Source organism: Streptomyces sp. (assembly GCF_019510245.1).
In the GTDB taxonomy this organism is placed as follows: domain Bacteria; phylum Actinomycetota; class Actinomycetes; order Streptomycetales; family Streptomycetaceae; genus Streptomyces.
Window position 1 is genome coordinate 1 of the sequence record NZ_JAEKKT010000124.1, and the last position, 56,419, is coordinate 56,419.

General features: G+C 72.9%; 50 protein-coding genes and 1 pseudogene (1 of these 51 cut by a window edge). 24 read left to right on the forward strand and 27 right to left on the reverse strand.

Annotated elements, in window-relative coordinates:
* Nucleotides 1-285: 285 nt before the first annotated feature.
* Both JF597_RS12985 and JF597_RS12990 read right to left on the reverse strand, forming a co-directional pair.
* Nucleotides 286-594, reverse strand: coding sequence for a hypothetical protein (locus JF597_RS12985; protein ID WP_293993368.1), 309 nt, complete (start codon nt 592-594; stop codon nt 286-288).
* A gap of 343 nt (nt 595-937) precedes the next feature.
* Nucleotides 938-1,294 (reverse strand): annotated as a pseudogene (locus tag JF597_RS12990) (4-hydroxy-2-oxovalerate aldolase); the annotation flags it as partial.
* Nucleotides 1,295-1,305: 11 nt separating this feature from the next.
* Between JF597_RS12990 and JF597_RS12995 the strand changes: the two are divergent.
* Both JF597_RS12995 and JF597_RS13000 read left to right on the forward strand, forming a co-directional pair.
* Entirely contained in the window at nt 1,306-2,457 is a 1,152-nt protein-coding gene (locus tag JF597_RS12995) for a histidine kinase (RefSeq protein WP_293993369.1), read from the forward strand.
* On the forward strand, nt 2,445-3,098 hold the full coding sequence (locus tag JF597_RS13000) for a response regulator transcription factor (protein WP_293993370.1): 654 nt from the start codon (nt 2,445-2,447) through the stop codon (nt 3,096-3,098). The genes JF597_RS12995 and JF597_RS13000 overlap by 13 nt, the downstream gene beginning before the upstream one ends.
* Before the next feature lie 384 nt (nt 3,099-3,482).
* On the opposite strand, the gene JF597_RS13005 is transcribed toward JF597_RS13000, so the two are convergent.
* The 10 genes from JF597_RS13005 to JF597_RS13050 all read right to left on the reverse strand — a co-directional run bounded on the left by JF597_RS13005 (nt 3,483) and on the right by JF597_RS13050 (nt 16,932).
* Complete coding sequence (locus JF597_RS13005) at nt 3,483-5,609, reverse strand: exo-alpha-sialidase (protein WP_293993372.1); 2,127 nt, start codon at nt 5,607-5,609, stop codon at nt 3,483-3,485.
* 66 nt (nt 5,610-5,675) lie between these two features.
* Nucleotides 5,676-6,611, reverse strand: coding sequence for a dihydrodipicolinate synthase family protein (locus tag JF597_RS13010; protein ID WP_293993373.1), 936 nt, complete (start codon nt 6,609-6,611; stop codon nt 5,676-5,678).
* Nucleotides 6,612-6,736: 125 nt separating this feature from the next.
* Entirely contained in the window at nt 6,737-8,350 is a 1,614-nt protein-coding gene (locus JF597_RS13015) for an FAD-dependent oxidoreductase (protein WP_293993374.1), read from the reverse strand.
* Nucleotides 8,347-10,524, reverse strand: coding sequence for a trehalase family glycosidase (locus JF597_RS13020; protein WP_293993375.1), 2,178 nt, complete (start codon nt 10,522-10,524; stop codon nt 8,347-8,349). Before JF597_RS13020 ends, JF597_RS13015 begins: the two co-directional genes overlap by 4 nt.
* Nucleotides 10,521-11,345, reverse strand: a complete 825-nt coding sequence (locus JF597_RS13025) for a dipeptide/oligopeptide/nickel ABC transporter ATP-binding protein (protein ID WP_293993376.1) — start codon at nt 11,343-11,345, stop codon at nt 10,521-10,523. Before JF597_RS13025 ends, JF597_RS13020 begins: the two co-directional genes overlap by 4 nt.
* Nucleotides 11,342-12,373 carry an ABC transporter ATP-binding protein gene (locus JF597_RS13030; RefSeq protein ID WP_293993377.1) on the reverse strand — a complete coding sequence of 344 codons (1,032 nt, stop codon included), beginning with the start codon at nt 12,371-12,373 and terminating at the stop codon, nt 11,342-11,344. Before JF597_RS13030 ends, JF597_RS13025 begins: the two co-directional genes overlap by 4 nt.
* Nucleotides 12,370-13,911, reverse strand: a complete 1,542-nt coding sequence (locus JF597_RS13035; protein ID WP_293993379.1) for an ABC transporter substrate-binding protein — start codon at nt 13,909-13,911, stop codon at nt 12,370-12,372. Before JF597_RS13035 ends, JF597_RS13030 begins: the two co-directional genes overlap by 4 nt.
* A gap of 110 nt (nt 13,912-14,021) precedes the next feature.
* Nucleotides 14,022-14,900: an ABC transporter permease gene (locus JF597_RS13040; protein WP_293993381.1), complete on the reverse strand. Its 879-nt coding sequence runs from the start codon at nt 14,898-14,900 to the stop codon at nt 14,022-14,024.
* Nucleotides 14,900-15,826, reverse strand: a complete 927-nt coding sequence (locus JF597_RS13045) for an ABC transporter permease (protein WP_293993382.1) — start codon at nt 15,824-15,826, stop codon at nt 14,900-14,902. The genes JF597_RS13040 and JF597_RS13045 overlap by 1 nt, the downstream gene beginning before the upstream one ends.
* Nucleotides 15,823-16,932: a LacI family DNA-binding transcriptional regulator gene (locus JF597_RS13050; RefSeq protein WP_293993384.1), complete on the reverse strand. Its 1,110-nt coding sequence runs from the start codon at nt 16,930-16,932 to the stop codon at nt 15,823-15,825. The genes JF597_RS13045 and JF597_RS13050 overlap by 4 nt, the downstream gene beginning before the upstream one ends.
* A gap of 197 nt (nt 16,933-17,129) precedes the next feature.
* On the opposite strand from JF597_RS13050, the gene JF597_RS13055 reads away from it, so the two are divergent.
* Complete coding sequence (locus JF597_RS13055) at nt 17,130-17,993, forward strand: phytanoyl-CoA dioxygenase family protein (protein WP_293993386.1); 864 nt, start codon at nt 17,130-17,132, stop codon at nt 17,991-17,993.
* A 4-nt stretch (nt 17,994-17,997) separates the two neighbouring features.
* On the forward strand, nt 17,998-18,906 hold the full coding sequence (locus JF597_RS13060) for an AraC family transcriptional regulator (protein ID WP_293993388.1): 909 nt from the start codon (nt 17,998-18,000) through the stop codon (nt 18,904-18,906).
* 337 nt (nt 18,907-19,243) lie between these two features.
* On the opposite strand, the gene JF597_RS13065 is transcribed toward JF597_RS13060, so the two are convergent.
* The gene (locus tag JF597_RS13065; protein ID WP_293993390.1) at nt 19,244-20,185 is read right to left on the reverse strand and encodes a hypothetical protein; all 942 of its coding nucleotides are present in this window, start codon (nt 20,183-20,185) and stop codon (nt 19,244-19,246) included.
* Between the two features lie 382 nt (nt 20,186-20,567).
* On the opposite strand from JF597_RS13065, the gene JF597_RS13070 reads away from it, so the two are divergent.
* From JF597_RS13070 to JF597_RS13080, 3 genes are all read left to right on the forward strand, one after another.
* On the forward strand, nt 20,568-21,389 hold the full coding sequence (locus tag JF597_RS13070) for an ATP-binding protein (RefSeq protein WP_293993392.1): 822 nt from the start codon (nt 20,568-20,570) through the stop codon (nt 21,387-21,389).
* Nucleotides 21,390-22,635: 1,246 nt separating this feature from the next.
* A complete protein-coding gene (locus JF597_RS13075) occupies nt 22,636-22,782 on the forward strand; it encodes a LuxR C-terminal-related transcriptional regulator (RefSeq protein WP_293993394.1) in 147 nt (48 codons plus the stop codon).
* Nucleotides 22,783-22,991: 209 nt separating this feature from the next.
* Nucleotides 22,992-23,201 carry a hypothetical protein gene (locus JF597_RS13080; RefSeq protein WP_293993395.1) on the forward strand — a complete coding sequence of 70 codons (210 nt, stop codon included), beginning with the start codon at nt 22,992-22,994 and terminating at the stop codon, nt 23,199-23,201.
* A gap of 416 nt (nt 23,202-23,617) precedes the next feature.
* Here the strand turns inward: JF597_RS13080 and JF597_RS13085 are convergent, their stop codons facing one another.
* Nucleotides 23,618-24,340, reverse strand: coding sequence for a hypothetical protein (locus JF597_RS13085; RefSeq protein WP_293993397.1), 723 nt, complete (start codon nt 24,338-24,340; stop codon nt 23,618-23,620).
* A 483-nt stretch (nt 24,341-24,823) separates the two neighbouring features.
* On the opposite strand from JF597_RS13085, the gene dhaK reads away from it, so the two are divergent.
* The 4 genes from dhaK (at nt 24,824) to JF597_RS13105 (ending at nt 31,750) form a co-directional block, all read left to right on the forward strand.
* On the forward strand, nt 24,824-25,816 hold the full coding sequence (dhaK, locus tag JF597_RS13090; protein WP_293993399.1) for a dihydroxyacetone kinase subunit DhaK: 993 nt from the start codon (nt 24,824-24,826) through the stop codon (nt 25,814-25,816).
* Nucleotides 25,817-25,876: 60 nt separating this feature from the next.
* Nucleotides 25,877-26,476, forward strand: a complete 600-nt coding sequence (gene dhaL / locus JF597_RS13095) for a dihydroxyacetone kinase subunit DhaL (RefSeq protein ID WP_293993401.1) — start codon at nt 25,877-25,879, stop codon at nt 26,474-26,476.
* Complete coding sequence (locus JF597_RS13100) at nt 26,469-26,879, forward strand: PTS fructose transporter subunit IIA (protein WP_293993402.1); 411 nt, start codon at nt 26,469-26,471, stop codon at nt 26,877-26,879. Before dhaL ends, JF597_RS13100 begins: the two co-directional genes overlap by 8 nt.
* 800 nt (nt 26,880-27,679) lie before the next feature.
* Nucleotides 27,680-31,750 (forward strand): discoidin domain-containing protein, encoded by a 4,071-nt coding sequence (locus JF597_RS13105; RefSeq protein ID WP_293993404.1) that lies wholly within the window; start codon nt 27,680-27,682, stop codon nt 31,748-31,750.
* On the opposite strand, the gene JF597_RS13110 is transcribed toward JF597_RS13105, so the two are convergent.
* On the reverse strand, nt 31,747-32,382 hold the full coding sequence (locus JF597_RS13110; protein WP_293993406.1) for a TetR/AcrR family transcriptional regulator: 636 nt from the start codon (nt 32,380-32,382) through the stop codon (nt 31,747-31,749). The genes JF597_RS13105 and JF597_RS13110 overlap by 4 nt on opposite strands.
* A 162-nt stretch (nt 32,383-32,544) precedes the next feature.
* On the opposite strand from JF597_RS13110, the gene JF597_RS13115 reads away from it, so the two are divergent.
* Nucleotides 32,545-33,306, forward strand: coding sequence for a glucose 1-dehydrogenase (locus JF597_RS13115; protein WP_293993408.1), 762 nt, complete (start codon nt 32,545-32,547; stop codon nt 33,304-33,306).
* Between the two features lie 31 nt (nt 33,307-33,337).
* Here the strand turns inward: JF597_RS13115 and JF597_RS13120 are convergent, their stop codons facing one another.
* Nucleotides 33,338-34,024: a glycoside hydrolase family 75 protein gene (locus JF597_RS13120; protein ID WP_293993410.1), complete on the reverse strand. Its 687-nt coding sequence runs from the start codon at nt 34,022-34,024 to the stop codon at nt 33,338-33,340.
* Between the two features lie 385 nt (nt 34,025-34,409).
* On the opposite strand from JF597_RS13120, the gene JF597_RS13125 reads away from it, so the two are divergent.
* Together JF597_RS13125 and JF597_RS13130 are read left to right on the forward strand one after the other, a co-directional pair.
* Nucleotides 34,410-35,372 (forward strand): fibronectin type III domain-containing protein, encoded by a 963-nt coding sequence (locus JF597_RS13125; RefSeq protein ID WP_293993412.1) that lies wholly within the window; start codon nt 34,410-34,412, stop codon nt 35,370-35,372.
* Nucleotides 35,373-35,551: 179 nt separating this feature from the next.
* Nucleotides 35,552-36,106 (forward strand): hypothetical protein, encoded by a 555-nt coding sequence (locus tag JF597_RS13130; protein ID WP_293993414.1) that lies wholly within the window; start codon nt 35,552-35,554, stop codon nt 36,104-36,106.
* Here the strand turns inward: JF597_RS13130 and JF597_RS13135 are convergent.
* The 4 genes from JF597_RS13135 to JF597_RS13150 form a co-directional block, all read right to left on the reverse strand.
* Nucleotides 36,103-36,648, reverse strand: coding sequence for a PadR family transcriptional regulator (locus JF597_RS13135; protein ID WP_293993415.1), 546 nt, complete (start codon nt 36,646-36,648; stop codon nt 36,103-36,105). The two genes, JF597_RS13130 and JF597_RS13135, sit on opposite strands and share 4 nt — an antisense overlap.
* Before the next feature lie 22 nt (nt 36,649-36,670).
* On the reverse strand, nt 36,671-38,686 hold the full coding sequence (locus JF597_RS13140) for an NADPH-dependent 2,4-dienoyl-CoA reductase (RefSeq protein WP_293993417.1): 2,016 nt from the start codon (nt 38,684-38,686) through the stop codon (nt 36,671-36,673).
* Nucleotides 38,687-38,808: 122 nt separating this feature from the next.
* Nucleotides 38,809-39,183 (reverse strand): hypothetical protein, encoded by a 375-nt coding sequence (locus tag JF597_RS13145; RefSeq protein ID WP_293993419.1) that lies wholly within the window; start codon nt 39,181-39,183, stop codon nt 38,809-38,811.
* A 123-nt stretch (nt 39,184-39,306) separates the two neighbouring features.
* The gene (locus JF597_RS13150) at nt 39,307-40,179 is read right to left on the reverse strand and encodes a hypothetical protein (protein WP_293993420.1); all 873 of its coding nucleotides are present in this window, start codon (nt 40,177-40,179) and stop codon (nt 39,307-39,309) included.
* A gap of 275 nt (nt 40,180-40,454) precedes the next feature.
* On the opposite strand from JF597_RS13150, the gene JF597_RS13155 reads away from it, so the two are divergent.
* Together JF597_RS13155 and JF597_RS13160 are read left to right on the forward strand one after the other, a co-directional pair.
* Nucleotides 40,455-42,533, forward strand: a complete 2,079-nt coding sequence (locus JF597_RS13155) for a SpoIIE family protein phosphatase (RefSeq protein WP_293993421.1) — start codon at nt 40,455-40,457, stop codon at nt 42,531-42,533.
* A 151-nt stretch (nt 42,534-42,684) separates the two neighbouring features.
* Nucleotides 42,685-43,437, forward strand: coding sequence for a hypothetical protein (locus JF597_RS13160; RefSeq protein WP_293993423.1), 753 nt, complete (start codon nt 42,685-42,687; stop codon nt 43,435-43,437).
* Nucleotides 43,438-43,472: 35 nt separating this feature from the next.
* Here the strand turns inward: JF597_RS13160 and JF597_RS13165 are convergent, their stop codons facing one another.
* The 3 genes from JF597_RS13165 to JF597_RS13175 all read right to left on the reverse strand — a co-directional run bounded on the left by JF597_RS13165 (nt 43,473) and on the right by JF597_RS13175 (nt 46,340).
* Entirely contained in the window at nt 43,473-44,348 is an 876-nt protein-coding gene (locus JF597_RS13165) for an acyl-CoA thioester hydrolase/BAAT C-terminal domain-containing protein (RefSeq protein ID WP_293993425.1), read from the reverse strand.
* Between the two features lie 37 nt (nt 44,349-44,385).
* On the reverse strand, nt 44,386-45,183 hold the full coding sequence (locus JF597_RS13170; protein ID WP_293993426.1) for a putative protein N(5)-glutamine methyltransferase: 798 nt from the start codon (nt 45,181-45,183) through the stop codon (nt 44,386-44,388).
* Nucleotides 45,184-45,275: 92 nt separating this feature from the next.
* Nucleotides 45,276-46,340, reverse strand: coding sequence for a hypothetical protein (locus JF597_RS13175; RefSeq protein ID WP_293993428.1), 1,065 nt, complete (start codon nt 46,338-46,340; stop codon nt 45,276-45,278).
* A gap of 184 nt (nt 46,341-46,524) precedes the next feature.
* On the opposite strand from JF597_RS13175, the gene JF597_RS13180 reads away from it, so the two are divergent.
* Nucleotides 46,525-46,926, forward strand: coding sequence for a MarR family winged helix-turn-helix transcriptional regulator (locus JF597_RS13180; RefSeq protein WP_293993537.1), 402 nt, complete (start codon nt 46,525-46,527; stop codon nt 46,924-46,926).
* Here JF597_RS13180 and JF597_RS13185 read toward each other — a convergent pair.
* A complete protein-coding gene (locus tag JF597_RS13185) occupies nt 46,887-47,636 on the reverse strand; it encodes a GNAT family N-acetyltransferase (RefSeq protein ID WP_293993430.1) in 750 nt (249 codons plus the stop codon). The genes JF597_RS13180 and JF597_RS13185 overlap by 40 nt on opposite strands.
* The gene (locus JF597_RS13190; RefSeq protein WP_293993431.1) at nt 47,633-48,556 is read right to left on the reverse strand and encodes an NADP-dependent oxidoreductase; all 924 of its coding nucleotides are present in this window, start codon (nt 48,554-48,556) and stop codon (nt 47,633-47,635) included. The genes JF597_RS13185 and JF597_RS13190 overlap by 4 nt, the downstream gene beginning before the upstream one ends.
* Before the next feature lie 168 nt (nt 48,557-48,724).
* Between JF597_RS13190 and JF597_RS13195 the strand changes: the two genes are divergently transcribed.
* The 7 genes from JF597_RS13195 to JF597_RS13225 all read left to right on the forward strand — a co-directional run bounded on the left by JF597_RS13195 (nt 48,725) and on the right by JF597_RS13225 (nt 54,992).
* Nucleotides 48,725-49,330 (forward strand): sulfite oxidase-like oxidoreductase, encoded by a 606-nt coding sequence (locus JF597_RS13195; RefSeq protein WP_293993433.1) that lies wholly within the window; start codon nt 48,725-48,727, stop codon nt 49,328-49,330.
* Nucleotides 49,323-50,096 (forward strand): ferredoxin reductase, encoded by a 774-nt coding sequence (locus JF597_RS13200; RefSeq protein ID WP_293993435.1) that lies wholly within the window; start codon nt 49,323-49,325, stop codon nt 50,094-50,096. The genes JF597_RS13195 and JF597_RS13200 overlap by 8 nt, the downstream gene beginning before the upstream one ends.
* Nucleotides 50,097-50,427: 331 nt before the next feature.
* Nucleotides 50,428-51,015, forward strand: a complete 588-nt coding sequence (locus JF597_RS13205; protein ID WP_293993437.1) for a hypothetical protein — start codon at nt 50,428-50,430, stop codon at nt 51,013-51,015.
* 452 nt (nt 51,016-51,467) lie between these two features.
* Nucleotides 51,468-52,436, forward strand: a complete 969-nt coding sequence (locus JF597_RS13210) for an acetylxylan esterase (protein WP_293993438.1) — start codon at nt 51,468-51,470, stop codon at nt 52,434-52,436.
* Between the two features lie 13 nt (nt 52,437-52,449).
* Nucleotides 52,450-52,854 carry a nuclear transport factor 2 family protein gene (locus JF597_RS13215; RefSeq protein ID WP_293993439.1) on the forward strand — a complete coding sequence of 135 codons (405 nt, stop codon included), beginning with the start codon at nt 52,450-52,452 and terminating at the stop codon, nt 52,852-52,854.
* Nucleotides 52,855-52,943: 89 nt separating this feature from the next.
* The gene (locus tag JF597_RS13220) at nt 52,944-54,128 is read left to right on the forward strand and encodes a serine hydrolase domain-containing protein (RefSeq protein ID WP_293993441.1); all 1,185 of its coding nucleotides are present in this window, start codon (nt 52,944-52,946) and stop codon (nt 54,126-54,128) included.
* Between the two features lie 120 nt (nt 54,129-54,248).
* A complete protein-coding gene (locus tag JF597_RS13225; RefSeq protein WP_293993443.1) occupies nt 54,249-54,992 on the forward strand; it encodes a GntR family transcriptional regulator in 744 nt (247 codons plus the stop codon).
* Here the strand turns inward: JF597_RS13225 and JF597_RS13230 are convergent.
* Complete coding sequence (locus JF597_RS13230) at nt 54,962-55,711, reverse strand: class I SAM-dependent methyltransferase (RefSeq protein WP_293993444.1); 750 nt, start codon at nt 55,709-55,711, stop codon at nt 54,962-54,964. The genes JF597_RS13225 and JF597_RS13230 overlap by 31 nt on opposite strands.
* Nucleotides 55,712-55,780: 69 nt before the next feature.
* Nucleotides 55,781-56,419: the 3' end of a hypothetical protein gene (locus JF597_RS13235; protein WP_293993446.1), read on the reverse strand. The gene runs 1,272 nt beyond the window's last position; only the last 639 of its 1,911 coding nucleotides appear in the window; its start codon lies beyond the right edge, outside the window; the stop codon is at nt 55,781-55,783.

Here is a 56,419-nt window from a genome sequence, read left to right on the forward strand (position 1 = left end):
CGGCGTCAGCGGGGCATTACGGTGGGACATGAGGGCCTCCTGCGGTCGGGCGTAGATGTCGCAATCCACACCGAACCCAGAAGGCCCTCACCTGTTCAAGCACCCAGCCCGCGTGTCACCAACGTCCCGGGACAGCACATCTAGCGCGGTGACCGCACAGGCCCGTCGGGTGGGTCCCGGAGCCCACCCGACGGCAGCCCACCCGACAGCCGCCCGTGCGGCGGCCGGACGCGCTGCGAGCACGCATCTGCACCGCTCACAGGGCCCGGCGGCACGCGGCGGCCGTCACCCCTCGGCGGCGGCCCTGCGGATCCGCGGCTCGAACTCCCGCCGCACGTAGACGTCGAACGGCTCGGACAGCGCGCCGTCGATGACGTGCCGTACCCGGTGTTCCGCCGCGAAGTCCTTGATCGCCGCGCGGGATCCGGGTCCCACGCCGCCGCCGATGATCAGTACGCCGAACTCCTCGGTCGCCAGGAGCTTCAGGGCCTCCTCGTCGGTGCTCACCCCCTCCGCGTCGAAGCCGTCCGCGTGCAGCGTGGCGAGTACGGCCGTCACCCTCGCGGGCGTCCTTCCGAGCACCAGTGTCCTCATGGTCGTTTCCTCTCCGGCGGGTCGGTATCGGCACCGCCCACCGTAGAAACTCAACCGGACTTGAGGTCAACCCCGGCGCCCGCCCCGCGCGGGGGTTCGAAGAGTTCCTCGGACACCGCCCGGACCGCGTCCACCACCAGCGGGCCACGAGTTCCAGCGGGGAGCGGCCGTCCCCGACCACCGATGTCGCCCCGACCGGCCCTCGGGCCCGCGCAGCGCGAGACGGACGCACCCGAGGTCAGGGAAGCACTCGCCCCGGTCGATCGCCAGTCCGTTGCGGCGCCTCACCAGGCGGAGTTCGCGGTGCAGCTGGTCGAGGCGGCCGATGCTGTGCGGCGTACCCCACCGCCACCACGGAGTGGGCGACCGAGAGGGAGAGGTTCTCGTGGGCGTGGATGCCGATCTGGGTCCCCGGGTCGAGCACGTCCCGGTAGGCGCGGATCCGGTCGCGGACGCCGTCCATGGTGAGCCGGCCTCCGGAGTCGGTGACGTAGACGCAGTGCGCGCCGTAGGACTCCATCAGCCTGGCCTGCTCGGCGAGGACGGGCGAGGGCGCCATGTGGGCCATCACCAGGGAGCCCGCGACGTCCATGCCCAACTCCCGTGCGGTGGCGATGTGCTGGGCCGCCACGTCCGCCTCGGTGCAGTGGGTGGCGATGCGCACCGAGCGGACGCCTCGGGCGTAGGCCCGCCCGAGCTCTAGCGTCGTCCATGTGGAAATCGGTGCGGCGCGCCGCGTGGGCCACGGCCCATCTCTTCCTGGCCGCCGCGATGGCCTTCGGTATGTGGATCTTCGTCACCGTCCTGCTGATCACCGCGATCGGCATGCTGGCGGTCGTCGGTGCCTGGCTGCTGCCCGAGACCGTGCTGCTGGTCCGGCGGATCGCGGGGGCCAAGCGGAGCCTGACCGCCACCTGGACCGGGGTGAAGATCCCCGAGGTGTACCAGCCGCTGACCGGGACGATGCGCGAGCGGATCGTCAGGGCCGTGCGGGATCCCGGCACCCGTACCGACGCGCGCTGGATGGCCGCGTACTGGTTCTACGGCGCGCTGCTCGCCCTCGCCGTGCCGCTGTGGCCGCTGGGGCTGGTCGTCGACGGCCTGTGGTGCGGGCTGCTGCGCCGCGAGGCGCTCGTCCTGCCGCTGATCGTGCGGCTCGCGGACCTGGAGGCCGACTGGTCGACCGCGCTGCTCAAGCCGTCCCCGCAGGCGCAGCTGACGGCCCGGGTCGAGGAACTGGCCGCGACCCGCGCCGACGCCATCGCCGCGCACGAGGCGGAGCTGCGCCGCATCGAGCGGGACCTGCACGACGGCACGCAGGCGCAGCTGGTGGCGCTGTCCATGCGCATCGGGCTGGCCCGGCGCGCCTACGGCGGGGACCGCGAGACCGGCCGGCGGCTCCTCGACGAGGCCCAGGAACAGGCCGAGAAGGCGCTGGTGGAACTGCGGCAGGTGGTGCGCGGCATCCATCCGCCGATCCTCAGCGACCGCGGCCTGACCGGCGCCGTGCGGGCGCTGGCGGCGGGCAGCGGCCTCGAGGTGACCTTGGACGACGACGGCCTGGGCCAGGGGGCCCGGGCGCCCGCGGCGGTGGAGGCGGCCGCCTACTTCGCGGTGGCCGAGTCGCTGACCAACGTCGCCAAGTACAGCGGGGTGCCCCGGGCCGAGGTCCGGCTGGTCCGGGTCCGCCGCGGCCTCAGGGTGCTGGTCCGGGACGAGGGGCGCGGCGGCGCGGACGAGGCCGGCGGCTCCGGGCTGCTCGGTATGCGGCGGCGGGTCGCCGCCCTCGACGGAACCCTGGAAGTGTCCAGCCCGGTCGGCGGGCCGACCGTGATCGAAGTGGAGTTGCCGTGCGTGTGGTGATCGCCGAGGACAACGCCCTCCTGCGGGAGGGACTGGTCCTGCTGCTGACCTCGGCCGGGCACGAGGTCGTGGCCGTCGCCGGCAGCGGGCCCGAGATCATGCCCGCGCTCCTGGAGCACCGGCCGGACGTGGCCGTCCTCGACGTGCGGATGCCCCCGGGCTTCCGGGACGAGGGGCTGCGGGCGGCGCTGGCGGCCCGGGAGCGGATACCCGGGCTGCCGGTCCTGGTGCTCTCGCAGTACGTCGAGGAGTCGTACGCGAGTGAGCTGCTGGGCGGCGGGACCAGCGGGACCGGGTATCTGCTCAAGGACCGGGTCGGCCGGGTCGACGAGTTCCTCGACGCGCTGGAGCGGGTGGCCGCCGGGGGAACCGCGCTGGACCCCGAGGTCGTCACCGAGCTCCTCACCCGCCGCAAGGACTCGCCGATCGACTCGCTCACGCCCCGCGAGCGGGAGGTGCTGGGTCTGATGGCCGAGGGCCACGACAACGCGACCATCGCCGCCACGCTCGTGGTCACCGAGCGCGCGGTGCACAAGCACATCGGCAACGTGTTCCTCAAGCTCAACCTGCCGCCGAGCGACAGCGGCCACCGGCGGGTGCTGGCCGTCCTCGCCCACCTGGCCCACACGCCACAGGCCTGATCGGGACGTGGCGAATCCCACGGCGCCCAGGACCGCGGCCCACAGGACGGTGACGAACCATCGCCGGCGGAAGGCCGCACGGCCCGGGTGATGAAGGCAGTTGGCATGGCGGGACAAGCCTCCACATCAGCGCTTCGCAAAGGGCGCGACGACGAGGAGCCGCTCCACGCTCCACGTGGGAGATCCGCCCTGGTCGCGGCCGGTCCGGGGAGGGGTCCGCCGCTGTGCCCCAGCCTTGCGCGGGCCGCCGGCACGCATGAGGGAGCGCCCTCCCGCATCCGGGGTGTAGCGGGCTAGACCGCCTCGGCGACGGCGAGGACCGTCGCACGGGTGGCCGACGGCCGCCTCGCGACCCTCACGGCTTCCCGGGCGTGAGGCCCGAGCTCAGCCCTGGGGACCCAGCAGGCGGATCGCGTCCGCGGCCACCACGCCGTCGGCGTCGTTGGTCAGTTCGACCGACGTGCCGAGACCGGCCTGGAGCCGGAACGCGCCGAGCGAGACCCAGGTACCGCCGCGCGGATCGGTGGTGCCCGCGGCCCGCTGGTCGATGCGTACGGTCGTGGTGGTGCCGTCCGCCTGGACGACGGTGTACGGGGCGTTGCCCGCCCGGTTGGCGGCCGGGGGGTAGGACGCCTGGATCTCGTACCGTCCGTCCTGCGGCACCGCCGGCTGCCAGCGCACCTTCCGCTCGCCCGAACCGGCGGGCGCCGTACGGTAGTTGCCCGACCAGAAGCCGGGGTCCGCCGTCGCGGCCGGCCAGCTCCCGCTGACCACGGTGAAGCCCAGCCGGTCGTTTTCCACGACCACCTCGGCACGTACGTCGGCGGAGCCCGGTGCCTCGATCAGGCTGAGCGAGTCGAGGCCGAGCCGGGTGCCGCCGCCCCGGCCGGGTGCCGTGACCGCGCAGCGCAGGGTGTGCCGTCCGGCGCGCAGCCGGGTGGTGCCGAGGTGGGCCAGGTCGAAGCCGTCGGCCGTCTGGGCCGTGGTGTCGACGGCGTGCGCGGGGAGCCCGGTGCCCTCCACCGTGACGGTGGCCAGGGCGCCGTCCGCCGAGCGGTAGTGGCGCAGGAGCAGCTCGTAGTCGCCGGTGCGCGGCGCCCGGAAGGAGAACTCCACGGCGCCGCCCTCCTGTTCGGGAGTGAGGACCAGCCGCTCGCCACGGCGCGCGAGGGGATCGGCGACGGTCTGCACCAGGCCGCCCGTGACCTCGCGGTCCGCTTCGGCCAACGGGACGACGCACTCCCGGTAGTGGGGGCCGTGGCGCAGGCTGTCGCGGCCCCGGGTCAGCCAGTCGAGCGAGAAGCAGCAGACGTCGACCCGCTGCGGGACACTCGCCATGCCACCGTCGCAGCCGTAGAGCAGCACGATCGTGCCGTCGGACAGCCGGGCGAGATCCGAGTAGAAGGAGCGGTTCTGGTTGACGACCCGCTGGTACCGGTACGAGAAGCCCTCGTCGTAGCTGACGGCCACCGTCATGTTGTACCTGACGGGCGAGTCGGGACGGCTGAACAGGACCCGCCCCGGCTGACGGCTGCCCGGGCCGCCGGTGTAGCGCAGCAGACCTGCGTCCACCGCGTTGAACGAGCCGGTGCTTCCGTCGAGCGCCGGCTGCGACCAGGTCGTGCCGTCGTCCGTGCTGACGGAGACGATGCGCTGGTTCTCACCGCCCGATGCGAAGCGGCCGTTGACGAGCACGGTGCCGTCGGAGCGCTGCACCAGCCGCGCCTCGTTGATGGGGTACGCGACCTGTACGGGCACCTCGCCGGTCGCCTGCCAGGTCGCGCCGTGGTCGTCGCTGTAGATCGGGGCGACGCCGTAGTACCGCTGGGCCACCGTGTTGCCGACGATCACTCTGCGGTGCAGGCAGTTGAGCAGCAGACGGCCCGAGCGCAGCTGGAGTCCGTGGCCCGGGCCGGGGCCGTGCAGCGCCCAGTTGCAGGGGAAGGCGTCGAACAGGCCTGCCAGGCTGCGTGGTTCGCCCCAGGTCCGGCCGCTGTCCCGGCTGGAGATCACACAGAGCTCGCCGGAGTCGCCCGAGCAGGAGGTGTTCTGCGGGAGCCGGAGCGAGAGCATGTAGAAGAGGAAGACCTCCCGGGTCCCACGGTCCACGACCAGCGCCGGGTTGCCCCAGGACTCGCCGTCGACGGAGGCGACCAGGGTGCGGCTCGCCTCCCAGGTCCGGCCGCCGTCGGTGCTGCGGCGCAGCAGCAGGTCACGCGGACCGGCGTCGCACACCTCGTGGCGCCCCTCGGTCACGGCCAGCACCGTGTCGTCGGGCAGCACGGCGAGCGCGTGGACGTGGTAGCTCACCAACGGGCCGGCCACGGAGTCCCAGAGGGTCTGCTCCTCGAAGAAGGCGCCGTGCCGGTCGGGCCGGGACGTGCGGTCGGCGGCCTGTGCCGAGGCTGCGAGGGCCGCGGGCCCCAGTGCGGCGGTGGCCGTGGCGCCGACGACGCCCAGGGCGAAGGATCTGCGGTTCATGGCGGTGCGGTCCGGTCTGTCGTCGGACATGGGGCCACCCCTTTCGGGCGGAACGGAGGGGGTACGACGGGAGAGGGCACCGGTGGGGACACGGGATCAGGCGCGTACGAGGTGCGCGTCGAGGGGGGCGAGCAGGTCGTGCAGCGCCTTCCGCTCCCCCGCGGAGCACGGTGTGAAGGGCGCCGCGGCATACGGCGGGCACAGTCCGCGTGCGGCCAGGACGGCCTTCACCGCCGGCACGCCGGGGCGTACGGTGTGCAACTCCAGTACCGCGTCGAGCAGTTGCTGCGCACGCCGGGCGTCCTCGGCCCTGCCGTCGCGGTGCGCCCGGAAGAGCTCGGCGGTCACCGCGGGCGCCAGGTTGGCCACCCCGAGGACGACTCCGTCGGCCCCGAGCCGCAGCGCGTCGAGTGCCTGCCGCTCCGCGCCCTGGCTGACCCCGAAGTCGTCGCGCCGCCGGGCCGCCGCGAGGGCGTGGCCGAACAGTGCGGGGTCGCCCGAGCTGTCCTTCATGCCCACCAGGTGCGGCAGTCCGGTCAGTTCGTCGAGCAGGGCGGGGGTCAGCGGGTTGCCGTAGCGGGGCGCGTGGTAGGCGACGACGGGAGCACCGAGGCCGGCGAAGGCGGCGTAGTGGGTGACGATCTCGTCGTGCCGGTGGTGGAAGTAGAGCGGCGGGCTGAGCACCAGCGCGTCCGGCGCGGCGGGGCGCACGGCCGCCGCGCGGGCCAGCGCCTCGGCGGTGCCGGCTGCCGTGACGTTCACCAGCACCGGCCCGCCGCCGGTGAGTTCACGCCAGCGCCGGGCCACCCCGACGGCGAACGTGCCGAGTTCCGCCGTGGGCAGCAGCGGACCCTCGCCGTTGCTGCCGAAGAGCATGAGACCGCGGGCGCCGGCTGCCGCGAGTGCACGGAGCAGGGCGTCGGCGGCCGGGGCCGAGGGGTGTCCGGGGCGGTCCATCGGGGTGACCAGCGGCACGATCACACCACTCAGTAGCGCGCGTCCGTCGATCTGCCCCCTCTCTTCGCTGGGCAAGTGCTCGACCGTCGTCTGCCGTTGTTTCGCTGCGGCCGCGTCGTGGTCGGCCGCGCCCCGCGGCGGAGCCGCACATCGATGCAGCCCCGCGCCCCTTCGGGGCGCTTCGTTCGCCTGACCACCCATCAGTACCCCTTGACCTCGGGCCAGGCCAGTTCGACGCCGGCGCGGGTGAGTTCGTCCTGGAAGCGGCGCAACACCTCGCCATCCTCGTACACCTGCTCGACCTCCAGCCGGTTGTCGAGGCAGTACGCGGCCAGCGACCCGGCCGCCTCGCCGATGTTCCACTCGACGGGGTGCAGCCGGTAACAGCCGTTGGTGATGTGGGTGGTGCCGATGTTCTTGCACACCGGCAGCAGGTTCCGCATCCGCACGGGCAGCAGGGCGCCCAGCGGGATCTGGAAGGGGCTGCTGGCCACGTCGATGTAGGTGTCGCCGCCGGTGGAGGGATGCAGGTCGATCCGGTACATCCCGATGCCGACCGAGTCCGGGTAGCGCACCGCGCCGTGCTCGCCGCGCACGGCGAGGGACAGGTCCTGTTCGACGATCCGGCGCCGGGCGACGATCCGGCGTGACTCCCGGATGTACGGCGCCTTGGCCAGCCCGTCGGCCGTGCCCAGCACGTCGCCGCGGAGCCGCAGACCGGGCCAGCCGGTGCCGCCGTCCGGGCGGGGGGCCTCGGTCTGGAGCCAGTGGAGCATGCTCAGGCTCAGCTCGCGGGCTCCGGCCAGGTGCCGATCCCGTTCCTTGTCGTCCACCCCGATCAGCGGACCTGGCAGGTAGTCGATCATGGGCCAGTTGACGATGGTCACGTCGCTCGCGGCGAACCCCGGCCGGTACAGCTTCCGGGAGAACACCCGGCGGAACTCCCACAGTTCCTTGTCGCCCGCATCCTTGCTCTGGTCGGCGACGACCGGCCCCGACTCGGCGTTCGGGGTGAAGGCGCGCGGTACGGTCTCCAGTGTCCGCGGGTCGGGCGCGTTCAGGCTCAGCAGCCGGTTCGGCCACTGCGGGGGGCGGTAGGCGGCCCAGCGGTCGTAGCCGGCCGGCCTGTCGACGGTGTGGTCCTCTCCGGCCACGTGGTCGACGGCGAACACCCATGAGAACGCCTGCATGTTGGCCGGCTGGGCCGCGTCGGGCGCACTCGGCTCGCCGGTGTCCCCCCGCGACTCGAAGCCCGTCACATGCTCGGTGCCGGTCAGCGGCAGCAGGTCGCCCAGTTCCGTGGCGTCCAGGACGTACGGCGCCGACACCTCGACCCGCGTGCCGTCCGGGCCTTCGACGGCCACGGACCGTACCCGGTCACCGTCCACGGAAGCGGCCACCGGCCGGTGCCGGTACAGGATCCGCAGCCGGCCTGCGGCCAGGTAGGGCGCGACCATGGCCGTCAGGACGGCGGCGCCGACCCGCGGTTCGTGGCACAACGGGCTCACCCGGCCCTCGCCCGGGTTGAGATACCGGCGCCGTCTGGCCTCCTCGGTGAGCGGGTACCAGGTCCGGTAGTGCTCGCGGACCGCCTCGCGCAGCGCGCGGTAGGTGCGGGTGGCGCCGAACTGCTCGATCCAGGCGTGCTCGTCGGGCGGTACGCCCTGGCTGGTGAGCTGACCGCCGATCCAGTCGGTCTCCTCGGTGAGCAGCACCGACCGCCCCCGGTCGAGGGCGGCCAGCGCCGCGGCCACCCCGCCGAGTCCCCCGCCCACGACGAGGATGTCCGTGGCCGCCGATGTCGGCGCGCTCATACACCGCTCCCTTCCTGTACGTCACCCGCGCCGTGCGGACCGAAGGCGAAGCTCCGGGGTGCGCCCCCTACGTCCACCGGCACGGGCGGGCCGCCGCCCGGCGGCGTGACGAGCAGGTCGCCGACGCCCTCGGCGGTCCCGGTCACGCACCGAGCGGTCCGCCGGTAGCCCCGTACGACGACGCCGGGCGCCATGTCCAGCAGGACCCGTCCTTCGAGGCGGACGGTGAGCCGGTCGGCCGCCCGGACGTCGAGGCGGCCCTCGCCCAGGGGCAGGTTGCACAGTTCGGCCGGTTCGCCCGGGTGCGCGAACCGCCAGCCGTCCGGGCGTGCGTCGGCCAGTTCGCCGAAGGCGAGGTACGCCAGCAGGCCGCCCCAGGCCATCAACCCGTCCGATCTCTTCCGAAAGCTCGTCAGGTTCTCGCCGTCGACGGCCGGATAGTTCTCCCGGACGTGGCCGTGCTCGTGCCACTCGTGGAGGAACAGCCGCAGCAGGTCCCCCACCACCGGCCGGCACAGCCCGGTCAGCCCGTACCTCCGCAGCCCGCGTACGGCGAGATAGGCCATCGGTGCCCAGATCCGGCCGCGCCAGTACGTCGCGGCGAAACCCGGGTCGTCGCGGGCCACGCTGGGCAAGGGCCGTACGCCGCCCAGCACTTCGGGCCTCAGCAGATCCGCTGCCGTCGTCGCCGCACGGTCTGGGTCCGGCAAGCCGCCCAGCAGCGCGTACAGCATCGTCGGCGAGACGTGCGGATCGTGCGTGCCCGCCGAGGTGAGGTTGCGGTAGCCGCCGCGCTCGTCGTCCCACAGCAGCCGGTCGGCGGCCGCCCCGGCCGCGGCGGCCTCGGCGTGCAGGCGGTCGGCCGTCGTGCGCTCCCCCAGGAGGCCGGCGATGTCCGCCAGCGCCTCGGCGTCGGCGATGTGCAGCGCGTTCAGGCCGACGTCGGCGAGGTCCATGGTGCGGGTCGCCGGGTCGTACCGGGCCTCGTCGTACATGGGCGAATCGTCCAGGCCCGACTCGCGTCTGGCCCGGTCCAGGGTCGCGGACGCGGGGTCGCCCGCGACCGGGTCGGAGCCCCAGGCGAGCAGCCCGTGCGGCCCGCGGCGGGCCCTGGGCCACCAGTCGTGCCAGGCCAGCAGGGCCGGGAAGGTGGTGTCGAGCAGCGCCGTGTCACGGGTCCCGGGCGAGAGACCGCCCGCCAGATACGCCTGATACACCGTCAGCGCCCCCACCGGGGGCTGTGAGCGGTCGCCGGTGCGGCCCCTGTCGTCCGAGACCCGGTTCGGGATCATGCCGGCCTCGTCCGCGTACGGGAGGATCTGCCGGAAGATGCCGCGCGCGTAGTCCCGGTCGACGGCCGAGGCGGTGAGTCCGGTGAAGAACGTGTCCCAGGCGTGCAGCGCCCAGGTGCCGTAGAAGCCCTTGCGTTCGGCGCACACGAAGTCCCGTGAGGTGGGCGTCAGGACGCGGCCGATGTCCGGGGCGTAGACGGTGTTCCAGGTGACGGCCCGGGTCAGGGCGTCGGCGGCGTCGCCCAGCCAGCCACTTGAACGAAGCGAGGTGCGTTCCGCTGCGCGGGCCGCGCGGTGTCGTCTTTCGGCTGCCGCGCCGTTGTGGCTGGCCGCGCCCCGCGGCGGAGCCGCACATCGATGCAGCGCCGCGCCCCTTCGGGGCGCTGATGCGGCCGGCGCGATCCGCAGATCCACGTCGGCTTCGGTGTCGAACGCCAGCACCAGCGCAGTCGCCGGGCCCTCGATCCTGCGGCCCGGTGTCGAAGTGACGACCGTCCAACGGATGCCGCCTGCGCCGACGGTGGCGGCCAGGTCCGTCTGCTGCTCGATGTCGTCCAGGCCCTCCACCGACAGCACGATCGCCCCCGTGCTCTCGGCCAGGGCATCCAGCACGTCCCCGGGACCGCCCGCGAACTCCAGCCGCAACCGGTGGCCGCCCGCCCGTACCGTCACCTCGGCGTAGCTGCCGTCCACGGTGTGCGGGCCGAGCCGCTCGAGTCCGTCGCGCCAGGTGAATCCGTCCAGTACCGGGCCTTCCGGGCCAAGGACGCCGAACCGTACCCGCGGCCCGTGCGGCAGCCTGTTCATGCCGGTGTGCGTTCGGACATCCCAGGTGTTCCAGCCGGTCGGCGCCGGAGTCACGGCGCGCCGCCCCTCGTTCATACGACCGCCTTGCCGTCGGCGGTGCCGTCCCCCGGCACCGAGTCGTCCAGGTCCAGGGCCGCGTCCAGCAGCGCCTGCGTGTACGCGTGGCGCGGTGCGGTCAGCACCTCGCCGGTGCGGCCCTCCTCCACGATCACGCCCCGGCGCATCACCGCCACCCGGTCGGCGATCTGGTGCACCACTCCCAGGTCGTGCGAGATGAACAGCATCGCGAGCCGGTGCCGGCCGCGCAGGTCGGCCAGCAGGCGCAGGATCTGGGCCTGCACCGAGACGTCGAGCGCCGACACCGCCTCGTCGCACACCAGCAGCCGGGGCCGCACCGCCAGCGCCCTGGCGATGCTGACCCGCTGGCACTGGCCGCCCGACAGGTCCCCCGCGCGCCGGGCCGCCACCTCGGGGTCGAGCCCCATGTCGGCGAGGAGCCGGTGCAGTGCCGCGGTGCGGTCGCCCTCGGGTGCGGTGACCGGGTGCGTGCTCCAGACCTCGGCGATGATCGAGGCGACCGTCATGCGCGGGTTGAGCGAGGACCGCGGGTCCTGGATCACCATCTGCACCGCACGCTGCAGTTCGGGCGGCCGGCGCCCCGCGCGGCCGAGCGGCCGTCCCTCGAAGGTGACGGTCCCGGCGCCGGGCCGCAGGAGGCCGGCCACGCACCGGGCGACGGTCGTCTTGCCGGAGCCCGACTCGCCGACCAGCCCGAGCGTCTCCTCGGGTGCCACCGACAGGCTCACCCCGTCCACGGCGACCTGACCACTTCGCCGCCCTCCGTAACGGACGCGCAGGTCACGCACGTCGAGGAGGGCCCGTTCGCCCGTGCTCACGACTGTGGCACCTCCTCCGCGAAGTGGCAGGCGCTCCAGCGGCCCGGCGCCACCTCCCGTACCTCCGGCCGCTCGGCGCGGCAGCGGGCGCGGGCCAGTGGGCAGCGCGGATGGAAGGCGCAGCCGGCCGGCCGGTTCGCGGGGGTCGCCGGGGCCCCGGGCAGCGGGTCGGCCAGTGCGGTGCGGGTCCGGACGGCGGGCACGCTGCGCACCAGGGCGGCGGTGTACGGGTGGCAGGGCCGCCGCAGGACGTCACGGGCGGGCCCGCGTTCGCAGACCCGCCCGGCGTACATCACCACCACCTGTCCGCCGACGTGTGACACGACCCGCAGGTCGTGGCTGACCAGCAGCATCGCCAGGCCGTCCGCCGCCTGGATGCCGGCCAGCAGCCGCAGGATCCGGGACTGCACGGTGACGTCGAGCGCCGTCGTGGGCTCGTCGGCGAGCAGCAGCGCGGGGTTTCCCGCCAGCGCCATCGCGATCACGGCGCGTTGGCGCAATCCTCCGGAGAGTTCGTGCGGGTAGGCGCGCATCCGCCGCTCCGGCTCCGGCACGCCGACCCGGTCGAGGAGTTCGACGACCCGGCGGTTCACCTCGGCACGCGGCAGCCGGTCGCGGCGCGGTATCTCGCCGACCTGACGGCCGATCCGCTGGGTCGGGTTGAGGGCGGCGAGCGGGTCCTGGAAGATCATGGCGATCTCCCGGCCGCGTACCGCGCGGCGCCGTGCCGGGCCGGCGGCGAGCAGGTCCTCGCCGTGCCACAGCAGCCGGCCGGCGAGCGTGGCGCCCTCGGGTGGCAGGCCCAGGACCGCCTGGGCGGTCATGGTCTTCCCGCTGCCGGACTCGCCGATCAGCCCCACGGTGGTGGCCCGCGGCACGTCGAAGGAGACGCCGTCCAGCACGCGGGTCCGGGTGCCGCGCGGGCCGGGAAGTTCCACCACCAGGTCCTCGATCCGCAGGACCGGCCCGTCCGTCGTGGCCGGCGCCTTCCCGGCCCCGTGTTCGCGCGCGGTTCCGGCGGGGCTCACGAGCCGCCGGTCCGTACGCCGGCGAAGTCCGGCAGCCCGCTGGCGTCGGGGACGAAGCCCTTCAGGTCGCTGTTCCAGGCGTAGGCGATGCTCACGGACATCGGGTACATGCCGACCGCGTCCCGCCAGATGATGTCGCCGGCCCGGCCGTAGAGGTCGGTGCGCTTCGCCTTGTCGGCCGTCGCGCCGGCCGACGCCAGGAGACCGTCCAGCTTCTTGTTGCAGTAGCCCATGCGCTTGGCCGCGCAGGTGTAGAGGCGGCCGAGGTTGCTGGCCGCGTCGTAGCTGGGGGTGGCCAGCTGCTGGAAGTTGATGTCCCACCTGAGCGCGAGCAGGTCCTCCGTGAAGACGGCCTGCTCCTTCTCCAGCGGTTCCACCTGCACGCCGACCTTCTGCAGGTCCGAGACGACGGCCTGGATGAAGGGCTTGAACTCGTCGTTGGCGAACTGCAGCCGGAGCTTCTTCGAGAAGTCGAACCCGGCGGCGGTGAGGGCCGCCTTGGCGGCTGCCGGGTCGTAGGCGACGGCGGGCTGCGGCACGTGGCCGAGGACGACGCTCGTGACGGGCGCGTCGGCCGCCTTGCCGGTGTCGGGGTAGAGCTTGCCGATGATGGTGCGGAAGTCGACGGCCTGCCAGATGGCCCGGCGGACCTTCGCGTCCTTGAGGGCGGGGACCGAGGAGTTGAACCACATGGTGAACTCGGCGCTGCTCGGCACGGTCTGCACGGTGAGGCCCTTCTGGCCTTTCAGCGAGGCCAGTTGGTCGTCGGGGATGCCCCAGACGACGTCCACCTCGCCGGTGCGCAGGGCGGTCATGCGGGCCGCGAGTTCGGGGATGTTCCGGATGGTGACCTTGCCGAGCGTGGGCTTCGTGCCCCGGTACTTCTTGTTGGGCACCAGGACCAGCGACCCGCTCGGGGTGAACGCGTCGACGGTGAACGGCCCCGAGCCGACGGGGTGGTTGAAGAAGGCGGTGTCGTCCTTGCCGACGCCCGACGGGAGGACGTAGAAGGTGCCGAGCTTGCCGGGGACGGACGCGTCGGGCGTGGGGCTGTGCAGGACCACCTCGGTGGCGGAGACCTTGGTCATGGTGTCGCCGGGGAAGTTGCCCGCGTTGGGGCCGTTCAGGCTGATCATCCGCTGGAAGGAGGCGACCACGTCGTCGGCGTCGAGGGCGGAGCCGTCGGAGAAGGTGACGCCGGAGCGCAGCGTGAACGTCCAGGCGGTGACGTCCTTGTTGGGCTTCCAGGACGCGGCGAGGTCGCCTTCGAGGGTGCCGTCCGCGTCGGGTTTCACGAGTCTGCCGAAGATCTCCTGGGCGGCCAGCTGGGTGCCCGTGGAGGCGCCCTGGGCTCCGTGCGGGTCCAGGCTCTCAATCGGGTAGGTGCCGGCGACCGTCACGTCTCCCGAGGCGGAACCGCCCCCGTTGCCGTCGCCGCCGGTGGTCGTCGAGCAGGCGGCGAGGAGCGCCGCGCCCGCCGTGGCGGTGGAGGCGAGCCGGATCAGCCGGCTCCGCCCGTGCTCACGCGTCCTGGTCATGATGGTGCTCCTCTCGATCGAGGGTCGGTCGGAGTCAGCCGGTGGGTGAGGCGCTGTGCGTCGCTGTGCCGTCGTACGACGGGCCGGGGGTTCCGGTCGTGGCGTGGGTCCTAGTAGGGGCGGCCGCGCCCGTAGCGGGCGGTGAGCTGGTCGCCGAGGATGCCCACGTTGACGATCAGGAGGGACAGGGCGATGCCCGGCAGGGTGGAGATCCACCATTGCGTTTCCAGGTACTCCTTGCCGTTGGCGATGCTCTGCCCCCACGACACGGCCGACAGGGGCAGCCCGATGCCGAGGAAGCTGAGTCCCGCCTCCGCCAGCACCACCAGTGCGAACTCGAGCGTGGCGAGGGCGACGATCGGTCCGGCCGTGAACGGGAGCACGTGCCGGGCGAGGACGGTCCGGCCGGGCACTCCCAGCACCCGGGCGGCGTCGACCCACGGCCGTTCCCTGAGCGAGAGCGCGATGCCCCGGGTGACACGGGCGAAGCCGATCCAGCCGGTCGCCGAGAGCGCGACGACGACCAGCAGGACACTGCGCTCGAAGGCGCCCGCGATCACGATCGCCAGCAGGATCGCGGGGAAGGCCAGCAGGACGTCGAAGATCCGGGCCAGTACGGCGTCGGCGACACCCCGGAAGTAACCGGCGACGGCACCGAGGAGGACCCCGACCAGACAGGACAGCGCGACCGTGGACACGCCGATGAGTACCGCCGTCCGGGCCCCGTAGACGATCTGGGCGAGCATGTCGCGGCCGAGTCCGTCGGTGCCGAGCCAGGCCGTGCCCCCGGTGGACACCCTGGAACCGGGGGCGAGCAGCCGGTCGTCCAGGGAGGTGTGCACCGGGTCGTAGTGGATCAGCAGGGGCCCTGCGACGGCCACCAGCAGGTAGCAGCCCACCACCACGGCGGGGACACGGGACAGGAGCGGGCGCCGGGTCCGCCGCGGAGCCGTCATCGACTGCTCGACGGCGAAGGTGAGGTCGGCCATCAGACGGCTCCCGTCCGGATCCGCGGATCCAGCTGGGCGATGAGCAGATCGGCCATCAGGTTGAGCACGACCACGATCCCGGCGATGAGCAGGGTCGCGCCCTGGACGACCGTGTAGTCGCGATTGGCGACCGCCTCCACCACCAGCGATCCCAGACCGGGCCACGCGAACACGTTCTCGACGATCACGGCGCCGCCGACCAGCGCCCCGACCTGGACTCCCACCACGGTCACCACCGGGATCAGCGAGTTGCGCAGGGCGTGGCCGAACAGCACCTGACGCTCGGTCAGGCCCTTGGCGCGTGCCGTCCGGATGTAGCTCTCGCCCATCGTCTCCGCGACGCTGGTCCGGGTCAGCCGGGCGATGATCGCGACGAACGGGAACGAGAGGGTGACGGCGGGCAGCACCAGGTGCTGGGGCGTGCCGACCCCGGAACTGGGCAGCAGGCGCAGGGTCAGGGCGAAGACCAGCACCAGCATGATGCCGATCCAGAACGTCGGGAACGACTGGAGGGCGATCGTGCAGGCCGAGACCACCCGGTCCATGAGCCCGCCGGGCCGCGCGCCGGCCAGCATGCCGAGCGTCAGTCCGGCGATCACCGCGATCGCGGTGGCCGTCACGGTGAGGTCGACGGTGGCGGGCAGCCGGTCGAGGACCGCGCCCATCGCCGACCTGCCGAGCCAGTGCGACTGGCCGAAGTCGAGTCGGCAGACGTCGCCGAGGTAGCTGAGGTACTGCGCGCCGAGCGGCCGGTCGAGGCCGAGCGAGGAGCGCAGCTGGTCGATCTGGCTGCGGGTGGCGTCCGGGCCGAGCAGTACCGTCGCGGGGTCGCCCGGCGCGGCCCGGACGATGAGGAAGATGAGCGAGGCGGCGCCCCACATCACGAAGACCCCGACGAGCAGCCGGTGCACGATCATCCGGATCATGTCCTCGGCCCCCTGCCGGCGGTACGACCGGTCGGTACCGGGCCGATCGAGTCGCCCGGTACGAAGGCGCAGGGCACCGTGAGTTGTCGCGGCTCGGGGGTCTCCTGGTCGAGCAGCTCGATCAGCACCCGTACGGCTTCCCCGGCCATCTGGGCGCGGGGCAGCGAGAACCGTGTCCAGTTCCGCGACCGGGGTGTCCAGGACGGCGGATCGCCCAGCAGGGCCAGCGAGCAGTCCTCAGGGAACCGGACCCGTTCCGTGCCGGCCATGGCCGCCAGCGCCTCGGTGAGCCGGTTGTCCTCGGCCGGCTCGACCAGCAGCGCGGTGATCCCGAGTCCGTCGGTCCACGCCGTCAGCCGGTCGACCGTCAGGTCCGCCGGATCGGCCAGGCTCCGGATCAGCGCCTCGTCCACGGCGATACCGGCGTCGGCCAGTCCGCGCCGGTATCCCTCCTCGCGGTCCCTGGTGGGCTCGCTGTCCTCCGGGGCCCGCAGATGCAGGATCCGGCGGTGACCGAGCCGCGCCAGTTCCGCGACGAGTGCCGCGGTCGCCGAGACGTAGTCGGCGGCCACGTAGGAGAGTTCACCGCCGTCCACCTCGCGGCGTCCGACGAAGACGAACGGGAAGTCCTCCCGGACCAGCGCGGACAGGTCCTCGCGGCGGACGTTCCGGCCGAGCAGGACACAACCGTCCGCGATCTTCAGCCGGTTGGTGCCACCGGCGTAGATGGACCGCTCGGCCGTCACCGTGCTGGACGCGCTCCCGCCGGAGCAGAAGAGCAGCAGGTCGTAGCCCTGCCGTGCCGTCTCCTCCTCCACGCCGAGCAGGAAGGGGTAGTAGAAGTCGCGTTGGTCGGTCGGGAACACCGACTCGAAGGTGTAGAGCCCGAGCAGCCGGTTCCGGCCGCCTTTCAGGCTGCGCGCGGCGACATTGGCCGTGTAACCGAGTTCCTCGGCAGCCGCCAGCACGGCCTGCCGGGTCGGTTCCGCGATCTGCGCACTCGCCGCGCCTCCGCTGATCACCAGCGACACCGTCGCCTGGGAGACTCCGGCGCGCCGGGCGATGTCCCGTTGGGTGGTGCGTCTACGTCGTTCGGGAGGGGCCATGAGCGCTCCCAGTTAATACGTATCAGCAAGTGCCGAATGACGGTACCGGGGCCCGGCGAAAGCCGTCAAGGCACGTGAACGCCCTTTGTCCGGCTTGTTTCTGACAGATGATCCGATCTTGCGGAGTGACCGGATTCGCCATCCCGTGCACGGCTGAGCCATGGCACGCGGACGCGATGTCCAGGAACATCGGGACCATGGCCGAGAACACCGTCGACGACGACCTCGCGTCCCGCTTCGGCCGGGACGGTTACGCGGTGCTGCCGGGCGCCCTGACACCGGACGAGGTGGCGGAGCTGCGGGCGGAGACCGTGCGGATCTGCCGCGGCCGGCGGGGCGCCGTCGAGGGCGCGCCGCCACCGGTCGCGGGCGAGAGCGACGACGAGAGGGTACGGCGGTTCCTGTGCGTGCACTATCCGCACAAGCTGTCGCCGCTCATGCTGGACACCATGCGCCACCCCGCCGTCGTCGGACCGCTGACCGAGGTGATCGGCCCCGACGTCAAGGCGATGCAGTCGATGCTGTTCGTCAAGTCCGAGGGGAAGCCCGGCCAGGCGTGGCACCAGGACGAGATGTTCATCCCCACCCGGGACCGGTCGCTGACCGCCGCCTGGCTGGCCCTCGACGACGCCACCGTCGACAACGGCTGCCTCTGGGTCCTGCCGGGCTCGCACCGCGCCGGCGTCATCTACCCCAACCGGCAGCACCAGGACCCCCGTTACGACTGCACGGTCGAGTCCTACGCCTTCCCGTACGACGAGGCACAGGCCGTCCCCGTCGAGATCCCGGCCGGATCGGTGCTGCTCTTCAGCGGCTACCTGCTGCACAAGTCACTGCCCAACACCGGCCGCCAGGGCTTCCGCCGGGCTCTGGTCAACCACTACATGAGCGCCTCGTCCCTCCTCCCCTGGGCGCCGCCGGAAGCCGAAGTGCCCATGGCCCAGGCCGACTTCCGGGACATCGTGCTGGTCGCCGGCCGGGACCCGTACGCCTACAAGGGCACCGCCGACGTGCGCAGGCCCCGGGTGCGGCGCGACCGGTCCGGGGGCTGCGACCGGTGAGGCCGTGACGGCACACGTCCCGCCTCCGACCCCCACGCTGCTGTCCCGGCTCGGTCCCGCGGTCGCCGACTACCCGGCCGGCGCGGTCTTCGGCCCCAGGGACGCCGGATCGTACGAATTCGTCTGGCTGCTGCACGGCAGCGCCCGCTGGGTCTGCGGCGACCTGACCGTACCCCTGACGCCCGGCACGCTGCTGCTGGTGCGCCCCGGTATGCGCGACATGTTCCACTGGGACGGCCACCGGCCCACCCGGCACGCCTACACGCACTTCCGGCTGCCCGCGGCCGCGGGGGGCACGGAGCCCCTGGACGACACCGGCTGGCCGGTCGTCCGGGACCTGACAGGCCGGAGCGATCCGACGGCCGCGCTCTGCCGGTACCTGCTGACGCTCGGCGCGACCCGGCCGCCGGACTGGGAGCGGCACGCCGAGGAGACGCTGCGGCTGCTGCTCCTCACCTTCGTGGACGGCACCGGCACCGGCCCACCGGCGCTCCCGGAACCGCTGCTCGCCATGATGGCCGCGGTCCGCGGCCACTGGTCGGACGGCGTAGCCCGCCCGCTCCCCCTGGAGCGGCTGGCGCGGGCGGCCGGCGTCTCGGCGAGCACGCTGTCCCGGATCTGCCGACGGCACCTGGGCGTCAGCCCCGTCGCCGGACTGGAGAGGCTACGCCTGGCGAGGGCCGAGCCACTGCTGTGGCTGAGCAATCTCTCGCTCCGCGCCATAGCCGTACGGTGCGGCTTCCCCGACGCCTACCACTTCTCGCGCCGGTTCCGTGCGGTCTACGGCATGTCGCCGAGCGCTTTCCGCAAGCTGCCGCCCGAGTCGGCCCCGCCGTCCCCGGTCGCCGCCGGCGCGCTGTCCGCACTCCAGGCCCTGGCACCGCCCTCGCCTGCGGACCCGCCGGGCGCCTGACCTCCGCGGCCCCGAGGCCGCCCGAGGTCGACCTTGCCGCCCGCCATCGGCTGGGGCGCTCCAGGGCGCGTTCGCGCCGAAGCGCCTCGGGTGGGCGGTGTCCGCCGCGCACGCCTTCGACCGCCTCATGCTCACGATGTTCTGGAGGGTCTGGTCGTGCACCCGCCGTCCGGCGGCGAGCCGGTCGCCCGCCGCTGCACGAGGAGTCCGCCGTCTGACGCTCCGGCCGCACAGGCCTGGTGGTGGGAGTGCAGCGGACGCAGCGCTCCGGTGAGCCTTCGGCCCTGTGCTCCAGGAGGCACGGTCACGGCGACCGGTCAGACGGTCGGGCGCTGGGTCACCCGGCCGAGCGCGCGCGGCAGCGCCGCCCGGGAGGAGACGCCGAGCCTGGTGACTTCGTGTGCCGCTGGACACGGCGGCTCGACTGCCGGCCGTCGAGCGCTCCGATCCGTCTCGCGGACGGGAGCGAGCGGGCGCGGGCCGCGGCCTGCGAAATGGTGTACGCGTTCCCACGGCACCCGGCACAGGAGCTCGCCCCACGCGGGGCCGGCGCCGCGGTCGGTTTCCCGTCGGCATCGCACACGGCAGGGTCGGCGGGGCTGTCCACCTTGCTGTCCAGCACACGATTCGTGTGGAACTCCACCGAGTCGAACGTCAGGATGCTGTCGCCCGACACGATCTTGCTCGGCAGTTCCTTCTCGGTGAGGGGACCGCCGGTGTAGAACGCCACGAGGCCGCCGACGCAGGGGCTGCGGTGACTCGAGTAGTGGCCCTTCGGCGGGGACACGGCCACGTCCCGGCGGCCGTCGACGCGCACTTCGACGTGTTTCATGGGCGCCATGGTGAAGTAGTAGTCGGGGGCCGAACTCTCCGAGCCGTCGGCAAGGGCTCCGGCCGCGGACCGGTAGGTGAGCCGCCAGAACTGGACCTGGACGGTGATCGGTTCACAGAGCGGACCGTTGAATCCGGCCGTGCTCCTCACGAACCCCACTTTGCCGGTCGGGTCTTCCTCCTGCTGCAGCCAGGCAGCGGCCTGCTTTCGGCTCCAGCCCTTGTCGGGATGGCAGCCGTGGGCGTTGACCGGGTAGGGCGGCGTGGGCGACGGGCTGGGAGTGGCCGACGGTGTGGGACGGACCGATGGCACGCCGGTGGAGGGACTGGCCGGCACATCGGCTCCGGCAGCGGTGCCGCGGTCGGTGCAACCGGTCGCGAGCACCGCGACCACCGCGCACGCGGCGATCCCCGGCCAGCGGGCCGCGGCCCTGCGGGACGTGTTCACCGGCGCCCAACTCCCCACCGCACGGCCTGCCGTGCCCTCATTCCCGTTCCTCCCGAAGCTTCATGGCACGCGTGTCCGGCGGGACGGCCCGGCGGACATGCGACATCGCCCGCGCCTGCTTCGGAAGTCCGTGCCGTCACCGGCCCTGGTGCGGCGTCGGGCGTCCTGCGGGCAGGGGCCCATGCCGCGCACGCGACGGCACGCGGGTGAAGCGGTGTGCCGAAGTCAGCATTCCAGCGGGGTGATCGCCCTGGACATCCGTGAAAGCACGTAACTTGGGCGGCTGTGGTGGCGCCCTTCCCCGGCAGGCACGGGACGCGGGCGCGAAGACGGAGTGACGGCCGGGCGGGACCAGGCCCGTCGGTGTCACTACGCTGCGGTCATGGCTGATGATCCGAAGTACGGCGGTCTGTCCGCGTCCGGCCGGGCGAGCGAGGAGATGTCCGCGTTCGTGGGCCGCACCGCCGAGACCGGCGAACTCCTGCAGGCCGTCGTCGAGTTGCGGGCCGGTTTCGGGCGGGCCGTCGCGGTGACCGGCGAGCCCGGCATCGGCAAGAGCACCCTCCTGGCTGCTGTGGCGGCCCTGGCCCGGGCCGACGGAATCCCGGTCGTGTCCGCGGCGGCGGTCGCCGGCACGACACCTCGTCCGGGCACGCCCGTGGTGGTCGTGGTCGACGATCTGCATGCCCTGCACGAGGAAGGGACAGCCCTGGCGGAGCAGGCCCTGCGGTCCGCCGCCACCATCCCGTCGCTCTGTCTCCTCGGCTACCGTCCCCGCCAGCTGCCCTCCGCGAGCGCCGAGTTGCTGACGCGCGCGGCGGCAGCAGGTCTCCTCACCACCGTGCACCTCGGTCCGCTCTCCCGGGAGGAGGCGGCGGAACTGCTCGGCGGTCGTCCGCACGCCGACACCCTCTACGACGATGCCCTGGGCAATCCGCTGTACCTCAAGGCGCTGAGCGCTCAAGGCAGCCCGGCACACGACCAGGCCGTGACAGCGATCCTGGGCGAACTGGCCGGGCTCGACGAAAACGCGCTCACCGTCGTACACGCGCGGCCGACGCCCGCGCGCTGCTGGACACGTTGCGGTCCACCATCACCGGCTCCGACGAGGCGGCCGCACTCGCCGATTCGAGCCGGCTGGAACGCCACCGCGGCCGGCACCTGGAGGCGGGGTCCATGGCCCGGGCCGGGCTGGCCGCCCTGACCGAACACGACGGCGCCGTCGCCGCCGCCCTGCATGTCGAACTCGCCGACCACGCCTACACGGTGCGCAACTACGAGTCGTCCCGCCGGCATGCCGAGACGGCCGCCGCGCTGGCCCGAGACCACCGCGACCAGGTCGGCGAGTCCCACGCCCTGGCCCAGGCGGCCCTCGCCTCCCTGTTCCTGGGCGACCAGCACGAGGCACGCCGGCAGGCGACGACCGCGGCCGATCTCGTGGACGCGGCCGGCGATTCCCTGCTGTCGACGAACCTGGACGCGCTGCTCCAACTGGGCATGACCGAAGGGATACTGGAACGACTCGATGACGCAGAACGCCATCTGAAGCGGGCCGCCGCGCTGTGCCTGCGCACCGGTCAGGTCTACGTCGAGCCCGACGTCCTCACGGTACTGTCCAACACCCAGCTGCGTTCCGGGCGGCTGCGCGCCGCACTGGCCACGCTCGACCGGGCCGACGCGGTCCTGGCGGGCGGCGGTGCCCCGGTGACGGAGGCGATCATCGCGATGGTCCGTGCCGAGACACTGTTCTGGCAAGGTGGAACGGACGGCCCGCACACCTGGCAGGCGTCGGCCGCCCGGGCACTGGAGATCGTGGACGGCTCGCAGGCCGCCTGGGCCGTCTCCGTGAGCTGCTTCCACGCCGAACTCGCCCTGCACGCGGGCACGTCGGACCCGGCACACGCCCGCTGGCTGCTGCTGGACGCGGCCGGGGGCGATGAACTCTCCCGGGTGGCGGGCTGGCGCAAGCCGCGCTGGTGCGACGCGCTGGCCAGAGCGGCCGCCGCCGCCTCCGACCCGGCCGGCACCGCGCACTGGGCGGAGCTGGCCGAGTCCTGTGCCGGGCAGCTGCCGTCGGCGGGCCGACGGGCCTTCGCGCATCGGGTGCACGGATGTGGGACCACGCCGTACGGGGCGACGTCGGCGGAGCGCTGCGCCGCGCGCGGGAGGCCGTCGAGGGATTCGCCTCCGGAGGGGAACGCATCGAGCTCTGCCGCACGCTGCTCGACGCGGCCGGAGTCGCCCTCGCCGCGGGACGCACGCAGGACGTGGCCGACTGGCTGGACCGGGCCGGGGCACTGGCCGACCGGTGCGGCTCGGCACGGCTCGCCGGCACGGTCGCGCGGCGGCGCCAGGAGCTCGCGGACCAGACCCGGTCGCCCGCGCCGCAGGGGCCCTGGGCCCTGCTGTCGGACCGGGAACGGGAGATCGCCCACCTGGTCAGCAAGGGCATGACCAACCACCGGGTGGCGGAGGCGCTGTTCCTCAGCGTGCGTACCGTGGAGACCCACCTGAGCCAGATCTACCGGAAGCTGGGCGTCGCGAACCGGGCGTCCCTCACCCATGTCCTCCTCACCCAGGGCGGACACACCCCCTGACGGCGCCCCGCCGTGGGCATGGGCGGGCGAAAGCCCGCAAGAGCCACGGCGAGGCCTGCCGCCGCACCCGTGGTGAACTGCGTGGTTTCACGGATGCCGAGCCACGGGCCGCGCGACGTACGGTGCGCATGAGGCCTGTGCGCCGCACGCGCCCGGCATACCTGCTCGGAGACCTCCGGCGGGCTCCACTCGACCTCACGGGGTGTCACATGCGTATACGTGCCCTATCGGTAGCCCTTCCCGGCGCCCTCGCTGTGTCCGCGCTCTGCCTTCCGGCAGCCGCCCAGGCGGCGGAGCGTCCGGGGACGGCGGCAGGGCCCGCCTCCTTCGCCGCCCGTTCTGTCCACCCCGACACCTCGCTGGGCAGCATGAAGTTCTCCAAGGCGGTCATCAACGGCGGCAAGGACATCGTGCTGTGAACCACCACCAAGCAGTCCGTCACCGTGACGTACACGGCGACCAGTTCGAGCGGGGTCGCCCTCACCGAAGCCTTCCTCTGGCAGGGCACGGACAGTTCGACCGCCGCCTCGACGGCCGCCGGGGACTACGTCGACGTCAAGTAGTCGACGACCGCAGGGCCGGCCCGGCAGGGTGTTCGCCGGTGCCCGGACCCTTGCCACGGTCCCGGCCGGTCACCCGGTCGGAGGAGCACCCACCGTCCAGGGGACGGCCGAGCCACGGCCCCGGCTCACGGGGACACGCAGGTGGGGAACAGCGGATTCCGTCGCGCACCCCGTCGGCGTCCCGGCGTGCACTGGGCAGCACCCTCTGCATCGCCCTGGGAGCGGGCACGGCCGGCCTCTCGGTCGTCGACGTCGCCGGCGCAGGGCCAGGGCTAGGCCGTAGAGACGTCGAAGGTCATGACGTCGATGCTGTTGATCGCCCGCCACTGGTCCGGGCTGAAGCCGTCCCAGTCCTTGGCTTTGCGATCCGCCGGGAACTTGGCGGCCTGGTCCCGGCCCACGAGGACGAGCATGTAGATCTGCCCGATTCCCTTGACGCCCGGATAGCCGACCGGCCGGTTGTCGTCTTCCCAGCAACCCGCCGAGGTGGGCGTCAAGGGCGTGGCCGGGTAGTACCGGTTGTTTCCGGAGTTACCGAATGAGTCCCTGGTCTCGGGGTCGGGACGTCTGACGAGGTAGAGGACCTGACCGGCGGGCACGTCAAGGCTGAGCTGCCCTTTCACGCTGACTTCCGGGTTGCTGTCCGGGGTCACGGTCGAATAGACCCTGGGCCTCAGTCGACTGGCGAAGAGGGTCTCGTTGTAGCGCTGGGCCGGCGGCTGATTCCAGGAGTCACCGAGTCGGTCGAGATCGCACGGATCATCGTCTTTCGCATCCGAACCGGTCACGACATCGGACGGTGTGTTGCTCGGCGACACCGGCGGGTCGCCTCCTTTCTGGCTCAGCACCACAGGGATGACGGTTGCCGCCACGCCCGCCAAGCCGCCGATAAGAGCGATCAGGATCTTGGTCCTTCCGCCACGGCCCTCCCTTCCGTCACCTGGCGAATCCGGCGCCGCAGTGTCATCAGTGGACCCCGTATCAGTGTCTGTCACTTACATCCCCCTCTAGGTCAGAAGTCCGTATTAACGGACTTCTGCAACCCCGGGTAGAGGCGTGCGGGCGCTGAGAGGGTGCGCGGCTTCCGCGCGACGCGCCCCTACGAGCCCGCCTGGACCGGTTCGTCTCCGCCGGTGCCAGTCCGTCGCCGTCGCCTGCGGACAGCAGGTGGTCAGTTCTCGACGGGCCGTTCGGGCCATCGCGTCGCCCGGCGTTCAAGCACCCTCCGCCGGCCCGCGAACGTGACCTTCGGGCTCGCAAGGTCGATACTGCCGTCAGGAGAACTACGCCGCTCGCGGTCACACCCTCTGCCCGAACCTGAAAAGTCGTCACCGAAGTCAGCATTGAGTCAGCACCAGCCTCGCCACAGCCCGCCTCCGACCGCTGCAGAGCGTCAAGACCGAGAACTGACGAAGCCTCCTCTGACCTGGAAAGAAGCAGGCCAGAGGCTAGACTGGTAATCTCGCTGGGAGTATCACATGAAGATGCTGATCAACGTCCCGGAGACCGTGGTGGCGGACGCGCTGCGCGGCATGGCGACGGCCCATCCCGAGCTCACCGTGGACGTGGAGAACCGGGTGATCGTCCGGCGGGACGCCCCGGTGGCGGGCCAGGTCGCGCTGATCTCGGGCGGCGGTTCCGGGCACGAGCCGCTGCACGGTGGTTTCGTGGGCCCCGGGATGCTGTCGGCCGCCTGTCCGGGCGAGGTGTTCACCTCCCCCGTGCCCGACCAGATGGCCCGGGCCGCCGCGGCCGTGGACAGCGGGGCCGGTGTGCTGTTCATCGTGAAGAACTACACCGGTGACGTGCTCAACTTCGACATGGCCGCCGAGCTCGCCGAGGACGAGGGCATCCAGGTGGCGAAGGTGCTGGTCAACGACGACGTGGCCGTCACCGACAGTCTCTACACCGCGGGCCGGCGCGGCACCGGCGCCACCCTGTTCGTCGAGAAGATCGCCGGGGCGGCCGCCGCCGAGGGGCAGCCGCTGGAGCGGGTGGAGGCCGTCGGGCGCCAGGTGAACGAGAACTCCCGCAGCTTCGGTGTCGCGCTGAGCGCCGTCACCACCCCGGCCAAGGGTACCCCGACCTTCGATCTGCCGCCCGGCGAGCTGGAGTTGGGCATCGGCATCCACGGCGAGCCGGGCCGGGAGCGGCGGGCCATGATGACGTCCGGCGAGATCGCCGACTTCGCCGTCAACGCCGTCCTGGAGGACATGCCGCCACGCAGTCCGGTCCTCGTCCTGGTCAACGGCATGGGCGCGACCCCGCTCCTCGAACTGTACGGATTCAACGCCGAGGTCCAGCGGGTGCTCGCCGAGCGCGGGGTGAGCGTGGCCCGCACACTGGTCGGCAACTACGTCACCTCCCTGGACATGGCCGGTGCCTCGGTCACGCTCTGCCAGGTCGACGAGGAACTGCTGCGGCTGTGGGACGCGCCGGTGAAGACACCGGCGCTGCGCTGGGGCATGTGAGGAGGGAGACGACACCGACCGGCACCGACCCGCGTCCGTACCGCTACGCAAGGAGATCCAGTGCTCGACGCCGACTTCTTCCGCCGCTGGATGGCGGCGACCGCCGCCTCCGTCGACCGTGAGGCGGAGCGGCTCACCGCCCTCGACTCCCCCATCGGGGACGCCGACCACGGCAGCAACCTCCAGCGTGGGTTCAAGGCGGTGATCGCCGCGCTGGAGAAGGAGGCGCCCGCCACCCCGGGTGCCGTCCTGACGCTGGCCGGACGCCAGCTGATCTCCACGGTCGGCGGAGCCTCCGGGCCGCTGTACGGCACGCTGCTGCGCAGTACCGGCAAGGCGCTCGGCGACACGGCCGAGGTCGATGAGGCCCAGCTCGCCGAGGCGCTGCGGGCCGGGGTGGACAAGGTCATGGCGCTCGGCGGGGCCGCGCCCGGGGACAAGACGATGATCGACGCCCTGGTGCCGGCGGTCGACGCGCTCGGCGACGGCTTCGGCGCGGCGCGGGCCGCCGCCGAGCAGGGCGCCGAGGCGACGATCCCGCTGCAGGCCCGCAAGGGCCGGGCGAGCTATCTCGGCGAGCGCAGCATCGGCCATCAGGACCCGGGGGCCACCTCGTCGGCGCTGCTCGTCGCGGGACTCGCGGAGGCGGCCGGTGAGTGACGGCAAGCTGGTCGGGATCGTACTGGTGTCGCACAGCGCGGAGGTCGCGGCGTCGGTCGCGGAGCTGGCCAAGGGGCTGTCGGGCGGTGCCACGGCGGTGCCGGTCGCCCCGGCGGGCGGCACCGAGGGCGGCGGGCTCGGCACCAGCGCCGAGCTGATCGCCGCCGCTGCCGCGTCCGTGGACCGGGGCGCGGGGGTCGCCGTCCTCACCGACCTGGGCAGCGCGGTGCTCACCGTGAAGGCGCTGCTCGCCGAGGGCGACGAACTCCCGGACGGCACCCGTCTGGTGGACGCCCCGTTCGTCGAGGGCGCGATCGCCGCGGTCGTCACGGCGGCCACCGGGGCCGACCTCGACGCCGTGGAAGCGGCGGCAGCCGAGGCGTACACCTACCGGAAGGTCTGAGAACCCCCTGGTCGCAGCGGTGTCCGGCGGGCCCCGGGGAAAGCCGGGCCGGGTCCGGGCATCGCGGGGCGACGGGCCCGATACACCCTCCTGCGATGCCGGCCGGAGCCGTCCTCTTCCGGCAAGCAGGAGAAGGAGCGCGCAGGAGGGGAAGACCGGCGAGCCCCGTGACGATCGCCACGGCGGTCGTCACGGCGGTCGTCACGGCGGTCGTCACCTACAGGCCGGGGCCGGGGAACCCGGGGGTGCGGGCCATCCACCGGCGTGCGGGAAGGAGCCGTGGCGGGTCGCCGGCCGCGGCCAGGTACCGCGTGCGCACCTCCAGCGGGTCCGTCGCGGAGCCCACCGCACGGCATGCGGATGGCACGACGTGCCGGTTCGACCGGCGGCCGCACTCCTTCACGTCTGTAACCGCCATCGCCGAGACCCCCGCCGGGGCCGTACGCAGTCCGTCGCCTCGGTTCGCGGTACGCGTTTCGCGCACTGCCGCGCCGTCACGCCGGTGACCACCGTCCCATCGGGCGATCCGGCGACGTCCCCACTCCGCCTTCGGGCCCGCAGCACACCGGGCGCGACCGAGACACGCCTGCGCGCCGCCGCCCGGTGTGCACTTCGCGTACATGAATTCCGAACCACACCCACCACCCGCGGACCTGCCGCACAGCTGTCGATCCACGCATCAGGTCTTGACAGGAAGCCCCCGGCGACACAGCCTTTGGCAACGTTGTCATTGTGCTCGAAGCGGGGTGCCCGGAGCCGATTCGGCACGCTCCGCCGATCCCTGATGGGACGTCAGAATCATGACAGATCAGCCGGTTCCGTCGCGCAATCCGTCGCGGCGTTCCATAGTCGCCACGGGCTCCACCCTGCTGGCCGGGTTCGGACTCGGCTCGGTGCTCCCGGTGCCGGCCGCGGCCGCCACCCCCACCGGGACCCCGGCCAAGGCCGCCACGCCCCGTGAACTCGCCCTCTACCGGCCCGTCTCGGTCTCCTCGACCGCCTACGCCGCCACCCCGGGGTCCTTCGCCGTCGACAGCCTCACCGCGCCCGGCGTGCGGGGCAGCGGCTGGCGGGCCGGGGACGGCGACCCGCAGTGGATCGCCGTGGACCTGCAGGCGGCCTGCGAGGTCACCCGGATCCGCCTGACCTTCGAAGCCGACACCGCCGACCCGGTGTTCACGCCTCCGGCCACCGGGAATCCGGCCGACGGCACCACCGGCAAGGAGATCCTGTCGAGCTACGCGCTCGACTTCGTGGTCGAGACGTCCCTCGACGAGAAGTCCTGGACGAGCGTCCACCGCACGACCGCCGGCACCGGCGGCGTGGTGGACGTCCAGCTGCCCCGCCCGGCGTCGGCGCGCTGGGTGCGGATGACGTGCCGCAAGCGTTCCAGTCCCCTGCCGCTGGGCCTCAACGGCTTCGAGGTGTACGGCATCCCTGAGGGCCACCGGCCCCCGGCGACGGGCTGGACCGACTGGGGCGTCCGGCACGGCGCGGCGCCCGGGCTGACCGTGGCCGACGACGGCACCGTGCCGGTGGAGTCCGGCTGGCGTCTCACCCTCGACGACTGGGCGGGCGCGGACGGTTCGGGTCTGTCGAAGGCCGGTGCCGACACCAGCGGTTGGCTGCCCGCCGCCGTCCCCGGCACGGTCCTCGGTTCCCTCGTGGACCAAGGCATGCTGCCCGACCCGGTGTCCGGCCTGAACAACCTGCGCATCCCCGAGGCGCTGTCCCGGCACTCCTGGTGGTACAAGCGGGACTTCGAGCTGCCGCGGGGTCTGCGTACCGGGGCCGGCCGCCGCATCTGGCTGGAGTTCGACGGCGTCAACCACAAGGCCGAGATCTGGCTGAACGGCGAGCATGTCGGCGACCTGACCTATCCGTTCGCCCGCTCCTCCCACGACGTGACCCGGCTGCTCGCCGCCGACGGCGCGAACGCGCTGGCCGTGCGGATCACCCCGATGCCCGTGCCCGGCAGCCCCGGCGACAAGGGCCCCCTGGGCGAGTCGTGGGTGGACGCGGGCGCCGGGCAGATGAACCTCAACTCGCCCACCTATCTGGCCGCTTCGGGCTGGGACTGGATGCCTGCGGTCCGCGACCGGGCGGCGGGCATCTGGAACCACGTCCGGCTCAGATCCACCGGGCAGGTCGTCATCGGCGACCCGCGCGTGGACACGGTCCTGCCGAACCTGCCGGACGTCTCCGTCGCCGAACTGACCGTCGTCGTACCCGTCCGCAACGCGGATTCCACGGACCGTACGGCGACGGTGACCGCGGCGTTCGGCGACGTCCGGGTCTCCAAGGCGGTCGCGGTGCCGGCCGGCGGCGCCGTCGACGTCGTCTTCGCGCCCGACGCCTTCCGGCAGTTGCGGCTGCGCGAGCCCCGGCTGTGGTGGCCGAACGGTCTGGGCGAGCCGGAGCTGCACGACCTCACGCTCACCGCGTCGGTCGACGGCACCGAGAGCGACCGGCGCACCACCCGCTTCGGCATCCGCCAGTTCGGCTACGAGTACCAGGTGCCGCTGCCGTTCACCGCGTCCGGTGACGCGTACACCCAGTCCGTCACCTTCGACCGGCAGCAGGCACGGCACGTCCGCATCAACTGCCGTACCCGGGCCACCTCCTGGGGCAGTTCGCTGTGGACCCTGGCGGTACGGGACAGCGCCCGGCAGGCCACCGACCTCGCCCTGCACGCGCCCGCCGACGCCTCCAGCACGGACGGCGACGACCACGGCCCGGCCAACGTGACGGACGGCGATCCGGACACCCGGTGGTCCTCCGCGTACGAGGACGACCAGTGGGTCAGCGTCGACCTGGGCTCGGTGCAGTCCTTCGACCGGGTCGACCTCACCTGGGAGCGGGCGTACGCGAGGACGTTCGTGGTGCAGGTCTCCGCCGACGGCACCGAGTGGACCGATGTGCGGGCGGTGGACAACTCGGCCGTGCCGCTGCCCTTCAACGACGGCAACGCGAGCCTCCAGGTCGAGGACTTCGACCGGCAGACCGCCCGCTACGTCCGTATCGACTGCGGCCTGCGCAACACCAGTTGGGGCAACTCGCTGTGGTCCCTCGCCGTCGTCGACAGCACCGACCCCGGCACCGACCTCGCCCTGCACCGGACGGCGACGGCCTCCACCGAGGAGTCCGACCACCCCGCCTCGAACGCCACCGACGGCGATGCGGGCACCCGCTGGTCCTCGCAGTACGAGGACCACCAGTGGATCCAGGTGGACCTGGGCTCCGCACGGGCCTTCGACCGGGTGGCGATCGTCTGGGAGACGGCCTACCCGAAGACGTACGTCGTCCGGGTGTCCTCCGACGGCGAGCGGTGGACCGACGTCAAGTCCGTGTCGAACGCCCCCGATCCGCTGAAGATCACCGTCAACGGTGTGCGGGTGCTGGCCCGCGGCGGCAACTGGGGCTGGGACGAGCTGCTGCGCCGCATGGGGCCGGAGCGGATGGACGCGGCGGTGCGCATGCACCGCGACATGAACTTCACCATGATCCGCAACTGGGTCGGCAGCAGCGACCGGGAGGAGTTCTTCGCCGCCTGCGACCGGCACGGCATCCTCGTCTGGAACGACTTCCCGAACGCCTGGGGCATGGACCCGCCGGACCACGACGCCTTCAACGCGATCGCCCGGGACACCGTGCTGCGTTACCGCATCCATCCCTGTGTGGCCGTCTGGTGCGGGGCGAACGAGGGCAACCCGCCGGCCGCGATCGACAAGGGCATGCGCGAGGCGGTCGAGCAGCAGGCCCCCGGGCTGCTGTACCAGAACAACTCGGCGGGCGGCATCGTCACGGGCGGCGGCCCCTACGGCTGGGTGGAGCCGGAGAAGTACTTCGACCCCGCCACCTACGGCAGCAAGGACTTCGGCTTCCACACCGAGATCGGCATGCCGGTCGTCTCCACGGCGGCGAGCCTGCGCAACCTGACGGGCGACGAGCCGGAGTGGCCCATCGGCGGCGCCTGGTACTACCACGACTGGAGCGAGCACGGGAACCAGGCGCCGCAGAACTACAAGGCGGCCATCGAGACCCGTCTGGGCGCTGCCACCGGCCTGGACGACTTCGCCCGCAAGGCGCAGTTCGTCAACTTCGAGAACACCCGCGCCATGTTCGAGGCCTGGAACGCCAACCTCTGGGACAACGCCAGCGGTCTGATGCTGTGGATGTCCCACCCGGCCTGGCACAGCACCGTCTGGCAGACCTACGACTACGACTTCGACGTCAACGGCGCCTACTACGGCGCCCGTTCCGCCTGCGAGCCGCTGCACGTCCAGGCCGATCCGGTGAAGTGGCGGGTCCTCGCGGTCAACCACACCCGCGCGGAGCTCCGGGGCGCCACCGTCACCGCCCGGCTGTACGACCTGACCGGGCGGCAGTTCGGCAGCGGCCGGACGGCGAAGGTGGACGTGGCACGGTCCGCCACCGCCGAGGCGTTCACCGCCGGCTGGGCCGACGACCTGCCGGACCTGCACCTGCTCCGGCTGACCCTGGCGGACACGGCCGGCAGGGAGCTGTCCCGCAACACGTACTGGCGCCACCGCGACCCCGCCGCCCTCCAGGCGCTCGGCGAAATCCCACGGGTGAACGTGTCCGTCTCGGCCGGGCGGGTGTCCCGTTCCGGGGACCGTCACTCCCTGACGGCCACCGTCCGCAACCGCGGGTCGGCCGTCGCCGCCATGGTCCGGCTGTCCCTGGTGGACGAGGCCGACGGCCGGCGCGTACTGCCGACGCTCTACAGCCACAACTATCTGTGGCTGCTGCCCGGCGAGTCCCGGACCGTCGGCGTGTCCTGGCCGGCGCGGGCCCTCTCCGCGGGCCGTCCGGCGCTGCGGGCGCAGGCGTACAACAGCCGTCCCTAGGCGAGCCCCTCCGCCGCCACCGCGAGGGCCGAGCGCATGGTCGCCGTGAGCTCGGCCTCCGCCGTGACGGGGTCCACGGTCTCGTCGGCGACGCGCCAGGCGTAGTGCTCGACGGCCGCGCGCAGGGCCGCGTTGAGCATGGCCGCCTGGATGGTGGGCCGCAGGCCGTCGGCGGCCAGCCCGCAACGATCGGCGAGGGCGCGGGCGAACGCCGGTTCGGCCTCGTCGTAGGACTGCAGCCACTCCGCGCGCAGTCCAGGTTCGACACGGGTCAGCCGGACCAGGGCGGCCATGGTGGCGCGGTCCGAGCTGCGCACCAGCCGGCTGTCGGTCGGTACCGCGTGCTCGAAGGCCTCCTCCAGCGGCTGGCCGGGGCGCCAGGCGCGCAGGCAGTCGGCGACGGCTTCGATGCCGGCCGCGAACAGCGGGCGCACGCAGGCCTCCTTGCTCGGGAAGTAGCGCCACACCGTGCGCGCCGAGACGCCGACCGCCTGCCCGATCTGCTCGCCGGTGGTCGCGGCCACCCCCTGGGCGACGAACAGGTCCACCGCGGCGCGGGCGATCTCCAGTCTGATCTCGGCCTTGCGCTCCTCGGTCAGGGGCGGCCGTCCCGTGCGTCCCCCTGCGGTCATCTGTCCCTCCCGTGCCGGTGGCTGCTGCACCGGGATTGTCCCCGAGGCAGCGGTGTGACGGAAAATTCAGGCCCCGACTTTATGTCACTCTACGACATTAAGTCGTATGGTGTGACCGCACCGGGCGCCGAGCGCCCTCGAACCACCTGATGGGAGCACCACATGGCCAGCGGACTCGAAGGGCGCGGCGTCATCGTCACCGGCGCGGGATCGGGAATCGGGCGCGCCGCCGCCCTGGCCTTCGCCAGGGAGGGGGCACGGGTCCTGGTCGCCGACCTGAACGCCGAGGCCGCGGGCACGGCCGTGGCGGAGATCGAGAAGGCGGGCGGTACGGCCGTGGCCGTCACCGGTGACCTCGGCGAGCAGTCCGTGGTGGACGAGGTGGTGGCGACCGCCGTGGAGCGGTTCGGCGGAGTGGACGTCCTGGTGAACAACGCCGGGATCATGGACCGGATGTCGGCGCTGGCGGATGTCAGCGACGCGGAGTGGGAGCGGGTGATACGGGTCAACCTCACCGCGCCGTTCCTGCTCACCCGGGCGGTGCTGCCGCACATGCTGGCGGCGGGCCGGGGCGCCATCGTCAACACCGCCTCCGAGGCCGGCCTGCGCGGCAGCGCGGCGGGCGCCGCCTACACGGCCTCGAAGCACGGTGTCGTCGGCCTGACCAAGAACCTGGCGGTGATGTACCGCAACCAGGGCATCCGGGCCAACGCGATCGCACCCGGCGGCACCAGGACCGGCATCCAGATCGACCTGGAGGACGGCGCGCACGGGCCGGCCGCGCTCGGCCCGTACTTCGGCAACGTCGGCCAGGTCTCCGAGCCCGAGGAGCAGGCGGCGGCGATCGTGTTCCTGGCCTCGGACGCGGCGAGCAACATCAACGGCGCGATCCTGCCGGTGGACAACGGCTGGGCGGCCGTCTGACCCGCACCGCCGGGGGCGGCCGGCCTGCCGGTCAGTCGTCCTCGGCGAACTGTTCCGCCAGCCGCTCCCCCTCCGCCTCCGCCGCCGCGCGGTCCTCGATGGGCCGGACCCCGGAGTCCTTGAAGACGATGTAGGTGACGCCGGACGGCACCCCGCCGACCCGCGGGTCGGGGTTCACGCCGAGCGCCTTCGCGGTGGCGTAGGAGGCCTCGCCGATGATGTCGCGGGGTCCGGTGTCGCCGACGACCGCGTACTGCACCCGGTCCTTGTAGATCACCGCGGCGATCGCGCCGCCCCGGATGCCGGCCGCCCAGTGGTTCCAGCGGCCGCTGGGACCGGGCACGACGACGTAGGGCAGCTTCTCGGCGTTGAGCTGACGGCCGTTGGACTGCTGGTAGGCGGTGGTGGCGGTGAACGCCGGGTCGGCCCTGCGGTTGCAGTGGGAGGTTCGCTGGCCGTCGCAGTCGATGTCGAGGTCGGCCTTCCAGAAGACGGCCTGCCGGGTGCCGCACACGGGGACGGTGGCGGCGGTGTCGGCATCGGAGCGGTAGCGGCCTCTGGAGACCTGCGTGCACTCCCGCACCCGGGCCAGCAGTTCGGTGGCGGTGATCCGGTGCCGGTCACCGGGGGCCGCGTACGAGGCGGCCGGGGTGGGCAGAGTGGCCGGGGCGAGCAGGGCGGCGCCGGCCGCGGCCAGCGTCAGCGACTGGACACGCACGATGAGGGACCCTTTTCGTGGGGGACATGGAATCACCCGGAACAAGATGGTGCGGGTCCGGCGGCCGGGCCAGCACGTGAGGGCCGTACAGGGCCGTTCGGCGCAACGAAACTGACACTTCGTGAGCGGTGGCCGAGGGCCGGGGCGCTGAGCCGGTGCCGGCCCAGTCCGCCCCGGCCGCCCGTGCCGGCGCGGGATCAGCGACGACAGCGTTCCGCGCCACAGGCGCGAACTCCCCTGTTCTCCTGGGAAGTTCGACCACAGGACCCTCAGCATACGTAACACTCCCCCGGCGACTGCAATACGGCCCTCTTGATGTCCGCATCGCAGCCAGCCATATTGGTCCGGACCATTGCCGTGCTGCCGGTCCCGGGGAGGCGGAACCGTGCGCCGAGTTTCCGTCGTGGTCTGCGCCCTGCTGTTCGTGTCGTCCTGCGGCCGGGGCGGGGCCGCCGCCGGCGACAGCGCCCGGCTGCCGGGGGCGCCGACGGGGGTGACCGCGGCCGCCGGGAGCGCCACCAGCGTGCACGTCATGTGGAACGAGCTGCCGGAGGGTTCCGGGATCCGCACCTATGAGGTGTATCGCGGCACCACGAAGGTCGAGGAAGTGCCCGGCTCCCAGCACATGGTGGACGTCACCAGGCTCACGCCGTCCACGGCGTACGTGTTCACCGTCCGAGCCCGGGGCGGTGACGGCAGCCTCGGGCCGCGCAGCCGTGCGGTGCGGGCGACCACCCCCGCGATGGTCGCCGCCGACCGCTCGGCGCCGGCCCGGCCCGCGCGACCGGTGGGCCGGGCCGTGGGCAGCCGTGCCGTGCAGCTGTCCTGGGGCGCCTCGACGGACGACCGGGCCGTGGTGTCGTACGACATCTGGCAGGGCGGCGCCAAGATCCACAGTGTCGGCGGCAACCAGACCGCGGCCGTGGTCATGGGGCTGCGGCCGGGCACCCGCTATGTCTTCACCGTCCGGGCCCGGGACGCGGCCGACAACCTCTCGCCCCCGAGTGCGGCGGTGCGCCTCACCACACCGGGCAGCGGCGACGGCCAGGACACCGCGCCGACCGCGTTCACGGCGCGGACCCACGAGGAGAGCGGGGCCTACTACCTCGATCTGGCCTGGGACCCGCCGCAGGTGGACGGTGTGGTCACGGAGTACCAGATCCGCCTCGACGGCGGTACGGCCACCTCCCTGGTCTGGGGCGGCACCCCGCCGAAGGGACGGTCGGCCTACAGCTTCTATGTGGGCCGGGGCCGTGGGGTCCGGCACCAAGTGCGGCTCCGGGCCCGGCTGCCCGACGGCACCTGGGGCGGCTGGTCGGCGGAGCGGACCGTGACGACAGGGGCCTGACGGGAGCCGGACACCCACACCGGCCGGGGCCGTACGGAGGAAGAAGTCACCTGGCCGGTCGCCCTCCGGGTGCGGGACCCGCCGGGGCCCCTTTCGCTGAACCTGAGGCAGCACGGAAGCTTCCCCACCCTCGGCGGCGCACGGGACGTTCCGCCAACCGTGCCGCCGGAGGGCAGACCATGCGCACTACACGACTCCTCCTCCGCTCCGGCCTGACCCTGGCGGCCGCCGCCGCTTTCCCGACCTGGCTCGCCGGCCCGTCCGCCGCGCTCTCGGGCATCTCGGTGAGCACCATCGGCACCACGGTCTCGGTGGTCACCAGCGCCTGCACCCAGTCCAACGGCAGCTGGGGCAACGCCTCGCTGCTCAACAGCGGTCAGACCGCGTTCGCCCAGGGGCGGCAGGTGGCCCTGGCGGGCACCACGGTGAGCCAGTCCGCCGCCTGGTCGGGGGTGTCGCCCGGCACCTACACGGTGGTCGTCGTCTGCTCCAACGGCGGTACGGCGGGCACCCAGTCGGTGATCGTCTCCTCGGCCCCCGCCGCGCCGACGACCTCCTCCACCACCAGGTCGGCCGCGCCCGCCGCCCCAGCCCGGGGCGTGATGGGCGGTCTGGGCGGCGCCGCCCGCGACTACGGCCCGCTCACCCTGGGCATCGGCGCCGCCCTGGTCGGCTCGGGCGTCATCGCCACCGGCTGGTACCTGCGCAAGCGCTCGAAGCCCTACCGGCTCTAGGACGGGCCGGGGAGCTCACCCAACTCCTCCAGGGCGTGGCCGAGCCACCGCGTCCAGAAGGTCTCCAGGTCGATGCCGGCCCGCAGCACCAGGTGCCGCAGCCGGTCCTCGGGGGCGTCCTTGCCCGGTGGGAAGTCGCGGCGCTGGATCTCCTCGTACTCGGCCAACTGCAGCCGGTGCAGCTCCAGATGGCGGCGCAGGTCGGCTTCGAGGCCGGCGGTGCCGACGACCGCGGCCGCGCGCAGCCGCAGCAGGAGCACGTCCCGCTGCGGCTTGGGGTCCTGGGAGGCGGCGGTCCAGCGGGCCAGTTCGGCGCGGCCCGCGGCCAGGACCTCGTAGCTCTTCTTCTGCCCGCGGGCCGGCTGCTCGGTGGGCAGGGTGCAGATGTAGCCCTCGGCCTCCAGTCTTCCGAGCTCGCGATAGATCTGCTGGTGCGTGGCCGACCAGAAGTACCCGATCGACCTGTCGAACCTGCGGGTCAGCTCAAGCCCCGACGACGGCCTTTCGAGCAGGGCGGTGAGGATCGCGTGCGGGAGTGACATGGGCTCATCCTAGGGACGGGCGCTACAGGGCGGCCGCCAGCTCGGTGCCCTGCTTGATCGCCCGCTTGGCGTCCAGTTCGGCGGCGACGTCGGCACCGCCGATGAGGTGCGCGCTGCAGCCGGCGGCGACCAGTTCCTCGTACAGGCCCCGGCGCGGTTCCTGCCCGGTGCACAGCACGACGGTGTCGACCTCCAGGACCGTGCTCTCGCCGTCGACGGTGACGTGCAGTCCGGCGTCGTCGATCAGGTCGTACCGCACGCCCGGGACCATGGTGACGCCCCGGTGCTTGAGTTCGGTGCGGTGGATCCAGCCGGTGGTCTTGCCGAGGCCCGCGCCGACCTTGCTCGCCTTGCGCTGGAGCAGGTGCACCGTCCGCGGCGGCGCCGGGCGCTCGGGCGCGGCCAGACCCCCGGGGCCCTGGTACTCCATGTCGACGCCCCACTGCCTGAAGTACGTCTCCGGGTCCTCGCCGGCCTTGTCGCCGCCGTCGGTGAGGTACTCGGCCACGTCGAAGCCGATGCCGCCCGCGCCGAGGATCGCGACGCGGTCGCCGACGGGGGCGTCGTCGCGCAGCACGTCGAGGTAGCCGAGGACGCGGGGGTGGTCGACGCCGGGGATGTCGGGGGTGCGCGGGGTGACGCCGGTGGCGACCACGACCTCGTCGTAGCCGGTGACGTCCTCGGGCTCGACGGTGGTGTTCAGGCGGACGTCGACGCCGTGCGCGCCGAGCTGGTGGCGGAAGTAGCGCAGGGTCTCGTCGAACTCCTGTTTGCCGGGGACCTTGCGGGCCACGTTCAGCTGGCCGCCGATCTCGGCCCCCGCGTCGAACAGGGTGACCTGGTGGCCGCGTTCGGCGGCGGACACCGCGCAGGCGAGGCCGGCCGGTCCGGCGCCGACCACCGCGACCCGCTTCTTCAGCCGGGTCGGGGCGAGGACCAGCTCGGTCTCGTGGCAGGCGCGCGGGTTGACCAGGCAGGAGGTGATCTTCCCGCTGAAGGTGTGGTCGAGGCAGGCCTGGTTGCAGCCGATGCAGGTGTTGATGGCCTCGGGCGTACCGGCCGCGGCCTTGGCGACGAAGTCGGGGTCGGCGAGCATCGGGCGGGCCATGGAGACCATGTCGGCGAAGCCCTCGGCGAGCAGCTCCTCCGCGAGTTCGGGGGTGTTGATGCGGTTGGTGGTGACCAGTGGGACGGACACGGCGCCCATCAGCTTCTTGGTGACCCAGGTGTAGGCGCCGCGCGGGACCGAGGTGGCGATGGTGGGGATGCGGGCCTCGTGCCAGCCGATGCCGGTGTTGATGATGGTCGCCCCGGCGGCCTCGACGGCCCGGGCGAGAGTGATCACCTCGTCGAGTGAGGAGCCGCCGGGGACCAGGTCCAGCATGGACAGCCGGTAGACGATGATGAAGTCGTCGCCGACGGCCTCGCGGACCCGGCGGACGATCTCGACGGGGAACCGCATCCGGTTCTCGTACGAGCCGCCCCAGCGGTCGGTGCGGCGATTGGTCTGCGTGGCGATGAACTCGTTGATCAGGTAGCCCTCGGAGCCCATGATCTCGACGCCGTCGTAACCGGCCTGCCGGGCGAGGCGGGCGGCGCGGGCGTAGTCGTCGACGGTGCGGTCGACGTCGGCGTCGGTCAGCTCGCGGGGCGGGAAGGGGCTGATCGGGGCCTGGAGGGGGCTCGGGGCGACCAGGTCGCGGTGGTAGGCGTACCTGCCGAAGTGCAGGATCTGCATCGCGATCCGGCCGCCCTCGCGGTGCACCGCCTCGGTGACGGCCCGGTGCTGCGCGGCCTCCTCCTCGGTGGTGAGCTTGGCGCCGCCCTCGTACGGCCGGCCCTCGTCGTTGGGCGCGATGCCGCCGGTGACGATGAGGCCCACTCCGCCGCGGGCCCGGGCCGCGTAGAACTCCGCCATCCGCTCGAAGCCGCGCTCGGCCTCCTCCAGGCCCACGTGCATGGAGCCCATGAGCACGCGGTTGGGGAGTGTGGTGAAGCCCAGGTCGAGGGGTTTCAGCAGGTTCGGGTAACGGCTCATGGGGGCCTCCGTGCGCGGTGTCGTCACCGTAGTTGTAGAGGACCGCGCACGGTTTATGCAACTAGTTGCACAACGGCGGAGGGGGTGTCATGCGACACAGCACCGGCTCTTCGACCAGTGCGCTACGCCCCCCGGCTCTCCAGCTGCACATGCAGCTCCCTCTCCTGGTCCCCCGACGCGGACGACAGGTTCCGCACGGTGAACAGGGAGTCGAGGGTCGTGTGGAGCCGGCTGATCGCCCAGTACCCGCCCTGTGCGTCGGCCTCGACCGGGGCCGAGAGCCGGGGCGGCGGGGTGCACTCGTGGGTGTCGGTGACCTCGAACGTGCCGAGCCATACCATCGGGCGGGTCTCGTGGAGCTGTTGCGGCACGTCCTCGGCGGCCCGGTCGGACTCGAAGCACTGGCACAGCGCGTCGAACACGATCCGGGCGTCTTCCTTGCTGCATCCGCTGATCTCCAGCGAGACGGGTTCCTCGTGCGGTCGCTCACGGACCATCGTGATCGCTCCTCTCATGGCAATGGCGCGGTAACACGGGTTCCCCCGCGAACCACGCCATGCCAACAGAAAAGCACCGATCTCCGGGCCCCGCACCACCCGCCGGGGCAGGCGGCCGCGGGCTCAGCTCCGGGTGAACTTGTAGGTCTTGCTGTCCGTGAGGACGCAGAAGCCGGGCGACATCACGATGACTCGCAGGGTGCCGGTGCGCCGGTCGTAGTCGATGCCCTCGGCCTCGAAGGTGCCCGAGCAGGAGCTGCGCAGTGGGAGCCGGCGCAGCGCCGTGACATGTCCGGTGACATCGGCGGAGCCGGGCCGGGCGGACAGGTCGATCTGGAGCAGCGGCTTGGTGTAGCCGAAGAGGCTGCCGTCCGGGTCGTCCGAGGAGCACAGCAGGGTGGTGGCACCGGAGAAGTCGCAGCCCTGCACGTCACGCACGGCGTGGTCCAGGTTGACGACGGACGCGAGCGGGAGGTTCGCGGACGGCGCGGTGCTCCTGTTGGCGCCCGGCGTCGGGAAGACCAGGAAGCGGGTCATCGTGCCGTACTCCCCGGAGAGCATGTACTGGCTGTCGGGCGTGACGGCGGACCAGGAGTTGTTGAGGGCCTCGCCGGGGGCGAGCGTGTGGACGTACTCCGACCAGGTGCCGTCGGGGGCCTGCACCCGGTACATCTTGGCGGTGCCGGAGTCCGCCTGGTAAGGCTCGACGTAGTAGCCGTCGTAGGACTCGTCGGGGTCGCCGACGTGGTTCCAGCCGCGACTGGAGACGCTGAGCGGGATGGTGCCGATGCCGGTGTACCGGTTGGGGCTGCCGGCCGGGACCTCGACCGAGGTCAGCCCCTGGCTCTCGGTCAGCGCATCGGCGTGGTCGGAGCCGGTCTCGGTCCAGGTGTCGGCGGCGGAGGCCGGGGCGGCGGTCGCGAGGACCGCGGTGGTGGCGAGGGCGACCAGGGCGGTCAGGCCTGCGCGACAACGTTGCCGGGTGGACGCGGGCATGGAAGCCTACTCCTCGGTATCGGGGGGGTGGGACGCGCGTGCGCCGGCCAGTCTGGCGTGGCCCCGATGGGCATGTACAGAACAATGACGGGACGGGAAAGTGAACTCACTCCCCTGCCGCCCCTGTGGTCGCTTCGCCGTACGGATCCCGCCGTGGTGAGAGATGGTGGAAAAGACGGTGGTGACATCGGCGAGCCGGGTGTGAGCGCGATAGAACAAGGGGAGTCGGCACAAGGGACGGCGTGCCGTACGAAAGCCCGAAGGCGGTGCGTGCGATGAGTCCAGCCGAGGCCTCGGTGCCGGGAGGCCGGGAGCCCGTGCGCGGACCCGTGCGGCCGGGCGGGCTGCTGGACGTCCTGAGCGTGGCCTCGGTCGTGCTGGACGCCAAGGGGCGGATCGTGCTGTGGAGCCCACAGGCGGAAGAGCTGTTCGGCTACTCGGCGCAGGAGGCGCTCGGCCAGTACGCGGCCCGGCTGATGGTGCACGAGCGCCACATCGAACTGGTCGGCAAGCTGTTCTCGGACGTGATGAGCACCGGGCGGAGCTGGGCCGGTGGTTTCCCGATCCGGCACAAGGACGGCTCCACCCATGTGGTCGAGTTCCGCAACATGCGGCTCACGGACGACAACGGCGACGTGTTCGCGCTGGGTCTGGCCGCCGACCAGTCGACCGTGCGGCGGCTGGAGCAGGACGTGGCGCTCTCCGAGCGGATCGTCAAGCAGTCGCCCATCGGGCTGGCGGTCCTCGACACGGACCTGCGGTTCGTGTCGGTCAACCCGGCCCTCGAACGGATGAACGGCGTCCCGGCCGCGGAGCACGTGGGGCGGACGATCCGCGAGGTGCTGCCCTTCATGGACGTCGAAGCCCTGGAGTCGACCTACCTGCGGGTGCTGCGGACCGGCGAGCCGGTCATCGACCAGTCCGCGGTGGGCCGTACGCCGGCCGACCCGGACGAGGAGCACATCTGGTCGGTGTCGATCTACCGGCTGGACGACGCGCTGGACAACGTGCTGGGCGTGGCCACCTCGGTGGTGGACATCACCGAGACGTACCGGGCCGGGGTCGAGGCCGAGAGCGCGCGCCGGCGGCTGGCAGTGATCGCCGACGCCTCCGCCCGTATCGGCACCACCCTGGACCTGGAGCGCACCGCCCTGGAGCTGGCCGACGTCGCCGTGCCGGAACTCGCCGACGTGGCGGTCGTTCAGCTGCTGGACACGGTGGTCGAAGGCCTGCGCAGCACCCTCGGCCCGGCCGAGGCGGCCGCGCTCCGGGCCCTCGCCGTGCGGGCCGAGCAGACGGCGGACGCGGGCCGGGCCGCCGACGTCCCCGGCACCGTCACCCGCTACGCGCCGAACCGGCTCATCACCGGGTGCGTACGGGCCGGGGAGGCCGTCGTCCTCCCGCAGGTCAAGGACGGGGACCTGGCCCGGATCGCCCCCTCCCCGGAGGCCGCGGTGCTGCTGGGCCGAGCCGGGGTGCACTCGTACCTGGCAGTGCCGCTGATCGCGCGCGGCGAGGTGCTGGGCGCCCTCGATCTCAAGCGCACCCGCAATCCGGCGCCCTTCGACGACGACGATCTGCTGCTGGCCCGGGAGCTGGCGGCGCGGGCGGCCGTGCAGATCGACAACGCCCGCTGGTACGAGAACGCCCGCACCACCGCCCTGACCCTCCAGCGCAGCCTGCTGCCCACGCATCCCCGGGTCGCCCCCGGTCTGGAGGTCGCCTCCCGCTACCAGCCGGCCGACGCCACCGTCGAGGTGGGCGGCGACTGGTTCGACGTCATTCCGCTGGACGGCGGCGGAACGGCCCTCGTGGTGGGGGACGTGATGGGCAGCGGCATCAACGCGGCCGCGACGATGGGCCGGCTACGCACCGCGACCACCACCCTGACCTCGCTGGGCCTGGACCCGGCGGTCCTCCTGGAACACCTGGACAAGACCACGTCGGGCCTCGACCACTCCATCGCGACCTGCGTCTACGCCGTCTACGACCCGCATCTGCGCCGCTGCCGGATCGCCAACGCGGGCCATCTGCCGCCGGCCCGGCTCCGCCCCGGCCGGCCGCCGGAGCTCCTCGATCTGCCCACCGGGGTCCCGCTGGGCGTCGGCGGGGTCGCCTTCGCCACCACGACCGTCGACTTCGAACCCGGCGACGAGCTGGTGTTCTACACCGACGGCCTGGTGGAGACGCGCTCGCACTCCCTGGACGAACGCCTCGACGAACTGCTGGCCCTGCTCGACGGCCCGCCCCGCCCCCTGGAGGAGGTCTGCGACCTGCTGCTGCGGGAGCTGCACCACCCCGACAACCACGACGACGTTGCGCTGCTCATCGCACGGGCCCGGGAACTGCCGTAGCCGAAGGGCCGCGGGCGCGCCGGACACACCGCTGCCGGATTCATCGAATTCACAGGAACCGATTACCGGATTCTTATCGGCAGCCCACCACACTTCACAGAGAGGCATGCATCGCGCGATGCCGCGTGCCGTTCGCCGATGGGAGCGAGCCGTGACGCACGAACCGGAGCGGGAAGACCGCCGTGGCGTCGGTGGAGCCGAGCCGTCGATCCCGCCGATGCCCGACCGTCCCCCGCAGGCCGCGGCCGCGGAGTGGGGAGCCCCGTCGGAGGTCCTCTCGGGGCCGGGACCGGACCGTGAGCCGGGCGCACCGCTGCGCGGTCTGTGGCGCCGTCAATCGCTCCGCGTGCGTGCGGTGACCGTGGCCCTGGTCGCGGGAGCGCTCGCCCTGGGCGGCACGGTGGCGTTCGCCGCCGGCTCGGGCGGCGGCGGCTCCACCGCATCCCCGGCCGCCTCCGGTGCGCCGACGGCGCCCTCCGCACCGGACGGGCGCGGACCGGGACACGGCTGGTTCGGGACAGGCGGCATGGGCGTGCACGGCGAGGCGACCGTCAAGGACCCGGACACCGGCACGTACGTGGTGCGGGTCTGGCAGCGGGGCACGGTCGAGAGGGTGGACGGCGGCCAGGTCACGGTGAAGAGCGACGACGGCACGTCGTGGACGTGGACCGTGGGCTCGGACGTCAAGGTGCGGGGCGACTCCGACGCGCTGAAGAAGAGCGCGACGGCCTTCCTGATCGGCACCCGCGGCAGCGACGGCAAGCCGACCGCGTCCGCCGCGTTCTCGGGCGACTTCCCGGGCCTGGGCCGGGGCGGCGTCATGCACCACCACGGTGGCCCATGGCAACGCCCCGACACCCGCTCACCGTCCCCGAGCCCTTCGGGGAGCGGGGCCGGCACCTAGCGCGTACATACGCCTCCCGCCGCACCGGCGGGAGGTCAGGACGCGACCCCGGGCAGTGCGGTGGTGCCGAGCCTGTCGAGGATGTGCGGCCATGCCGCTTCACCCAGGAGCCTGTCGGCCTCGGGCGTGCCTCCGTAGAGGAAGTGCGGGGAGTGGGGCGCCGGGCTCTCGCCGGGCAGACGCGGTCGGTGGCCGGCATCGCGGCGGGTGATCAGCTGCACGGTGGCCCCGGCTGAGCGTCTGCGTGCTGCCAGCTGTTCGGCGAAGGGGAGCGAGGGCCACATGGCGTCGTCGCCACCGGCGACGAGCAGCAGATCGGCCCGGGCCCTTTCCACGGGGATGTCCGCCCGGGCGAGGAGACCGGCGAAGGTCTGCTCGCTGCGTTCGTACCATCCGCGGATGGCGACGGGACCGTGGCCCTGCCCGGTGGGGGCCCAGGATCCGTCCATGGGGACGAAAGGAAGGGGCTGCGCCCGCCAAGTCCAGGAAGAGCGATACGGGTGCTGTGCTCCGTCGCGGCCCGGACCCACGTTGCACCAGACCCGCGACGTGGGTGAGAGTGCGATGACGACGTCCACGCGCGGGTCGTACACGGCTGTGAGCAGGGCCGCTTCAGCGCCCTTGGAGACGCCGAGGACACCGATGCGTTGTGCCCCGCTCGCCGCAAGGAGGTCGACGGCGGTGGTGAAGGTCTCCAGAGGGATCTCGCAGATTCCCGGGGACTGCCCCGGCCCGCCGAACCAGCGGACGGACAGAGCCGTGACGCCCTGCCGGGCGAGGATGCGTGCTCGCTCGCGTTCGATGCGCCCACTGGAACCGGCCAGGACCAGCACACCGGTGTCGCTTCCCTGGGCAGGGGTGGCCAGGACGCCTTCCCAAGGAGTGTCCAGCCTCTGTTCGGCAACGTCCACGTGTTCCCCTCGATCACCGTCCGCCTGCAGTGGTCCCTCAGGGGCGGTCTCGGTCCCGTACGCCGATCACGACGTTCGCGTACAGCTCCTCGGAGGCCGCGAGCCGGGTGTGCAGCCCGGCGTGCCGGAAGATTCGGACGGCTTCGTCGGCCTGACGCTCGCTCGTCTCGACCAGGACGCAGCCGCCGGGCGCGAGCCACTCGGGGGCTCCCGCGGCGACTCTGCGCAGCACGTCGAGTCCGTCGCCGCCGCCGTCGAGGGAGACCAGCGGCTCGTGCTCGCGGGCCTCGGCGGGCAGCAGCCCGACCTCGTCGCTGGGGACGTAGGGCACGTTGGCGGCGAGGATGCCGGTCCGGCCGCGCAGGGCGGTGGGCAGGGCGTCGAACAGGTCGCCGACGTGGGCATGGCCGCCGTAGGGGGCGATGTTGCGGCGGGCGCAGGCGACGGCGGCCGGGTCGATGTCGGCGGCGTGCAGTTCGGCCTCCCCGAGGGCGGCGGCGAGGGCCGCGCCGACCGCGCCGGAGCCGCAGCACAGGTCCACGACGACGGACGCGCCGGGCGCCTGGGCCAGGGCCTGGCCGACCAGGAACTCGGTACGGCGGCGGGGCACGAACACGCCGGGTTCCACGAGGATGCGCAGTCCGTGGAACTCCGCCCAGCCGAGGACGTGTTCGAGGGGCTGTCCGGTGGCGCGCCGGTCCACCATGGCGGCCACCTCGTCAGGGGTACGGGCGGTGGCGAGGATCAGCTCCGCCTCGTCCTCGGCGAAGACGCAGCCGGCGGCGCGCAGCGCGGAGACGACGGCGGAGGTTCCGGTTTCGGAGAGTGAGGTCATCACCCCGGAGCCTATCCGCACGCCGACGCGCCGGTCAGTTGGTCTGTCACCGCTCGGACGGACCGCCTGCAGGCGGTCCGCCGGGCGAACGGTCAGACGCCGACCGTCTCTTCGGTCTCCTCCTCGGCCGCTTCGGCCTCCTGGGCCGGTCCGGCCGGTCCGGCAGGGGACTTGGGTACGACCACGGTGGCGGCCGACGCCGCCTTGGCCCGCTCGTGGGCCGCGGCGATCGCGGTGACCGCGAGGCCGGCCAGCAGCCAGACCGCGAGGGTCCACACGTTCCGGCCGAGGCCGTCGCTGCCGAAGTACAGCAGGCTGCGGATGCCCTCGACGAATCCGGCGCCGTTCCAGAAGGCGTGCAGGGTGCCGAAGAAGCCGTTCTGCAGGTCGGGGCGGAACAACCCGCCGGAGCTGGTGAAGTTGAGCATCACGAACAGCACCATCATGGTCAGCGTGGTCCACCGCTTGAGGAAGGTGTGCAGGCCGACGCCGATGAGGAGGATGCCGGCGGAGTAGAGCCAGGCCATGCCCCAGACCCCGGCGAGGTCGTGGTGGGCGAGGTGGAACACCGGTCCGGCGAGGAATGCGCCGATGCCGCTGACGACGGCGGAGACGCCGAGCGCGAGCAGGGCGCGTATCCGCATGGGGAGTGCCGCGCCGGCCGCGCCGAGGGCGGCGACCGAGGCGTAGGAGCCGATGCTCACGGCGATGAGCAGGAAGAAGAGGCCCTGTCCGGTGGGATCGTCCGCGACCGGCTTGGCGACATCGGTGACCTTGAGGGCCGCGCCGTTCTTCTCGGCGACCGGCGCGAAGACCTTCTCGACGGCCGTGGCGCCCATGTCGGAGGCGGCACTGGCGACGATCAGCTCCGGAGTCCTGGCACTCGGCACATAGGCGCCGGTCACGGTCCGCGACCTGAGCAGGTCGACGGCCGCGGCGCGGGTGGGGACGGTACGGACGTCGAGCTTGTCGCCGGCGGTGTCCTTGACAGTCTGCGCCAACACCTTCGCTTCTTGTCCGGCGCCGACCACGGCCACCGGCATGTGGTTCGGCTCCGGGTGAACGAACGCGCCCATATAGGCGAGCCCCATGCCCAGGCACATCAGCAGCGGGGTGATCAGGTGCGTGAGCACATGGCGCAGTGCCGGTGACCTCATCGCGTACGACCTCCAGAACCTTCGGGCCAAACTGGTTGGCTTATACAACTCACGAGCAAGTTGTACTATACAACTAGGGCGTCGGAGGAGGTATTCCCGTGAGGGCGTTGCGGTGGAAGGCGCGGCCGTCGGAGGTGTTCGCGTGACAACGGCACAGACGGCGGTGGAGACCATCCAGCGGGAGATGACGGCGTTCGCGCGCCGGGCCCGGGCCTCGGCCGGGCGCATGCACCCCGAGCTGTCGCTGGTGTCGTACACCCTGCTCGGGCACCTGGAGGAGCGCGGCGGCTGCCGGGCCACCGACCTGGCCGCGCACTACGCGCTCGACAAGTCGACGGTCAGCCGGCAGGTGGCGGCGCTGGAGCGGGCGGGGCTGATCGAGCGGCGCCTGGACCCTGAGGACCACCGGGTCCAGGTGCTGCATCTGACGGAGGCCGGGCAGGGGATCCTGGCCCAGGTCACACGCAGCCGCCGGGCCGCCTTCCAGGAACAGCTGGCGGACTGGCCGGAGGCGGACCTGGTCAGGTTCGCCGGGTACCTGGAGCGCTACAACGCCGGGACCTCGACGGGTTCCGCCGACGACTGACCGAGCGGCTCCGGGACCCTGGCCGCGACGAAGGCGGTACGGCGGCGCAGGCGGAAGCCGAGCGACTCGTACAGACGGATCGCGTTCGTGTTCTCGGCGCCGGTGTGCAGGAAGGGTGTCTCGCCGCGTTCCCGGATGCCGTGCGCGACCGCGCGGACGAGCCGGGTCGCGAGACCCTCGCCACGGTGTGCCGGGTCGGTGCAGACCGCGCTGATCTCGGTCCAGCCCGGCGGGTGCAGCCGCTCCCCCGCCATCGCGATCAGCCTGCCGTCCCGGCGGATGCCCAGGTACGTGCCGAGTTCGACGGTGCGGGGCAGGAACGGGCCTGGGCGGGTGCGGCCGACCAGGTCGAGCATCTCCGGTACGTCGGCCGGGCCCAGCCGGACCGCGGCCGGCTCCGGGGCGGCGTCCATGCCCTCGTCCACCAGCTGTACGCCGGCGATGTTCATCGTGAGCTCCCAGCCCTCCGGGAGCTCACCGCGGTAGCCGGGCAGCGGGACCTCCGCGCCGGGGCCGGCCAGGGCGGCGAGATCCGCCCAGTCCCCGGCGTCCGGATCGTCGGGCAGCGCCAGCCACGGGGAGACGTCGGCGGGGTAGCGCAGGATCCGGCCGCGCCGCTCGGCGAAGCGGGCGTGCGGGCCGGTGAGCGAGGCGCGGGCCGGGTTGTCCAGGACGTGCGGAGCGCCCTCGCGGGCGTGCGGGACGCTCATATGGCGACCTCGATCACGATCTTGCCCAGGGCGTGCCCGTCCTCGACGGCGCGCACCGCCTCGTCGGCCCTGTCCAGCGGGAAGGTCCGAGAGACATGCGGGTCGAGTTCACCGGCCACGACGAGCTCGGCCACCTCGTCCAGGACTGTGGCGGTCCGGGCGCGTGCCACCCGCGACCCGCCCAGCGCGGCGACGGTCTCCGGCGCCGCGCCGGCGGTGATCAGCCTGGTGCGGTCGGCGAGCAGGCCGGCCGCCTCGCTGAGCACCTCGCCGCCGACCAGGTCGTAGACGCCGTCCACGCCGTCGGGAGCGACCGCCCGCACCCGGTCGGCCAGGCCCGGGCCGGAGGGCACGTGCACGGCGCCCAGCGACTCGACGAGGTCCTTCTTGGCCTCGCTCGCCACACCGACCACCCGCAGGCCCCAAGCGTGGGCGATCTGCAGGGCCGCCACGCCCACTCCGCCGCCTGCGCCGGTGACCAGCAGGGTCGCGCCTTCGGGCAGGTCGAGCTGGCGTACGCCGTCGTAGGCGGTGGCCGCGGCGACCGGCAGGGTGGCGGCGTCGGTGAAGGACAGCGAGGCGGGCTTGTGCGCGGTCAGGGACGCCGTCAGCAGGGCGTACTCCGCGAACGCGCCGCCGGGCGTGTTGCCGAAGACCTCGTCACCGGCCGCGAACCCGGTCACGCCTTCGCCGGTCTCCTCGACCACACCGGCGGCCTCGCTGCCGAGGACGACCGGGAAGCGTGCCTCCCCCTCGCCGGGGCGGCGGAAACCGCCCCGCAGCTTCCAGTCGACGGGGTTGACCCCCGCCGCGCGGACCGCGATCAGCAGTTCACCGGGGCCGGGAACGGGCCGGGCCACCTCGGCGAAGGCCTCGGCCTCGGGCCCGCCGTGCCTGGTGTAGACGTACGCCTTGGGCATCGTTTTCCTCGCTCTCTGGTGCTGTCACCGGTGTCCCGGCAGCCGCACTCAGCGGCAAGGACGGGCACGGGGCGGCTATTCCCGCACCCGCGGATCGTTCATACGGCCGCAATGAACGGGGGCCTGACCTGGGCGGGAGCACCCGATCGGGCGTCGTACGGTTGGAGCATGAACGTCACCCGAGGCTTTTCCGGCCGCCTCCGAGTCCACAACGCCGGACTGCCGCCCGGCCAGTACGACACGGGCGCCGACTGGCCGGTGCTGTCCGCCGAGGTGACGCCCGAGCTGGCGCCGGCCGACTGGTCGTTCCGGATCGACGGTCTGGTGGCCGAGCCGCGCACCTGGGACTGGGACGCGGCGCACGCGCTGCCCGCGTCGGTCTACGAGGGTGACATCCACTGCGTGACCAGCTGGTCGAAGTTCGGGGTGCGGTTCGGCGGCGTCTCGCTGGACGCGTTCTTCGATGTGGTGCGCCCCCAGGGGGCCGCCACACATGCCGTCGCCTACTCCCACACGGGCTACACCGCCAACCTGCCGCTCGCGGACCTCACCGGCGGGCGGGCCTGGATCGCCTTCACGTACGAGGGCGAGCCGCTGCCCGCCGAGCACGGCGGCCCGGCGCGGCTGCTGGTGCCCCACCTGTACTTCTGGAAGAGCGCCAAGTGGATCGCCGGCATCACCCTCCTCGACCACGACGAGCCCGGCTTCTGGGAGCGCAACGGCTACCACGCGCGGGGCAACCCGTGGGAGGAGCAGAGGTACTCCGGTGACTGAGACGACGACCGCCGGGACGGCCTTCGCTCCCCCGACGCGCTTCGCGGTGCCCGGGCGCATCGAGGTCGGGGACCAGGCCGCGGGGGTGTGGCAGACGGCCACGATCACCGGGATACGGCGCGAGACCCCGCGCGCGGCGACCTTCCGGCTGGCGGTGCCCGCCTGGGCGGGGCATCTGCCGGGGCAGCACCTGATGCTGCGGCTGACCGCCGCGGACGGCTACACGGCCCAGCGCCACTACTCCCTCGCCTCCGCACCGGACGGCTCCGGGCACATCGAGCTGACCCTGGACCATGTCGCGGACGGCGAGGTCTCGGGCTGGTTCCACACGGTGGCCCGGCCCGGTGACACCGTCGAGGTGCGCGGCCCGCTGAGCGGCTTCTTCGCCTGGCCCGGCGACCGGCCCGCGCTGCTGGTCGGCGCCGGCTCCGGGGTCGTACCGCTGATGTCGATGGTCCGGCACCACCGGGCCCGGGCCCTGGAGGTGCCGCTGCGCATGGTGGTGTCGGCACGCTCCCCCGAGGAGCTGATCTACGCCCGGGAGCTGGGCGCGGAGACCACGACCGTCTTCACCCGCGCCGCGCCCCAGGGTGTCCCGGTGGGACGTATGTCCGCCGCACATGTGGCCCCGCTCCTGGCCGAGGAGCCCGAGGGCGGGTGGGAGGCCTATGTGTGCGGCTCCAACGGGTTCGCGGAGCATGCCTCGCGGCTGCTCGTGGCGGCCGGACAGCCGGTGGACCGGATCCGCATCGAGCGGTTCGGCTGAGCGGTTCGACTGACCGCCGGCGCACCTGACGGCCACCGCGGGCGCGCGGAGCGAACGTGCGGGGCGGACGCGCGGAGCGGACGCTTTCGGCTCCGGAGCGTGCGGTCCGGGGGCGTGCGGTCAGTGGGTGCCCGGGGCGCCGGGACGGGTGGGCGGCGCGCGCCGGAACCTGTGCTTCAGCCGGTGCCGGATCCGGATGTCCGGGCGGTGGGCGAGCTGCTCCGTTCGGGGTACCAGTCCCGTGTGGACGCTCGCATGCGAGCGGGGGCACGCTGGGAGCTGCGGACCGGCTGTCCGGCCCTCCGGCTCTTGTGGCGGCGAGGAGGTCGACATGCGTACCCGGGTGCGTGGCTGGCGCTGGCGGCAGAACCCGCTGCGGCGCAAGTCCGACATGGTGGAAGCGTGGATAGCGCTCGCCGTCGCGGTCCTGCTGTGCGCGGGTGCGCCCCTGGCGGGTGCGATCGCAGGGCTCTGGGCCCATGAGCAGGCGCGGTCGGTGGCGGTGGTGGAGCGGTCCGAACGCCACATGGTCCGGGCCGTGGTCGTCGGCGGCAGCCCGGAGCAGCTGCCGTCGGTGCAGGGCGGCGACCGGGCGCACGCCTACCAGACGAACGTCCGCTGGACCGTGCCCGGCGAGGGGACGAAGACCACCCTGGCCCGGGTCCCGGCAGGCACGCGGACCGGTGACGCGGTGGACGTGTGGTTCGACCGGCAGGGGCACGGGGTCGCCCCGCCGCCCGACGACGTCGCCGTCTGGCAGCACACGGTCACCGTGGGCCTGTGCGGGGCGAGCGCCGCGGCGGCCGTGGTGCTGCTCGGCCACGGCATCGTGCGCAGGGTGGCGCTGCGCCACCGGCTCGCCGAGTGGGAGCAGGAGTGGGCCCGCACCGGACCTGACTGGACCCGCGGTCGCGCGTGAAACCCCGCGCCGGACGCCCCGCGTCCGGGACCCCTGCCCGGCTGTCTGCCGATCGCCGGGCCACGCACGCGTGCGTGGCGGTGCGCCGGTCGGCCCGGACCGGCCGCCTTCGCCCGCGCCGACCGGCACCGCGTCCCGCCACCGCCGTCGTCCACGCCCCGGCCCCGCCTACCCCCAGCCTCGCCCACGCCCCGGCCTCGTCCGTGCCCCGGTCTCCGGCTGGGCGCCCGCCGTCGCGGCCGAGGTGACCCGACCACCCGCCGCGGCCGCTCAGCCGCCGGGGGTCCCCGCCCGCCGTCCACGCACGGCAGTTCGCCTCGCTGACCAGCGGATCCGCCGCCGACGGCAGGAGGTTCGCCGCGGTGGCCGGCTGTGCGGGGGCCTGGCGATTCGTCGGACCATCCACGTACGGTGTGATCATCCGCACCTTCCCTTCACCAAGGCGGTTGTTGATGGCCCTGTTCGACCTTCCCCTCGACGAGCTCCGGGAACACCGCAGTACGTCGGTGGCGCCAGACGACTTCGACGCCTTCTGGTCCAAGACGCTCCAGGAAGCCCGCGAGCACGATCTCGACGCCCGTTTCGAGCCGGTCGACGCCGGGCTGTCCACGGTCGACGTCTACGACGTGACGTTCGCCGGTTTCGGCGGCCACCCGGTCAAGGGCTGGCTGCGGCTTCCGGCCGGCACCACCGAACCGCTGCCGCTCGTCGTGGAGTTCATCGGGTACGGCGGCGGCCGCGGCCTGGCGCACGAGAACCTGCTCTGGGCGTCGACGGGACGGGCGCACTTCACGATGGACACCCGCGGCCAGGGCAGCGCCTGGGGCGGCGGAGGCGGCACCGCGGACCCGGTGGGCGGTGCGCCGGCGTACCCCGGGTTCATGACCCGGGGCATCGACGCGCCCGAGAACTACTACTACCGCCGGGTGTTCACGGACGCGGTCCGGGCGGTCGAGGCGGCCCGCTCGCATCCGCTGACCGACGCGTCGCGGACCGTGGCGCTCGGCTCCAGCCAGGGCGGCGGGATCACCATCGCGGTCGGCGGTCTGGTCCCGGACCTGGTGGCGGTCGCGCCGGACGTGCCGTTCCTGTGCGACTTCCCGCGCGCCACCACGCTGACGGACCGTCACCCGTACCGGGAGATCGGCCTGTTCCTGAAGACGCACCGCGGCCGCTCGGCGGACGTGCAGCGCACCCTCTCCTACTTCGACGGTGTGCACTTCGCGGCCCGCGGCCGGGCCCCGGCGCTGTTCTCGGCGGCCCTGGAGGACCAGACCTGCCCGCCCTCCACGGTCTACGCGGCCTTCAACTCCTGGGCGCACGAGGACAAGACGATCGAGGTGTACGACTTCAACGACCACGAGGGCGGCGGCCCGTACCACGAGGCGACGAAGGCGCGCTGGCTGCGCTCGTACATCTGAGGAGGAGGCGGAGTTGGACGTACGGGAGACCGCGGAGCGGTTCGTCCGGGTCTGGGAGCGGGGCTGGGCCGCGCACGACGTGGACGCGCTGCTGGCCCTGTATGCCGAGGACTGTGTGCACCGTTCGATGCCGTTCCGCGCCCCGCACCGGGGCCGGGACGAACTCGCCGCCTATCTGCGCTGGTCGTTCGGGGCGGAGCGGGTGACGGACGTCAGGTTCTCGGCGCCCCTGGTGGGCCCGGACGGGGTCGCGGCGGCGGAGTTCCGGGTGCGGTCCGAAGAAGGGGGTACGGCGGCCACGCTGGCGGGGTGCGTGTTCGTGCGCTTCGACGCACAGGGCCTCGCGGTGGAGTCCCGCGACTACTGGCACACCGGGGAGGGGCACCAGGAGCCGGCCGGAAGACTCTTCCTCCTCTGAGCTTCCCCCCAGTCCGACCAGTCGGTACGTTCGGGGTGCCCGGACCGCAGCGTCGCGGTCCGGGTTTTCCGGCGTACGACGGAGGGCGCATGTCCGAGCACGAGTCCCAGCCGCAACCACAGCCACAGGTCCACGGCCACTGCGATCCGCGTTTCGCGGCGGTGCGGGAGGCGTTCGAGGAGAACTTCCGGGACCGGGAGGAGCTGGGCGCCGCCGTCGCGGTGACGGCCGGCGGCGAGACGGTGGTGGATCTGTGGGGCGGCTGGGCCGATCCGGCGCAGGGCCGGCCGTGGGAGCGGGACACCGTGGTCAACGTCTGGTCCACGACCAAGGGTCCGGTGGCGTTGTGTGCGCACATCCTGGCCGACCGGGGGCTGCTCGACCTCGACGCGCCGGTGGCCGCCTACTGGCCCGAGTTCGCGGCGGCCGGCAAGGAGCGGGTCCTGGTGCGCCATCTGCTCTCGCACCGGGCCGGGCTGTCCGGGCTGCGCGAGCCGCACTCGCTGCGGGATCTGTACGACTGGGAGCTGACCACCGCGCGGCTCGCGGCGACGGAGCCCTGGTGGGAGCCGGGGACCAGGTCCGGGTATCACGCGCTGACCTACGGCTTCCTGGTCGGCGAGGTGGTGCGGCGGGTGTCGGGGCTGCGGCCGGGGGCGTTCCTGGAGCGGGAGGTCACCGGGCCGCTGGGGATCGACTTCACGGTCGGACTGCCGGAGAAGGAGTCCGGGCGGGCGGCGGAGCTGGTGCATCCCCGCGTCGTGTCGGACAGCGAACAGGCTGCGATCTTCAGCCAGTTGGCGCCCGCGGCGGTCGCCGCCCTGGCCAACCCCGGCGTGGGCGCGAATGCGGCGAACACCCCCGGGTGGCGGGCGGCCGAGATCCCGGCCGCCAACGGGCACGGCACGGCCCGGGCGGTCGCGGCGCTGTACGGGGTGTTCGCCGGCCGGGGCGAGTACGGCGGCCTGCGCGTACTGTCGCCGGAGGCGGCCGAGCGGGTGCGGGAGGGCCAGGGCAGCTGCCGTGACCTGGTACTGGGGGCGGGTTTCGAGCACGAGACCGAGATCGGGCTCGGGCTGTGGCTGAGCGGGCCGAACGGCTCGTACGGGCCCAATCCGCGGGCCTTCGGGCACGACGGGTTCGGCGGTTCCTGCGGGTTGGCCGACCCGGAAGCGGGGGTCTCCCTCGGATACGTCATGAACCGCATGGGGCCGCGGATCGCGGACGACCCGCGGAAGACGGCCCTGGTCAACGCCGTTTACGCGTGTCTGTGAGGCCCGCACGGTTTCGGCCGAACCCGCCGGCCGCTCTTCCCTGATGGTTTAGACCAATGCTAGATGTGGTCGCGGAACGAACCCGCACGGCTACTTCTTGTCACCCACAGGAGGAGCGGCATGGCCCGCACCACCCCCCACGGTCACTCCGAGAGCGAAGGGCAGCCCCTGTACTGGCGGATCGCGACACAACTCCTCGGCGAACTGCGCGACGGCACCCTGCCGCCCGGGGAACGGCTGCCGGCGGAACGGCAGTTGGCGCGGCACTTCGGGGTCAGCCGGGAAACCGTCCGGCAGGCACTGGAGGTGCTGCGGCACAGCGGACTGGTGGCCACCGACCGGCGGGGCAGTCACGCGACGCTGCCCGGCCGGCCGGTGGAGAGCCCGGTCTCGCTCGCCTTCCCGGTGGGCGCCGGGCCCACGGAGCACGGCGCGGTCGACCGGGCCACGGTGGCCTGGGAGGAGCCGCCGCCCGAGCACGCGGCGGCGCTTGGGCTGGCCCCGCACCGGCCGACCCTGGTGCACCGCTACGAGTCCGCCTCCCCCGACGGCCACGCCCTGCGCACCGCCGTGACCTCGTTCTCGGCGGTGGCCCTGACCGAGGTCGAGGAACTGGGGCGCTACCGGGACCGGGCAGACGGCTGTGCCGCCGCGCAGCTGCGCCGGGCCTACGACTGGATGCGCCAGGCGGGCCTCACCCTGCACCACCGGGACTCCATCACCCAGGTCGCGGACGCGTCCTCGGTCCGGGTGACCCGCCGGGTGCACGACCAGTACGCCCGACCGCTGGAGATCACCGACCTGGTGGTGGACGCCCAGCAGGACGCGCTGGTCTACGAGTTCACGGTGCCTGCCGCGGGCTGACCGCGCCGGGCCACGACCAGCCGGGCGCGCGGGCTGTCGTCGGCGCGCGCGCCGAACTCGGGCAGCGCGGACAGCTCTACGGAGAACCCCGCGCGCGCCAGCTCCTCCAGCACGGCGCCGAGCCGGAAGGCCCGGTAGTACATGACGAACGGGGGCCGCCACAGGGCGTTGCGCACGCGCATCACGGTGTCGAAGCCCAGCAGCATCCAGAACCCTGGGCTGGTGGGCCGGGGCGGGGCGAGCACCGGGAAGGCGAAGGTGCCGCCCGGCCGCAGCACCGCGTGGACCTGGCCGAAGAGGCCGGGCAGCTCCCGGGGCAGGAAGTGCCCGAACGCCCCGAAGCTGACGACCAGGTCGAAGGCGGGCCCGAACGGCAGGGCCCGGGCGTCGCCGCGCACGTAGGTGACGTCCGGTCCCTCGGGCGGGGGCTGCCGGCGGGCGATCTCCAGCATGCCGGCGCTGAAGTCGACCCCGGTCACGCTGTGCCGGCACACTCGGGCGAGTACGTCGGTGCCGGCTCCTGTCCCGCAGCACAGGTCGAGGCCGTCCGCGAAGGGGCCGAGCGGGGTGAGCGCCTTCGCGACCGACTCGAGGACCGGGTCCGGGGTCCGGAAGGGGGTGTGGTCGAACTTCGGGGCCAGCAGGTCGTAACCGCGCTCGACCGAGGACAGGGCCTGGACGGCGAGTTCACGGAGGCTCGGGCCTTCGGGGCTGAACATCCGGCCAGCCTACGGGAGCACACGGCGCGGGCGCGGCCCCGGCGGGGGCCGCGCCCGCGCCGTCCGGTGTCACGCCACGGTGAGCGTGAGGGCGCCCGTGTAGGTGGAGCCGGCGGCGATCGCCGTCTCGGTGCCGTCGACCGTCAGCTTCACGGACCTGCCGCGCGGTGCCCGCACGGCGGCGTCGGCCGCGAGGGTGAGGCTGGTCAGGTACGAGGTCCCGGTGACCGTCCACGTCGACCCGCTGTGCAGCTTCACCACCACGCCGTTGTTGACGGCGGCCTGCACGGTGTTGGTGACGATGCCCAGCTCGTAGAAGGTGGACGAGTCGATCGAGGAGACCCGGTGCTTGGCCCTGGTCGCCGAGATGACGCCCGTGACGGTGGAGTCCTCGAAGGTGAGGACCATGTTCTTGCCGCCCCGCATGCCGTTGTAGAAGTCGCCCTGCAGGCTGATGGAGCTGAAGGTGGCGGCGCCGTCGGTGGAGTGGACGGCGGTGACGTCGAACGAGGAGTCCTTGGCCGGGTCGGTGGTGGGCTCGGTGTAGACGCCGACGTTCATCATCTTGCCGTCGACGTTGACCGGGCCCGGGTCGTCCAGCTCGATCATCTGCAGGATGACGCCGTCGCGCGGGTTGAGCCGGGCGCCCTGCGAGCCGTCCACCGAGATCGTCGTCTGCTGGCCCTTGTTGAGGAAGGTGGCCCGCTC

What these genes read in the sequence shown, in the direction of transcription:
- JF597_RS12985 (WP_293993368.1), bottom strand. Translation starts at nt 594, where the DNA reads ATGAGGACACTGGTGCTCGGAAGGACGCCCGCGAGGGTGACGGCCGTA.
- JF597_RS12995 (WP_293993369.1), top strand. Translation starts at nt 1,306, where the DNA reads ATGTGGAAATCGGTGCGGCGCGCCGCGTGGGCCACGGCCCATCTCTTC.
- JF597_RS13005 (WP_293993372.1), bottom strand. Translation starts at nt 5,609, where the DNA reads ATGTCCGACGACAGACCGGACCGCACCGCCATGAACCGCAGATCCTTC.
- JF597_RS13015 (WP_293993374.1), bottom strand. Translation starts at nt 8,350, where the DNA reads ATGAGCGCGCCGACATCGGCGGCCACGGACATCCTCGTCGTGGGCGGG.
- JF597_RS13020 (WP_293993375.1), bottom strand. Translation starts at nt 10,524, where the DNA reads ATGAACGAGGGGCGGCGCGCCGTGACTCCGGCGCCGACCGGCTGGAAC.
- JF597_RS13035 (WP_293993379.1), bottom strand. Translation starts at nt 13,911, where the DNA reads ATGACCAGGACGCGTGAGCACGGGCGGAGCCGGCTGATCCGGCTCGCC.
- JF597_RS13040 (WP_293993381.1), bottom strand. Translation starts at nt 14,900, where the DNA reads ATGGCCGACCTCACCTTCGCCGTCGAGCAGTCGATGACGGCTCCGCGG.
- JF597_RS13045 (WP_293993382.1), bottom strand. Translation starts at nt 15,826, where the DNA reads ATGATCCGGATGATCGTGCACCGGCTGCTCGTCGGGGTCTTCGTGATG.
- JF597_RS13050 (WP_293993384.1), bottom strand. Translation starts at nt 16,932, where the DNA reads ATGGCCCCTCCCGAACGACGTAGACGCACCACCCAACGGGACATCGCC.
- JF597_RS13055 (WP_293993386.1), top strand. Translation starts at nt 17,130, where the DNA reads ATGGCCGAGAACACCGTCGACGACGACCTCGCGTCCCGCTTCGGCCGG.
- JF597_RS13070 (WP_293993392.1), top strand. Translation starts at nt 20,568, where the DNA reads ATGGCTGATGATCCGAAGTACGGCGGTCTGTCCGCGTCCGGCCGGGCG.
- JF597_RS13075 (WP_293993394.1), top strand. Translation starts at nt 22,636, where the DNA reads ATGACCAACCACCGGGTGGCGGAGGCGCTGTTCCTCAGCGTGCGTACC.
- JF597_RS13080 (WP_293993395.1), top strand. Translation starts at nt 22,992, where the DNA reads ATGCGTATACGTGCCCTATCGGTAGCCCTTCCCGGCGCCCTCGCTGTG.
- dhaK (WP_293993399.1), top strand. Translation starts at nt 24,824, where the DNA reads ATGAAGATGCTGATCAACGTCCCGGAGACCGTGGTGGCGGACGCGCTG.
- JF597_RS13105 (WP_293993404.1), top strand. Translation starts at nt 27,680, where the DNA reads ATGACAGATCAGCCGGTTCCGTCGCGCAATCCGTCGCGGCGTTCCATA.
- JF597_RS13110 (WP_293993406.1), bottom strand. Translation starts at nt 32,382, where the DNA reads ATGACCGCAGGGGGACGCACGGGACGGCCGCCCCTGACCGAGGAGCGC.
- JF597_RS13115 (WP_293993408.1), top strand. Translation starts at nt 32,545, where the DNA reads ATGGCCAGCGGACTCGAAGGGCGCGGCGTCATCGTCACCGGCGCGGGA.
- JF597_RS13130 (WP_293993414.1), top strand. Translation starts at nt 35,552, where the DNA reads ATGCGCACTACACGACTCCTCCTCCGCTCCGGCCTGACCCTGGCGGCC.
- JF597_RS13135 (WP_293993415.1), bottom strand. Translation starts at nt 36,648, where the DNA reads ATGTCACTCCCGCACGCGATCCTCACCGCCCTGCTCGAAAGGCCGTCG.
- JF597_RS13140 (WP_293993417.1), bottom strand. Translation starts at nt 38,686, where the DNA reads ATGAGCCGTTACCCGAACCTGCTGAAACCCCTCGACCTGGGCTTCACC.
- JF597_RS13145 (WP_293993419.1), bottom strand. Translation starts at nt 39,183, where the DNA reads ATGGTCCGTGAGCGACCGCACGAGGAACCCGTCTCGCTGGAGATCAGC.
- JF597_RS13150 (WP_293993420.1), bottom strand. Translation starts at nt 40,179, where the DNA reads ATGCCCGCGTCCACCCGGCAACGTTGTCGCGCAGGCCTGACCGCCCTG.
- JF597_RS13155 (WP_293993421.1), top strand. Translation starts at nt 40,455, where the DNA reads ATGAGTCCAGCCGAGGCCTCGGTGCCGGGAGGCCGGGAGCCCGTGCGC.
- JF597_RS13170 (WP_293993426.1), bottom strand. Translation starts at nt 45,183, where the DNA reads ATGACCTCACTCTCCGAAACCGGAACCTCCGCCGTCGTCTCCGCGCTG.
- JF597_RS13175 (WP_293993428.1), bottom strand. Translation starts at nt 46,340, where the DNA reads ATGAGGTCACCGGCACTGCGCCATGTGCTCACGCACCTGATCACCCCG.
- JF597_RS13180 (WP_293993537.1), top strand. Translation starts at nt 46,525, where the DNA reads ATGACGGCGTTCGCGCGCCGGGCCCGGGCCTCGGCCGGGCGCATGCAC.
- JF597_RS13185 (WP_293993430.1), bottom strand. Translation starts at nt 47,636, where the DNA reads ATGAGCGTCCCGCACGCCCGCGAGGGCGCTCCGCACGTCCTGGACAAC.
- JF597_RS13190 (WP_293993431.1), bottom strand. Translation starts at nt 48,556, where the DNA reads ATGCCCAAGGCGTACGTCTACACCAGGCACGGCGGGCCCGAGGCCGAG.
- JF597_RS13195 (WP_293993433.1), top strand. Translation starts at nt 48,725, where the DNA reads ATGAACGTCACCCGAGGCTTTTCCGGCCGCCTCCGAGTCCACAACGCC.
- JF597_RS13205 (WP_293993437.1), top strand. Translation starts at nt 50,428, where the DNA reads ATGCGTACCCGGGTGCGTGGCTGGCGCTGGCGGCAGAACCCGCTGCGG.
- JF597_RS13210 (WP_293993438.1), top strand. Translation starts at nt 51,468, where the DNA reads ATGGCCCTGTTCGACCTTCCCCTCGACGAGCTCCGGGAACACCGCAGT.
- JF597_RS13220 (WP_293993441.1), top strand. Translation starts at nt 52,944, where the DNA reads ATGTCCGAGCACGAGTCCCAGCCGCAACCACAGCCACAGGTCCACGGC.
- JF597_RS13225 (WP_293993443.1), top strand. Translation starts at nt 54,249, where the DNA reads ATGGCCCGCACCACCCCCCACGGTCACTCCGAGAGCGAAGGGCAGCCC.
- JF597_RS13230 (WP_293993444.1), bottom strand. Translation starts at nt 55,711, where the DNA reads ATGTTCAGCCCCGAAGGCCCGAGCCTCCGTGAACTCGCCGTCCAGGCC.